Origin of the sequence: Marinomonas ushuaiensis DSM 15871 (assembly GCF_000521805.1) — a bacterium.
GTDB classification, from domain to species: domain Bacteria; phylum Pseudomonadota; class Gammaproteobacteria; order Pseudomonadales; family Marinomonadaceae; genus Marinomonas; species Marinomonas ushuaiensis.
In genome coordinates, this window is record NZ_JAMB01000003.1 from 115,344 (window position 1) to 173,014 (window position 57,671).

The 57,671-nt window shown below is 41.1% G+C and carries 51 protein-coding genes and 1 pseudogene (1 of these 52 only partly in view); 15 read left to right on the plus strand and 37 right to left on the minus strand.

Going from position 1 to position 57,671, the window contains the following annotated elements:
* Positions 1-171: 171 nt before the first annotated feature.
* A complete protein-coding gene (locus MUS1_RS05240; protein WP_051436123.1) occupies positions 172-615 on the plus strand; it encodes a MarR family winged helix-turn-helix transcriptional regulator in 444 nt (147 codons plus the stop codon).
* Position 616: 1 nt separating this feature from the next.
* Positions 617-1,360, plus strand: a complete 744-nt coding sequence (locus MUS1_RS05245) for a siderophore-interacting protein (protein WP_036159883.1) — start codon at positions 617-619, stop codon at positions 1,358-1,360.
* A gap of 87 nt (positions 1,361-1,447) precedes the next feature.
* Here MUS1_RS05245 and queF read toward each other — a convergent pair whose 3' ends face one another.
* From queF to MUS1_RS05260, 3 genes are read right to left on the minus strand one after another with little or no spacing between them, the layout of a single operon-like run.
* Positions 1,448-2,263, minus strand: a complete 816-nt coding sequence (queF, locus tag MUS1_RS05250; RefSeq protein WP_036159884.1) for an NADPH-dependent 7-cyano-7-deazaguanine reductase QueF — start codon at positions 2,261-2,263, stop codon at positions 1,448-1,450.
* A 10-nt stretch (positions 2,264-2,273) separates the two neighbouring features.
* Entirely contained in the window at positions 2,274-3,047 is a 774-nt protein-coding gene (locus MUS1_RS05255) for an ABC transporter permease (RefSeq protein WP_036159886.1), read from the minus strand.
* Between the two features lie 4 nt (positions 3,048-3,051).
* The gene (locus MUS1_RS05260) at positions 3,052-3,966 is read right to left on the minus strand and encodes an ABC transporter ATP-binding protein (RefSeq protein WP_036159887.1); all 915 of its coding nucleotides are present in this window, start codon (positions 3,964-3,966) and stop codon (positions 3,052-3,054) included.
* Positions 3,967-4,031: 65 nt separating this feature from the next.
* Here MUS1_RS05260 and MUS1_RS05265 point away from each other — a divergent pair, with 65 nt between their 5' ends.
* Positions 4,032-4,439, plus strand: coding sequence for a PA2817 family protein (locus tag MUS1_RS05265; protein ID WP_036159889.1), 408 nt, complete (start codon positions 4,032-4,034; stop codon positions 4,437-4,439).
* A 39-nt stretch (positions 4,440-4,478) separates the two neighbouring features.
* On the opposite strand, the gene fabF is transcribed toward MUS1_RS05265, so the two are convergent.
* The 7 genes from fabF to MUS1_RS05300 form a co-directional block, all read right to left on the minus strand.
* Positions 4,479-5,720 (minus strand): beta-ketoacyl-ACP synthase II, encoded by a 1,242-nt coding sequence (gene fabF / locus MUS1_RS05270; RefSeq protein ID WP_036159890.1) that lies wholly within the window; start codon positions 5,718-5,720, stop codon positions 4,479-4,481.
* A 104-nt stretch (positions 5,721-5,824) separates the two neighbouring features.
* Positions 5,825-6,058 carry an acyl carrier protein gene (gene acpP / locus MUS1_RS05275; protein WP_012069834.1) on the minus strand — a complete coding sequence of 78 codons (234 nt, stop codon included), beginning with the start codon at positions 6,056-6,058 and terminating at the stop codon, positions 5,825-5,827.
* 133 nt (positions 6,059-6,191) lie between these two features.
* Positions 6,192-6,926, minus strand: coding sequence for a 3-oxoacyl-ACP reductase FabG (fabG, locus tag MUS1_RS05280; protein WP_036159892.1), 735 nt, complete (start codon positions 6,924-6,926; stop codon positions 6,192-6,194).
* A gap of 43 nt (positions 6,927-6,969) precedes the next feature.
* Positions 6,970-7,893 carry an ACP S-malonyltransferase gene (gene fabD, locus MUS1_RS05285; protein ID WP_036159894.1) on the minus strand — a complete coding sequence of 308 codons (924 nt, stop codon included), beginning with the start codon at positions 7,891-7,893 and terminating at the stop codon, positions 6,970-6,972.
* A gap of 25 nt (positions 7,894-7,918) precedes the next feature.
* Positions 7,919-8,863, minus strand: coding sequence for a fatty acid synthesis protein (locus MUS1_RS05290; RefSeq protein WP_036159895.1), 945 nt, complete (start codon positions 8,861-8,863; stop codon positions 7,919-7,921).
* A gap of 11 nt (positions 8,864-8,874) precedes the next feature.
* The gene (gene rpmF, locus MUS1_RS05295; RefSeq protein WP_024025546.1) at positions 8,875-9,054 is read right to left on the minus strand and encodes a 50S ribosomal protein L32; all 180 of its coding nucleotides are present in this window, start codon (positions 9,052-9,054) and stop codon (positions 8,875-8,877) included.
* Between the two features lie 17 nt (positions 9,055-9,071).
* The gene (locus MUS1_RS05300; RefSeq protein WP_245595752.1) at positions 9,072-9,614 is read right to left on the minus strand and encodes a YceD family protein; all 543 of its coding nucleotides are present in this window, start codon (positions 9,612-9,614) and stop codon (positions 9,072-9,074) included.
* A 115-nt stretch (positions 9,615-9,729) separates the two neighbouring features.
* Between MUS1_RS05300 and MUS1_RS05305 the strand changes: the two genes are divergently transcribed.
* Complete coding sequence (locus MUS1_RS05305; protein ID WP_036160133.1) at positions 9,730-10,332, plus strand: Maf family protein; 603 nt, start codon at positions 9,730-9,732, stop codon at positions 10,330-10,332.
* Positions 10,333-10,339: 7 nt separating this feature from the next.
* On the opposite strand, the gene MUS1_RS05310 is transcribed toward MUS1_RS05305, so the two are convergent.
* The 9 genes and pseudogenes from MUS1_RS05310 to dinG all read right to left on the minus strand — a co-directional run bounded on the left by MUS1_RS05310 (position 10,340) and on the right by dinG (position 19,898).
* Positions 10,340-11,269, minus strand: coding sequence for a patatin-like phospholipase family protein (locus tag MUS1_RS05310; RefSeq protein ID WP_051436124.1), 930 nt, complete (start codon positions 11,267-11,269; stop codon positions 10,340-10,342).
* Positions 11,270-11,278: 9 nt separating this feature from the next.
* Positions 11,279-12,073, minus strand: coding sequence for a DUF4892 domain-containing protein (locus tag MUS1_RS05315; RefSeq protein ID WP_036159901.1), 795 nt, complete (start codon positions 12,071-12,073; stop codon positions 11,279-11,281).
* 39 nt (positions 12,074-12,112) lie between these two features.
* Complete coding sequence (locus MUS1_RS05320) at positions 12,113-12,976, minus strand: alpha/beta fold hydrolase (RefSeq protein WP_036159903.1); 864 nt, start codon at positions 12,974-12,976, stop codon at positions 12,113-12,115.
* A gap of 46 nt (positions 12,977-13,022) precedes the next feature.
* Positions 13,023-13,502 carry a SixA phosphatase family protein gene (locus MUS1_RS05325; protein ID WP_036159904.1) on the minus strand — a complete coding sequence of 160 codons (480 nt, stop codon included), beginning with the start codon at positions 13,500-13,502 and terminating at the stop codon, positions 13,023-13,025.
* The gene (locus MUS1_RS05330) at positions 13,489-13,773 is read right to left on the minus strand and encodes a DUF4389 domain-containing protein (protein WP_036159906.1); all 285 of its coding nucleotides are present in this window, start codon (positions 13,771-13,773) and stop codon (positions 13,489-13,491) included. Before MUS1_RS05330 ends, MUS1_RS05325 begins: the two co-directional genes overlap by 14 nt.
* Positions 13,766-14,794 carry an NAD(P)H-dependent glycerol-3-phosphate dehydrogenase gene (locus MUS1_RS05335; protein ID WP_036159908.1) on the minus strand — a complete coding sequence of 343 codons (1,029 nt, stop codon included), beginning with the start codon at positions 14,792-14,794 and terminating at the stop codon, positions 13,766-13,768. The genes MUS1_RS05330 and MUS1_RS05335 overlap by 8 nt, the downstream gene beginning before the upstream one ends.
* A 43-nt stretch (positions 14,795-14,837) precedes the next feature.
* Positions 14,838-16,258, minus strand: a pseudogene (locus MUS1_RS16370) (protein adenylyltransferase SelO).
* 28 nt (positions 16,259-16,286) lie between these two features.
* Positions 16,287-17,651, minus strand: coding sequence for a DEAD/DEAH box helicase (locus MUS1_RS05345; protein ID WP_036159909.1), 1,365 nt, complete (start codon positions 17,649-17,651; stop codon positions 16,287-16,289).
* A 123-nt stretch (positions 17,652-17,774) separates the two neighbouring features.
* Positions 17,775-19,898: an ATP-dependent DNA helicase DinG gene (dinG, locus tag MUS1_RS05350; protein WP_036159911.1), complete on the minus strand. Its 2,124-nt coding sequence runs from the start codon at positions 19,896-19,898 to the stop codon at positions 17,775-17,777.
* 69 nt (positions 19,899-19,967) lie between these two features.
* Here dinG and lexA point away from each other — a divergent pair, with 69 nt between their 5' ends.
* Positions 19,968-20,591: a transcriptional repressor LexA gene (gene lexA / locus MUS1_RS05355; RefSeq protein WP_036159912.1), complete on the plus strand. Its 624-nt coding sequence runs from the start codon at positions 19,968-19,970 to the stop codon at positions 20,589-20,591.
* Between the two features lie 111 nt (positions 20,592-20,702).
* Here the strand turns inward: lexA and MUS1_RS05360 are convergent, their stop codons facing one another.
* Genes MUS1_RS05360 through topA form a run of 3 tightly spaced genes read right to left on the minus strand, consistent with a single transcriptional unit; the run spans position 20,703 to position 24,066 of the window.
* Positions 20,703-20,972, minus strand: coding sequence for a hypothetical protein (locus tag MUS1_RS05360; protein ID WP_036159913.1), 270 nt, complete (start codon positions 20,970-20,972; stop codon positions 20,703-20,705).
* Positions 20,973-20,974: 2 nt separating this feature from the next.
* Entirely contained in the window at positions 20,975-21,442 is a 468-nt protein-coding gene (locus tag MUS1_RS05365) for a DUF6586 family protein (protein ID WP_036159915.1), read from the minus strand.
* Positions 21,439-24,066 carry a type I DNA topoisomerase gene (topA, locus tag MUS1_RS05370; RefSeq protein WP_036159917.1) on the minus strand — a complete coding sequence of 876 codons (2,628 nt, stop codon included), beginning with the start codon at positions 24,064-24,066 and terminating at the stop codon, positions 21,439-21,441. Before topA ends, MUS1_RS05365 begins: the two co-directional genes overlap by 4 nt.
* A gap of 191 nt (positions 24,067-24,257) precedes the next feature.
* Between topA and MUS1_RS05375 the strand changes: the two genes are divergently transcribed.
* Positions 24,258-25,016, plus strand: coding sequence for a hypothetical protein (locus MUS1_RS05375; RefSeq protein ID WP_036159919.1), 759 nt, complete (start codon positions 24,258-24,260; stop codon positions 25,014-25,016).
* A gap of 28 nt (positions 25,017-25,044) precedes the next feature.
* On the opposite strand, the gene MUS1_RS05380 is transcribed toward MUS1_RS05375, so the two are convergent.
* Complete coding sequence (locus tag MUS1_RS05380; protein ID WP_036159921.1) at positions 25,045-25,533, minus strand: hypothetical protein; 489 nt, start codon at positions 25,531-25,533, stop codon at positions 25,045-25,047.
* A 75-nt stretch (positions 25,534-25,608) separates the two neighbouring features.
* Here MUS1_RS05380 and MUS1_RS05385 point away from each other — a divergent pair, with 75 nt between their 5' ends.
* Positions 25,609-26,040, plus strand: a complete 432-nt coding sequence (locus MUS1_RS05385; protein WP_036159923.1) for a universal stress protein — start codon at positions 25,609-25,611, stop codon at positions 26,038-26,040.
* A gap of 91 nt (positions 26,041-26,131) precedes the next feature.
* Here the strand turns inward: MUS1_RS05385 and nfuA are convergent, their stop codons facing one another.
* Positions 26,132-26,713 (minus strand): Fe-S biogenesis protein NfuA, encoded by a 582-nt coding sequence (gene nfuA, locus MUS1_RS05390; RefSeq protein ID WP_036159925.1) that lies wholly within the window; start codon positions 26,711-26,713, stop codon positions 26,132-26,134.
* Between the two features lie 247 nt (positions 26,714-26,960).
* Here nfuA and MUS1_RS05395 point away from each other — a divergent pair, with 247 nt between their 5' ends.
* From MUS1_RS05395 to fusA, 4 genes are all read left to right on the plus strand, one after another.
* Positions 26,961-28,622 (plus strand): nitrite/sulfite reductase, encoded by a 1,662-nt coding sequence (locus tag MUS1_RS05395; RefSeq protein ID WP_036159927.1) that lies wholly within the window; start codon positions 26,961-26,963, stop codon positions 28,620-28,622.
* Positions 28,606-29,082: a DUF934 domain-containing protein gene (locus tag MUS1_RS05400; RefSeq protein WP_036159929.1), complete on the plus strand. Its 477-nt coding sequence runs from the start codon at positions 28,606-28,608 to the stop codon at positions 29,080-29,082. Before MUS1_RS05395 ends, MUS1_RS05400 begins: the two co-directional genes overlap by 17 nt.
* Positions 29,083-29,207: 125 nt before the next feature.
* Positions 29,208-29,876 carry a TIGR04211 family SH3 domain-containing protein gene (locus MUS1_RS05405; RefSeq protein WP_036159931.1) on the plus strand — a complete coding sequence of 223 codons (669 nt, stop codon included), beginning with the start codon at positions 29,208-29,210 and terminating at the stop codon, positions 29,874-29,876.
* Positions 29,877-30,204: 328 nt separating this feature from the next.
* The gene (gene fusA, locus MUS1_RS05410; RefSeq protein WP_036159933.1) at positions 30,205-32,301 is read left to right on the plus strand and encodes an elongation factor G; all 2,097 of its coding nucleotides are present in this window, start codon (positions 30,205-30,207) and stop codon (positions 32,299-32,301) included.
* 115 nt (positions 32,302-32,416) lie between these two features.
* Here fusA and MUS1_RS05415 read toward each other — a convergent pair whose 3' ends face one another.
* From MUS1_RS05415 to MUS1_RS05450, 8 genes are all read right to left on the minus strand, one after another.
* A complete protein-coding gene (locus tag MUS1_RS05415; RefSeq protein WP_342665489.1) occupies positions 32,417-33,472 on the minus strand; it encodes an aldo/keto reductase in 1,056 nt (351 codons plus the stop codon).
* Positions 33,473-33,600: 128 nt separating this feature from the next.
* Positions 33,601-34,785 (minus strand): cytochrome-c peroxidase, encoded by a 1,185-nt coding sequence (locus MUS1_RS05420; RefSeq protein ID WP_036159937.1) that lies wholly within the window; start codon positions 34,783-34,785, stop codon positions 33,601-33,603.
* Positions 34,786-34,983: 198 nt separating this feature from the next.
* Positions 34,984-35,241 (minus strand): cell division topological specificity factor MinE, encoded by a 258-nt coding sequence (gene minE, locus MUS1_RS05425; protein ID WP_036159939.1) that lies wholly within the window; start codon positions 35,239-35,241, stop codon positions 34,984-34,986.
* 1 nt (position 35,242) lies between these two features.
* Positions 35,243-36,052, minus strand: a complete 810-nt coding sequence (minD, locus tag MUS1_RS05430) for a septum site-determining protein MinD (protein WP_036159941.1) — start codon at positions 36,050-36,052, stop codon at positions 35,243-35,245.
* 61 nt (positions 36,053-36,113) lie between these two features.
* Complete coding sequence (gene minC, locus MUS1_RS05435) at positions 36,114-36,839, minus strand: septum site-determining protein MinC (RefSeq protein WP_036159943.1); 726 nt, start codon at positions 36,837-36,839, stop codon at positions 36,114-36,116.
* 308 nt (positions 36,840-37,147) lie between these two features.
* Entirely contained in the window at positions 37,148-40,843 is a 3,696-nt protein-coding gene (locus MUS1_RS15650) for an SbcC/MukB-like Walker B domain-containing protein (RefSeq protein ID WP_051436125.1), read from the minus strand.
* Positions 40,840-42,240 (minus strand): exonuclease SbcCD subunit D C-terminal domain-containing protein, encoded by a 1,401-nt coding sequence (locus tag MUS1_RS05445; RefSeq protein ID WP_036159945.1) that lies wholly within the window; start codon positions 42,238-42,240, stop codon positions 40,840-40,842. Before MUS1_RS05445 ends, MUS1_RS15650 begins: the two co-directional genes overlap by 4 nt.
* Before the next feature lie 40 nt (positions 42,241-42,280).
* Complete coding sequence (locus MUS1_RS05450; RefSeq protein WP_036159947.1) at positions 42,281-43,144, minus strand: 2Fe-2S iron-sulfur cluster-binding protein; 864 nt, start codon at positions 43,142-43,144, stop codon at positions 42,281-42,283.
* A gap of 179 nt (positions 43,145-43,323) precedes the next feature.
* Between MUS1_RS05450 and gloA the strand changes: the two genes are divergently transcribed.
* The gene (gloA, locus tag MUS1_RS05455; protein WP_036159948.1) at positions 43,324-43,851 is read left to right on the plus strand and encodes a lactoylglutathione lyase; all 528 of its coding nucleotides are present in this window, start codon (positions 43,324-43,326) and stop codon (positions 43,849-43,851) included.
* Between the two features lie 100 nt (positions 43,852-43,951).
* Here gloA and MUS1_RS05460 read toward each other — a convergent pair whose 3' ends face one another.
* Positions 43,952-45,427 (minus strand): aminoacyl-histidine dipeptidase, encoded by a 1,476-nt coding sequence (locus MUS1_RS05460; RefSeq protein ID WP_036159950.1) that lies wholly within the window; start codon positions 45,425-45,427, stop codon positions 43,952-43,954.
* 227 nt (positions 45,428-45,654) lie between these two features.
* Between MUS1_RS05460 and MUS1_RS15655 the strand changes: the two genes are divergently transcribed.
* Positions 45,655-46,584 carry a lipase family protein gene (locus tag MUS1_RS15655; protein ID WP_051436126.1) on the plus strand — a complete coding sequence of 310 codons (930 nt, stop codon included), beginning with the start codon at positions 45,655-45,657 and terminating at the stop codon, positions 46,582-46,584.
* Between the two features lie 25 nt (positions 46,585-46,609).
* Here MUS1_RS15655 and MUS1_RS05470 read toward each other — a convergent pair whose 3' ends face one another.
* The 4 genes from MUS1_RS05470 to MUS1_RS05485 are packed head-to-tail and all read right to left on the minus strand — an operon-like array spanning position 46,610 to position 53,664.
* Positions 46,610-49,327 (minus strand): hsp70 family protein, encoded by a 2,718-nt coding sequence (locus MUS1_RS05470; protein WP_036159953.1) that lies wholly within the window; start codon positions 49,325-49,327, stop codon positions 46,610-46,612.
* 3 nt (positions 49,328-49,330) lie between these two features.
* Positions 49,331-51,094, minus strand: coding sequence for an Hsp70 family protein (locus tag MUS1_RS05475; protein WP_036159956.1), 1,764 nt, complete (start codon positions 51,092-51,094; stop codon positions 49,331-49,333).
* A gap of 3 nt (positions 51,095-51,097) precedes the next feature.
* Positions 51,098-51,721, minus strand: coding sequence for a DUF2760 domain-containing protein (locus MUS1_RS05480; RefSeq protein ID WP_051436127.1), 624 nt, complete (start codon positions 51,719-51,721; stop codon positions 51,098-51,100).
* Positions 51,722-51,753: 32 nt separating this feature from the next.
* Complete coding sequence (locus tag MUS1_RS05485; protein WP_036159958.1) at positions 51,754-53,664, minus strand: ATP-binding cassette domain-containing protein; 1,911 nt, start codon at positions 53,662-53,664, stop codon at positions 51,754-51,756.
* Positions 53,665-53,927: 263 nt separating this feature from the next.
* Between MUS1_RS05485 and MUS1_RS05490 the strand changes: the two genes are divergently transcribed.
* Entirely contained in the window at positions 53,928-55,022 is a 1,095-nt protein-coding gene (locus MUS1_RS05490; protein WP_036159960.1) for an efflux RND transporter periplasmic adaptor subunit, read from the plus strand.
* An 11-nt stretch (positions 55,023-55,033) separates the two neighbouring features.
* Positions 55,034-57,671: the 5' portion of an efflux RND transporter permease subunit gene (locus MUS1_RS05495; RefSeq protein ID WP_036159961.1), read on the plus strand. 551 nt of this gene lie beyond the right edge of the window; only the first 2,638 of its 3,189 coding nucleotides appear in the window; its start codon is at positions 55,034-55,036; its stop codon lies off the right edge, out of view.

The window sequence follows — 57,671 nt, forward strand, 5'->3', positions numbered from 1 at the left end:
ATTTTATATTTAGACATTGTAGAGGTTCAGTTTGATAAAGGAAGCGTCTGGAATAGGCATAGCCCGAATAAGGATAAAATGCGTCTTTTCTAACACCAACAAAACCTTAGTTGACTAAATCAACTGAGAATACTATATTGATAATCACTCTCAAATAGAAGAGAATTAAAAGTGGAAAACTTAATAGCAGATTCATTGCACAAACTAATGCATCTTCATCGTAGCCAAATGAAAGCAACCATCGAGACATCTGGAGTCACGCTTTCAGTAAGTCACATCCGAGCACTTAAATGCATAAAGTATATCAATGACTGCAACGCTAGTGATATTGCACATCGACTCTCTCTTGATAAATCACAAATCGCTAGAGTGTTAAAAGAACTGGTAAACGAAAAATACGTAGAAAAAATTCGAGACCCAAGAAATCACCGCTGTCAATTGCTTAACTTAACGAATACAGGTAACGAATTACTAATAGAGATCACTAAACTAAACACAGAAATTATTGAAAACATGACTATTGGATTAACAGATAAACAAATCAAAGACTTTATTCATACTACACAAATAATGACAACCAACCTTCAACGAGCATCAACAAAATCTGGAGCTTAAAATGAGCAGACCTCAACCTAGAGAATTAATTGTCATCCGAAAAGAACAAATATCTCCAAATATGCTGCGAATTACGTTTGGCGGTGAAAACATAACGACTATTCCTGACAATCAAGAGAGCGGTTATGTAAAGTTAATTTTCCCCAATGAAGACGCTAAGCCATTATTGAGAACCTATACAATTCGTCATCAAAGGTCAGATGAAATTGATATTGATTTCATGCTACACGAAGACAGTGGCATTGCTTGTACATGGGCAAAACAAGCACAACCAAATGACTTTCTTCTTGTCGGTGGGCCTGGACCTAAGAAGATGATCGAAACATCATCTGACTGGAAGTTACTAGTAGGTGATATGACAGCCTTACCAGCAATCAGTGTTAATCTCGCTGAGTTACCAAATGACACCCAAGGCTATGCGGTCATAGAGGTTATCAGCAAAGCGGATATCCAAGACCTAAAATATCCACGTGGTATGACATTAAAATGGGTTATTAACCCTCACCCGGGGCAAAACTCAAAGGCATTACTCGATCAGATGAAATCTTTAGATTGGCTAGATGGACAAGCTTCAATTTGGGCCGCTTGTGAATTTAGTAGCATGAAAGCTTTACGTGATTTTTTCAAAAAAGAAAAAAATATCTCAAAAGAGCATTTATACATTTCAAGCTATTGGAAATTAGGCAGCAATGAAGACCAGCATAAAGTTGAAAAACGCAACGATGCAGAGCTGGACGTTATTTAAAGTCATCGTAACAAATAACAAAAAAGCACCAAGATAGTCACTTCATAAGTAATCTTCTTAGTGCTTTTTTAAGCATACAGTTTTGTTTTATTGGCGGGCTAAACGATCATTCCCTAAGACTAAAGGAGCCGAAGAACGATAAGGATTAATATCTAAGCCTCCTCGCCTAACATAACGAGCATAGACAGTTAAACTTTCGGGCTGGCACTGGCGCATAATATCAATAAAAATTCGCTCAACACATTGCTCATGGAAGTCTGTATGCTCTCTAAAAGAAACAATATATTTAAGTAAATCTTCATGGTTTATTTTCGGCCCTTTATAATCGATAAAAACTGAGCCCCAGTCAGGCTGATTGGTTACGGGGCAATTCGATTTAAGAAGATGACTAACTAAACGCTCTTCAGCCATATCTGATGGATCACCCGCTTTTAAAAGCTCAGCATTTGGATGGTATTCAATAATTTCAACATCCAATTCATCAATGCAATAATCAGGTGTCAAAACAACTAACGAAGACATAGATTCAACATCACGAATAACAACTGTAACACGCGCTTCAGCAGCATTAGACAAGTCTCTCTCTAAAAGCGCCTGCACCTCTTCCGTAGAGTCATAACGCATTTGATTCAAAGAGTTCAAGTACAATTTAAAAGACTTAGACTCAATAATATTTGGAGAATCACAAGGCAAACGAAACTCAGCCAAAGCAACAACTGGCTTCCCTTTTAAATTTAACCACGACAACTCATAAGCATTCCAAACATCTTCCCCATAAAAAGGAAGTCGCTCAGACTCTATATTCATTTCAATCCATTTATCAACTCTTGCGATTGGGTAAAGCAACCCTGAGTCGTATTCAGAAACATACTCTGTTTGCTGACCTAAAGGTAAAAAGCCCATATACACAACCTCAACTTCTAATGCCTCTGCCCTGATTTAGCAAACGTAGGCCGAATGAAAATAACACCGCAATAAATACACAGATAATCACCAACGCCCAATAAATATTAATATCAGACACGCCTAAAATACCATAACGAAAGGCATTAACCATATAAAGAACAGGGTTTAACAAAGAAACGGATTGCCATAAATCAGGCAATAAATCGATGGAGTAAAAAACACCACCTAAATAAGTGAGTGGCGTTAAGATAAACGTAGGTACAATGGATACATCATCAAAACTTCTTGCATAAATCGCATTAACAAAACCGCCTAATGAAAACATCACAGCCGTTAGAAATACAACCAACACAGTTAAAAGTAAGCTAGTTAATGCTAGGTGAGTAAAGAATAGCGATAAAACAGTTACAATAAGGCCAACTAATAATCCTCGCACAACACCACCAAGAACATACCCAATTAAAATAATCCAATTAGGCGTTGGTGATACCAACAACTCCTGAACACTATGCTGAAACTTCGCAGAAAAGAATGATGAAGCCACATTGGAATATGAATTGGTAATTACCGACATCATAATCAGTCCTGGTACGATGTATTGCATATAACTAAAACCACCCATTTCTCCAATTCGTTCACCTATTAGGTTACCAAATATAGCAAAATACAATGTCATCATGATAGCTGGCGGCAATAACGTTTGTGGCCATATACGAGTAAAGCGGCGAATTTCTTTAGTTAAAATGGTATAGAATGCGATCCAAATTTCTGAATTTTTCATCAATTTAACCTTTAATTAATTTAACGAAGAGCTCTTCGAGTCGGTTGGATTTATTACGCATACTGACAACATTGATGGATATTGTGTCTAACGCACGAAAAATAGCATTAACAGACTGCCCCTTGATAACGTCCACTTCAATAGAGCTGCCATCATTAATTTTCATCACCTTATAGCCAGGTAAAGACCAATCATCAGGAAGATTTGAGTCTAAATCTAAAATAAAGGTTTCTTGATTTAGTGTTTTCAACAAAGCTTTCACGCTAGTATTTTCGACAATTTCACCCGCATTTATGATGGCTATATTTCGACACAATTGTTCCGCCTCTTCTAAATAATGGGTTGTGAGTATAATTGTTGTGCCCTGTTCATTTAATGTTTTAATGAACCCCCACATTGAACGACGTAACTCAATGTCTACTCCTGCTGTTGGCTCATCTAATATAAGTACTTCAGGCTCATGAATAAGAGCCCTAGCAATCATAAGGCGACGCTTCATTCCTCCAGAAAGCATTCTAGATTGAACATCTCTCTTATCCCAGAGATCTAACTGCTTTAGATATTTTTCTGCGCGCTCCATCGCAACAGTTTTACTAATACCGTAAAATCCAGCCTGCGTAACAACCACATTAAAAACAGTTTCGAATACATTAAAATTAAATTCTTGCGGAACAACACCTAAGTATTTTTTAGCTTTAGCAAAATCTTTATCAATATCCGTACCAAAGATAGAAACAGTCCCTGATGTTTTGTTTACTAAAGAACACAAAATACCAATAGTTGTAGACTTACCAGCCCCATTTGGCCCAAGCAATGCAAAGAAATCGCCTTTTTTAACTTTTAAGTCGATTCCTTTTAACGCTTCGAAGCCACCTTCATAACGCTTTTTAAGGTCACTAATTTCGATTGCATATGTCATAATTGAAGTTCTCGTACGGCAGCAGCCGACTTATATTAGTTACTTTTTTTCAAATAGGTTTTTTTGTGGAATCACGCACACAGTACATACTTGACGCCTTTGCAGATCTACGCCAACGCATCAAAGAGCATGCCCCTTTTAATGAGCCAGATTTGGCTGAAGAAGAACTAGACTTCTTGGAAAAATGGGATGACCTGATAACACGTATACAAAACAATACGCACGATTATTCGTTTGAAGCTCAAGAAATATTGTCACGCTTCATTCGCTGTTATGCCAATTTAGTTCCGCTCATCAAACGTGAATTGTTATGGTTTATCGGTGGAGAATGTTTACATTTTCTGGGTGATGAAGAAATCACTCTCTACCAACAACTTGAAGATCATTTATATGAACTAGACAGCAAAAATAAAAGCTACGATATATCTAAAGAAATTAATATATTACGTGGACTACCGGCTCAAGTACATTAATGGAACAAAAGCGGGTGATACTTCACCCGCTTTTCGCATTTAAGACATTTTCTTAAATACTAGAGTGCCATTAGTTCCACCAAAGCCAAATGAGTTGTTTAGAACAACTTCTATTTTGCGCTTTTGAGGAGTTCCAGGAACATAATTCAAGTCACAACCTTCACTAGGCTCTTCTAAATTGATCGTTGGAGGAGCGACTTGATCTCGAATAGCCAAAATAGAAAAAATAGATTCTACTGCACCAGAAGCCCCCAACAAATGCCCTATCATTGATTTTGTTGAGCTCATCGCCACATCAGAGGCATCGTCAGCCATTAAATATTTTACGGCTTGTGTTTCTGCTAAATCACCAGCTGGCGTCGATGTTCCATGGGCATTGATATAATCAATGTCTCTAGGTTCAAGCTTGGCATCTTTCAAAGCCGCACTCATAGCTGAAGCGGCACCTTCACCAGTTTCTGGTGGCGCAGTCATATGATAGGCATCATCGCTCATACCAAAACCTGCAAGTTCAGCGTATATCTTTGCCCCACGAGCAATGGCATGCTCATATTCTTCCAATACAAGAATCCCCGCACCTTCTCCCATAACAAAGCCATCACGGTCTTTATCCCATGGACGGCTAGCAGTTTTCGGGTCATCGTTACGTGTAGACAGAGCCCTTGCTGCCCCAAACCCACCGATACCTAAAGGAGTGACTGCCATTTCAGCACCACCGGCAATCATAACATCCGCATCACCATAAGAAATCATACGGCCAGCCATACCTATATTATGAGTACCTGTAGTGCAGGCAGTAACAATAGAAATATTGGGGCCTTTGAAGCCAAAACGTATCGCAACATGACCAGAAATCATATTAATAATCGCGCCCGGAACAAAAAATGGAGAAATACGTTTCGGACCTGATTCCTTCAATAGCTCTAGATTCTTCTCTATCATTGGCAATCCGCCAATACCAGAACCTATAGCACAGCCAACACGCTTTAAATCAGCGGTATCAGCGTTTAAATTGGCGTCTTCGAGAGCTTGAACTGCTGCACCAATACCATATTGAATAAAGAGATCCATTTTGCGAGCTTCTTTTACACTCATATACTGAGTTGCATCAAAACCATTCACTTGAGCCGCAAAACGAGTGGAAAACTGGCTAGCATCAAAGTAAGTGATATCAGACACACCACTTTTACCTTCCAATATATTATCCCACGTATCTTTCACATTATTGCCAAGGGGTGTCACCATTCCCATCCCTGTGACCACAACCCGACGACGAGACATAAGACTCCTCCAACAATTCGCCCAAAACTATCAAGGCCTATTAATAAGAAAAGCCGCTGTAAAAAATACAAGCGGCTTTTCGGGAAACTCAGTAAACCAATATCTTACAAGTTAGCGTTGATATAGTCGTTCGCTGCTTGTACGGTAGTGATTTTTTCAGCTTCTTCATCAGGAATTTCAGTATCAAATTCCTCTTCAAGAGCCATTACTAGCTCTACTGTATCTAGGGAATCTGCACCTAGGTCATCAACGAAAGATGCTGAAGCAACAACATCTTCTTCTTTAACACCTAGTTGTTCACAAACGATTTTTTTAACGCGTTCTTCAATGCTACTCATTAGAAGTTCCTACTCTACTCATTAACAGCTCAGTGTGAGCATATTATAATATTCGGTCACCTATAAAAGGCGTGATTCTTAACTTAAACCAGAGACGTATTTTCGTCGAATTAAATATAAAATTCAACTCAAATTACGACATATACATGCCACCATTGACATGTAATGTTTCACCAGTGATGTAAGCTGCGCCTTGCGACGCCAAAAATGCGACAGCTGCCGCAATTTCTTCTGGTTGACCAAGACGTGAAGAAGGCACTTTTTCGACTAATTTAGCCTTGTGCTCTTCAGGGAGTACTTTAGTCATATCCGTTTCAATGAATCCCGGAGCAACACAATTTACAGTGATACCACGAGATGCAATTTCTGCGGCTAAAGAGCGGCTAAAACCTTCTAGCCCCGCTTTTGCTGCAGAGTAATTCGTTTGCCCACCATTGCCCATAGAGCCAACAACAGAGCTAATACTAATCACACGACCGAATTTTGCTTTAGTCATGCCGCGTAAGCAAGCTTTTGTCACACGAAAAACAGACGTTAAGTTAGTGTTGATAACTTGATCCCATTCATCTTCTTTCATGCGCATCATAAGATTATCACGTGTGATACCGGCATTGTTAACCAAAACCGTTGGTGCACCACATTCAGTCGTAATTTCTTTAATAACAGCATTCACTGATTCGCTAGATGATACATCTAAGACCCAGCCCTTACCATTTGAGCCTAGGTATTCACTAATGCTTTGTGCACCTGACTCACTCGTAGCTGTACCAATAACTGTCGCGCCCTGCTCAACCAAAGCAAGCGCAATCGCTTTACCGATACCACGGGTAGCTCCAGTTACTAGAGCAATTTTTCCTTCAAGACTCATGCTTGTCTCCAACGATCTATTCGAACAATTGTATAAATACTATTTACGCAGATAAAGCAGCTTCAAAACCAGACAAATCACCTAGAGACGATGCCACTAATCCTTTAACGATTCGTTTATTCAAACCACTCAATACTTTGCCAGGGCCACACTCTAACGCTGTCGTCACACCAAGGTCTGCTAACAACATAACAGATTGAGTCCACAATACTGGCTCGCTCAACTGAGACACCAAATTTGCCTTTATTACAGAAGGATCAGAAACCGCTTCGCCTGTAACATTCTGAACCAGAGTACAAGTTGGCACATTAAATACAATGGACTCAAGCTTTTCTGCTAATTTCTGGCCCGCTGGAATCATTAATTCACAATGAGATGGTACGCTAACAGGTAACGGTAATACACGCTTAGCTCCTGCTTCTTTTGCATTTGCCATTGCCATTTCTACCGCAGCAACATGACCAGCAATAACCACCTGACCTGGAGAGTTAAAATTAACAGCACTAACAATTCCAGGCGCAGCGTCACAGGCAGCAACGACTTTATCGTCCTCCAAGCCTATAACTGCAGCCATTGCGCCTTCACCAGCAGGAACAGCTTGTTGCATATACTCACCACGCAACTTAACCAAGGCAACAGCATCAGTAAATTTAATTACATCAGAACAAACCAAAGCAGAATACTCACCAAGACTATGCCCAGCAACACAAGCCGGCTTTTCACCGCCTTGCTGTTCCCAAAGGCGCCATAATGCGACACTAGCTGTTAACAATGCAGGCTGTGTTTTATCTGTCTGGCTCAGTTTTTCTGCATCATTCTGAACAAGATCCCATAAATCGTAACCTAGAACGTCGGATGCTTCTGCAAAAGTTTGCCCGATTATATCGTGCTTCTCTGCTAAATCAGCCAACATACCTAACTGTTGAGAACCTTGACCTGGAAAAACAAAAGCTAATTCAGTGCTCATTTTATCTCCTAACTGTAAGGCTTAACTACGAAGCCTCATTACAAAGTCGTGCTTCAACTGCAGCACATAAATCTGCTCGCGCAATATCAATTCCATATTCAATCGCACCAATCATGGCCGATAAATCAGAACAACCATGACCTTTTACCAAATTGCCACGCACACCGACTAAACAAGCCCCATGTCTACGCTCAGTTTGGTAAAAAGTCTCAAATAAAGACGACACATCATTCACGCCTTTAAATTTATTCATCAAGAAAGACAGCAATCCCTCTGATGCTTTTAAAACTGCATTCCCGACCATGCCATCACATACTATGACATTTTTTTCACCGCTAAATAATTCCGTTCCTTCAGCGTAACCAAGGTATTCTGGCCAATCTCTATTCGATAGAAGGCGATCTGTCTCCTTGATAACCATACTACCTTTTGAACTTTCCACACCAACATTCAACAAGCCAACTTTTGGCGTTTCCTTACTTAATGCTTCCACATAAGCCGCACCCAATTCAGCAAAGCCAACCAACATAGAAGGTGGACAATGTACATTCGCACCCAAATCAACCAAACAGCGCAGAGGGTTTGAATATAACTCTCGAATTAATGCAGGGTATAACTTAGGTTTTATTACTCCCAATAGATGACGAGCAAGTGCCACCATAGCCCCAGTATTACCTAAAGTAACAACTACATCCGACGTTTTTGTTGCTAATGAATTCAAAGACTCATAGAGCGTACTGTTACGACGGCGAAATAAAGACAACACTATTTCTTCATCTCCATCAATGACATCAGAGCAAGAAACCAGAGATAAACGTTCGTGAGGTGCCGGAAGATCAAGACCAGAACTTGGGGAATAATAAATAGTGATGGCGACATCTGGTTGCAGAGAGAGAACATCGAGTGCGCCCTCAAATGCAATGCGGGGACCTAAGTCCCCGCCCATAGCGTCTAAAGCTACCCTGATCATGGGTACCTTAGTTACTCACCTTTAGGGGTGATAACTTGACGACCACGATAAAAGCCATCAGCAGAAATGTGGTGACGACGGTGAAGTTCACCAGTAGTCTTTTCTACAGATAGAGTTGCGCTAGTCAAAGCATCGTGTGAACGACGCTGGCCGCGACGTGAACGAGTAACTTTACTTTTTTGTACTGCCATTTTTGGAGCTCCTAACTTTACTTGGCCTTTAATTGGGCCAATATACTAAATGGATTCGGTTTTTCGTCATCCGGTGCGTCATCGGTAGACGATGCATACTTTACAGCTGTTGGGTTGCAACCACTTTCTTCGTGATAGGCAACAATAGGTAAGGCAAGTATAATTTCTTGCTCAACCATATTTGCCAGAATTACTTCACCATCGGTCATGACAACAGGATCGTAACTCGCTGGTAGATTTTTCGCATGGTCTTCGTCATAAACAAACCCCAATGATAAATCTAACGCCAAATCATACGGCACAGGCCCAAGACAGCGTTGACAAACAACCTGTACTTGAGCTGTTAATGATCCAGTAGCAATATATCGCCTATCCTCATCAACTCTAAAGTCTAGATGAATAAAAGCATTACCCTCATCAGAGGCTAATATAGCACTAAGCTCCTCAAATCGATTAAGGGGCACGTACCCTTCAAAAGATTGCTCATTAAAAGCAAATTTTCGAGGGTCAAAATATTTAGGTAATGTGTCATTCAACATGGCGGCAAATAATATTGCCAAGGGCACTGATTGTCAAAGTCTAAGTGCTGTTAAAGCGTTTTTTTTCACTCTTTTAAGGCATTCGAAGCAAAAAAAAGTAAAATCTTCACTTATTCTCATAAATCGGCTTAAAAAAATGCAAAAAAAACTCATTCTAGGATCTTCATCACCATACCGAAAAGACTTACTAAACCGCCTAAATCTAACCTTCGAATGTCACTCACCTAATATCGATGAGAGCCCTTTAGAACAAGAAACAGCAGAAGGTCTAGTAAAACGCCTAACCATCGAAAAAGCCTTTGCTGTTCATAATAAGCAACTACAAAACAACAAAACAACAAATGCCATTATAATTACGTCGGATCAAGTCGCCGTACTCGACAATCAAATTTTAGGGAAACCTATAACAGAAGAAAACGCCATTTTACAATTAGTCAGCTTTAGTGGCAGAAAAGTTTCATTTCTAACCGGACTTTGCGTATTAAACCAACAAGACGAAACCTACAAATACACACTAAATATATACAATGTATATTTTCGAGAGCTAAAACGGAATGAAATTAAACGCTACGTTACGATCGAACAACCTTTAGATTGCGCAGGAAGCTTTAAATGTGAAGGCTTAGGTGTCTGTCTTTTTGACAAAATGGAAGGAGATGACCCTAATAGCCTAGTAGGCCTACCCTTGATTTCTCTTTGCCAACTATTGAAAGAACAAGGAATAAACCCAATAGGCTGAGTCTCTCCTAATAACCTTTAGGGAAAGAGTGATAACTCTTAGAAGGCGATTCCAAATCATCAATTGCCTTCTGAGTAACATCATAACCGAAGTCAATTAATTCCTTCGAACGCCAAAATTCATAAAAGCCAGTAATGTCTTTTGGGATTGAAATCAATAAGTCTGGCGGGTAACCTGCAACCTTATATTGAGTAAGAGATTCTTGCATCGTCTCAAACATCATATTAATTGTTTGCAACCGCCCCCAGCTCTCTGCAGAGTACTTAGGTTTAGTATCTTCCCCGTCTCTACTAAAGAGCTCTTTGGCTGTCTGCCACCAAGCAGGCCCTTCTTCAGATTCTTTTGCCTTTAGCTCTTCGGCTTTCTCCTTCAATACACCGTCCGCAGGACCATTAAGATCAACGGCAATAATATAATCCGCACCAGCCGATACCGAAGGAATGATAGGTAAAGGATTTAAAATACCACCATCAACATACAGCTGTCCGTTCAAGTTTACAGGATAAATAATAGAAGGTATGGCAGATGAGGCACGCATAGAGTCTATCAAGCTACCACGCTGAAACCAAAACTCCTTTTGATTCAACAAATCCACAGCAACAGAAGTATAATCGATTGGTAAGGACTCAATATCAGGCGTGCCAACAAGACTTTGAATTTTTTCAAAGAAACGATCACCCTTAATATACCCACCGTTAAAGAAAGACATGTCTAACAAACGAATTACAGCAACTTTGTCTAAGGATAAAGCCCATTCTCGATATTCTGAAAGCTTACCAGCTGCGTATACACCACCAATTATGGCACCAATAGAACATCCTGAAATACTGATTATTTCATAACCACGGTCTTCAATTGCCTGAATCACACCAATATGTGAATGACCACGTGCAGCCCCACTACCCAGTACAAGGGCAACTGTTTTTTTCGTATTCACCAACACCACCTAAGGACGGATATAAACAAAAGAGATTCGATTCACACCTAAAGATTCACGACCTAGATCTGCCAAATTAATAAAACGAACTTTTTCATTAAGCTGGTTCCCCAATCCAGCAGACAGACTGGAAATCAATTGATCCCCGGACTCAATAGCACCTAATGGCCCGGACCTTTGACTGGTAACAAAACCCACAACATGCTGACCTGATGGTAAGTCACTTAAAAAACGTCGAATCCTTGGAGTATCTTGAGCATCCATTTGAGCAACAATTTCAAACTCAGTATCTCTTCCTTCAACAGACTTTACTTCATCCAAGCGAACAATAACGTCACCCGCTCCGCGACGATTAAGATAAAGTGTTTGATAGATATCTTGTGCGTTTTTTACAACAAACAAATATTGATTTTGATCCGCCCCATATAACAGGTAATCACTAAAAAAATCATTAGCCCAAGCATTACTACTACCACAACTACGGCTTTCACATTCAAATAAAACCGTTTGCCCCTGTTTGAGCATTTGTGCACGATAATGCGCATACACATCTGACAACACCGCGTTTCGATCGATTTTATAAAGTGATGTAAAATAATCGCCTTTCAATCGAACCACAGATTCAGGCTCCCAGCCGCTTCCTGCTTTGCGTATTTTACTTAGCGGAATTTCAATCAACTGCTCCGCTTGCGCATTACTTTTTATTAATTGTGCATCTCGATAAGGAGTAATTTCCAAAACCCCAGCAAACGAAACACCACTAAAAAATGCAAATAAACATAATACTTTACGAAACCGAACCATAAACCCTCTCAACCATTCCCTTAAGAATGAATTAACGTATTAGTTTTGATCAATAAACTTCTGAATCTCAGTAGCGACTGAGAAGCAAGTACTTGGCTCGAGATGAAAATGATGATTTCCTTCCAGCCATTTTAGTTTGATCCAAGGAAATTCAGCAGCACGTTTTTCAACAAGTAAAGTGTCGCCCTTATAAATACCATCTTTTGCCATCAACGCCAGAGTTGGGCATTTAATATCTTTAATGAAAGCTTCAATGCTCTCTTCATCCATTCGAAATGGTGATGGAAAAGTAAGCTTACCATCATGATTCCAACGCCAAACACCATCCACTCCTTCCTTCGCGCCGCGCTCCACAAGAGGCCCTGAGGCAAGCTTTGACAACCTAGTAAAACCATTCATCCTCGCAAGCACCATGGCTTCTTTTGTAGGGTAAAGGGTTGCTCGATCTAAACGATGCTTAGTCATTTTATTAACGGCTCGCTGCAAGGTGGCCACCCTGTCTTTTGGCGAACCACTTAGCGGCCCCATATTGTCTAAAATGATTAACCCTCTCACTTTATCAGGCGCAATTGCTGCCACTAACATAGCAACAGCGCCACCCATACTATGACCAATCAACCAAACGCTTTGTTTTGATTGATTTAAAATAGACACTACATCCAAAACATAGTCCCACAAATGATAAAAACTGCCTGCTGGGCGATGCTGAGAACGACCATGACCAGCTAAATCTAAAGCAACGTGAGAAAAGTCAAAAAGATGTGAAGATAAATTAGAAAAGCTAGCGGCATTATCAAGCCAACCATGCAAAGACACTACCTTTAACGCAGATGAATCTATTGATAACCACTGTAAAGCGGCAACTTCCGTATGAGGAAGCTGATAAACAATTTCATTTCCCATATTCGTTCTTTCTTAACTCTTTGTTATTTGTACTTAATAACATCCATTAAGATGGAGACATGTGCCAACGATATTGACAACAAGCCCCAGCAAACACTTCACCTTCAATCGAAGCGAGTGTTGCCGTTGTCATTGCAAAATTGATTGGTAAAGGTTCATCAATCATATAATCAATAAATTGATGCGCAAAAGGTTGATGTGTTACCAATAGAATAGAATCGTAAGGCTGCTCACTCAACCATAGCGCTACATCAGAATTACACCCATCAGGCGTAATCAAAGGACAATCCTTCACCTCAACAGAAGCGTTAAGATTCGTTAAAAATGTGTTAACTGTTTGTTGAGCTCGGACATAAGGACTTACAAAAACCACATCAAAAGTTTCATTCTTTAAGAGAAAACTTTCAGCTGTAGAAATAACTTCCTTTTCACCAAGTTTTGTTAACTCACGCAATTCATCTTGACCAGAACGATAAGGCTCAGCATTTCCATGACGCAAGACATAAAGTCGTTTAAGCTTCTTCATCCGACTTTACCTGAGGCCATGATTGAAATGGAAATGGCTTTTCCTCTTCCGCAAAAGACAGAAACGAAAAAATCTGTTTAATAAAAGCAGTAACACTTTTAAGCCAAACTATTAAGGTCATCGGCTCATGCCTTGAACCTAGTTTCATCAAACTAACCAAGATAACGAGAATTCCAAATACAGTGATGGCAACGTTTAACACCAGCCAATACAACACCATAAAAATCAAACGAAACCAAAAGCCTTGATCTGAATAACCTGGTTTAGACATTATTATTCTCCTCATTTGTCGCGAATTCGACATCCCATTTTTGCTCGCCCGTCATCATCGAACCAATTAACGACTCGAGCTTTGCACCATCAAATAATAGCTTAGAAAGGCCTTCAGCAAGCGGCATATACAAACCGTGTTTATAAGCCTCATCCACTACCATTTTTAACGTATTCACACCTTCAGCAACCTCTCCAATAGAGACAATTGCTTCTTCTAAATCTTGGCCTGAGCCAATAGCAAAACCCACTCGATAATTACGACTCAATGGTGAAGTACACGTTGCGATCAAATCCCCCATTCCAGCCAAACCCAAGAATGTCATTGGATTGGCACCAAAGTGCACAGCAAAACGGCTCATTTCAGCCAAACTACGTGTCATAATCATCGACATCGTGTTTTCACCAACATTCAGCGCTTTGGCAAGGCCACAAACAATCGCATAGATATTCTTTAGCGCTCCAGCGAGCTCTACGCCAGTGCTGTCTTTATTTTCATATACTCGAAATGTCGGTGACTTTAATAACTCAATCACCCGCTGCCTAACCAGGTCATCTGAACTGGCAATAACCGACCCAGTCATTTGACCCGCTGCAATTTCTTTTGCCAAATTTGGCCCGCTCAGCACACCAATTTTTTGCGTTATAGGGTTTCGACGCAAAATATCACTCATAAGTTCAAAACGATTTGGATTAAATCCCTTTGTCGTACTGATTAATATTTTTTCTGCCGTTAATAAAGGCTCTATACGCTGAACCACTTGCTCAAAAGACTTCGAAGGAATCGAAACAAAAACCGTATCACTTTCTCGGATCGCTTGCTCCAAATTCGAAGTTGCTAACAGCTCACAATGCAATGGCGCATTAGGTAGATACCGACTATTTAACCCAGTTAAATTAATTTCTTCAACTTGCTCTTCGTTGCGCATCCATTGGCTTACTTGATGACCATTATTAGCCATAATATTTGCCAAGGCTGTACCAAAACTACCGCCACCTAATACACATACCGAATGCTTCATAACAATAAGCTCTCTTTTCTTATCAACATCATCTTAAATTCAATCAAGACGAACAACTAACTTCTAATGACTTACCCCACTCTGGCGCACGCTGTGCAAGCAAACTGGATTCTGGATGTTCATCAAACGGGTGACAAAGAACATTTAATAAACGCCTAAATGGTAAATAATCTCCTTGCTCTGCCGAAAGTATTGCATCATGAGCCAAATAATTCCTCAGTATAAATTTCGGATTAATCTGAAGCATAGATTCACTTATTTCTTGCCAATCGGAAGGATCGGCAATACGCGCCGTTTGATATTTTTCCAACCAACTCAAAAGCTGATCACGATCTACCATTTCATCAAGCAAAAGAGCAAAACTGTCTTTTTCAAAATAACTCAGTAGACGAAAGAATACAGAATAATCCATTTTTTCACTGGTCAAAATATTGAGAAACTGGGGCAGTAACGCACGTACATCTTGAGATGAACTTAAACCTAATTTCTTCATCATCAATGCATCGTAATGAGCCTGCAATTCAGCTTCATAGCATTGTAAAATGGCAATTAGCTGATCCCTTTCCAAATGTTTTGAAAAGCAACGCATCAAACAATTTAAATTCCATAAACCAACACCTGGCTGACGAGAAAAAGCATAACGCCCTTCGTGATCTGAGTGATTACACACCCAATCTGGCTCATAATCTTCCATAAAGCCATAGGGACCATAATCAATAGTTTCGCCGGTAAATGAAAAATTATCAGTATTCATAACCCCATGCTGAAAACCAACCGATTGCCATTTTGCAATCATACGAGCCGTTCGCTTCACTACTTCTTTAAGCATGTTTTCTAATGGCGAGTCTGTCATTAAACAGTCGGGTAATAATGCTCAAGACAATAATCGATTAACTCATTAAGCTGCTCTTGTTTACCTTGATAAAAAAAGTACTCGAAATGACCAAAGCGAATATGCCCTTGAGCAACTCTCAGCAACATAGCACCAGCTTCTGGTTGTTCACGATAAACCGCTTCACGACTGTCGTAAAGCCCCAACGCACGAGACGTTGGAATCGACAATGCCGCCATCGCTTCGCTTGCTAAATACTCACGAATACAAGATCGCAACACAGCACGACCATCTCCACGACGAGAATAAGGCGTAGGCCCAGCTCCTTTCATATGCAAATCATACAAAAGATTGTCTTGACCTCGAACTTCGCCTAATAATACTCCTCGCCCATCCCCAAGCTGAGGTGAAAAACCGCCAAACTGGTGACCTGCGTAAACCATACTCAAACTATTGGGAGATACGTCTTCGCCACTCAGTAAGCGTTTGGTTTGAGCGGATTTAATATCGATAGATAAAAAAGTAGCTAGCGAATGATTAAACTCAACCAATCGCTGCTCGGAAAGTGGCTGGACAACTGTTTTTGAAGAAAACATATCGCCCAGATTTGAAAAGTGGTGCTCTAAATTCATCTTATCTCACTTAAAAAGTAAGCGATGTTTATTGAGACATATCAACCATGTACTCACAGCGAATACTCTCACCGACGACACGCTCGATTTCTGGAATCATGAAAGCATCATCTTCACTTGCAAAACTCACGGATTTACCCATTTCACCACCTCGACCAGTACGACCGATACGGTGTACATAATCTTCAGGGTCTTCAGGCAAAGCGTAATTCACCACCAACGCAACATTGTCTACGTGAATACCTCGTCCAGCAACATCCGTCGCAACAAGCACTTGAATGATACCATCTTTAAAGCTTTTCAGCGTTTTAACGCGCTTGTCCTGAGCAACTTCGCCTGACAAAATAGCACAGTTGATATTGGCCTTACGCAAACGCTCATACAGGTCACGAGTTTCATCACGTCGATTAGCAAATATAATCGTACGTTGACCGCCATTCTCTTCAATTAGCTGTTTCAACACTGGCCATTTTTGATCTGCTTCTACGGTATAAATCACTTGGTCTATATTTTGGTTTGTTGCTTCTTTCGGAACAACTGACACTTCTTTCGGGAAATAAGTCCACTGCTGAGCAAGCGCCTGTACGTCTTTAGGGAAAGTCGCACTAAACAACATAGTTTGTCTAACTTCTTTCTGTGGAGTCATGCGGATAATGCTTTTCACATCAGGAATAAAGCCCATCGACAACATACGATCCGCCTCATCTAGGACAAGGCACTCAACCTTACCTAACTGAACTTTACGGCTCCGCGCAAAATCCAACAAACGTCCCGGCGTCGCAACAACAATATCAACCGTTTCATGAGCTAAAGACATTTTTTGTTTTTCGTAGTTCATTCCACCAACCAGTGAAACAACGTTCAAATAACAATTTGATGTTAGCTTTTCAGCTTCGTCAGCAATTTGTAAGGCAAGCTCACGCGTTGGAGCAATAATTAGGCCACGCGCAAAATTATTACCTTCTCTTTTTTCCAGAGGGTAATCAAGAAAGTCACTGATCATAGCGATCAAAAAAGCAGCCGTTTTCCCAGTACCTGTTTGAGCCTGACCAATAATGTCATAACCCTGCAAAGTCATCGGCAGAGTTTCTGCTTGAATTTCACTGCAGTATTCAAAACCCATTTCGGCAATGGACTTGATAACTCGATCTGGAATATTTAAATCGTGAAAACGCACTTTCCCTTCAACTTCTTCAACTGGAAAATCTTCTATAGACCATGCGTCAGCTTTCGCGTCACTTTTTACATTAGCGACTTCAACAGCCGTAGACTCTTTATCAGTTTTTGCACTAACTGATTTTTCTTCATTTTCTTGAGGGCGCTTACTTGGGCGACGGGCACGTTTTGGTTTTGTCGTTTTTTCTGATGGCACTTCTTGAATTTGGTTTTCCATATTGGAATCTATACGCTTCTATAATGTTTTTGAGGTTATATGCTTGAAGTTAATCAACTGTGCAAAGAGTGTACCTAATTGGTTAGTCTTTATCACCCTTTGCTTACGCTTTGTTAAAGCAACTTATTGATATCGATAAGGTGGCAAGCTGTTTATTAATTGAGAGCCATAACGTTTTGTTTTCAAACGCTTGTCTAAAATATGTATTTCACCTGAATCCTTTTCATTTCTCAATAATCGCCCAGTCGCCTGAACCAAACGCAAAGAAGCATCCGGTATGGTAATTTCCATGAAAGGGTTACCGCCACGCTTTTGAATCCATTCCGCCAAGGTTGCTTCAACTGGATCATCAGGAACTGCAAAAGGTATTTTGGCAATATACACACAGGTTAAATAGTCACCGGGTAAATCAACCCCTTCAGCAAAACTTGCCAAACCAAACAGTAAACTTCCCTTACCCTCATCAATTCGTGATTTGTGAGAGTCTAAAATCACACGCTTGGACTGCTCTCCCTGCATAAGTAAAATTTCTTTTAACTTATCTGAAAGTGACAAAGACACCTCCTCCATTTGTCGACGGGAAGAAAATAACACCAAGCTACCTTTTTCAATATTTACCAGTTTGTTTAGATACGCAATAATTTCTGCCGTGTGCTGCTCAACACGATTAGGTTCATGCTCCATATCAGGAACAACCAGCAATCCATTCGTTTGAAAATCAAACGGGCTTAATACTCGTAAATATTCACTTTCACGAGGCACCCCAGAACGCATATTAAAACGATGAAATTGATTCAACGCGGTTAACGTCGCCGATGTCACGACAGCACCAAAGCATTTATCCCACAACTGTTGTCGTAACGTGTTCGCAGCAAGAATGGGCGATCCACCAAGCTCTATATCTTGCTCCATTCCTTGTCCAGACAAAATCAGCCAACGAGCATTTGGGGGGAAGTTCTGATCATCTACAGCGGAATACAAGCGCCACAAGCCGACACATTGCTCCAATCGACCAAGAATTACACCCAAAATAGGCTGCCAAGCTTCCGCCGTTTCTGGCGTCACCCCCATACCTTCATTTTGTTTGGTTTTCTTACATTCATCTTGAATGCTTTCGATGTTATTAAATAGTTTTTGATAAGAAGTTTGTAAACTGTAAGCCAGCTGGCGCAGCTCGTCAGGGATCAAACCAAACTCAAAACGGTGCAGATTGTTTTCCTGGTCTAAACCCAAACCTTGAATATAAGGTGCTAATCCTTGTTGAGCGTATTGAATGAAATTCACAATACTCTGTATTTGCTGAGGAATTTTAAGTAAAAGCTGGCCTGTTAGGCTGACATCATCAGTGAGCTCTTGTTTTAAATTAACTAGATTTTTTTCGAGCTGACGAAGCCAAGCAATACTTTGCTGCAATCGCACTTCATGTCGAAAATGACCAATGGCTTTATCGGGGAGGTGGTGCCCTTCATCAAACACATAAATCGTTTCTTTCGGTGCAGATAAAATTGCACCTCCTCCCAGAGACAAATCCGCCAAAACCAAATCGTGGTTTGCAACAATAACATCGGCAACCTCAATCTCCGCTCTCGCTTTAAAGAAAGGACAAGCTGAATAATTAGCACAATTACGATTCGTGCATTGCTGATGATCTGTCGTTAAACGACGCCAATCTTGATCACGAACAATACCCGCCCAATTATCTTTATCACCATCCCAATCGCCCTTCTCTAATGCCGTATCCATTTCTTGGTATAGGGCCGTGTTAACATCATCTGATTGCAGGTGCTGTTCAAACAGTCCAGCAAACATATCGTCAATCGCTTGCTCTTCGGTCCCTAAAAAACCTTCCAGATTATTCAAACACAAATACCGTCCTCGCCCTTTGGCTAACGTGTATTTGAAATTCAACTCTGTATGCTCAAGTAAATCAGGCAACTCTTTATGAAGGATCTGTTCTTGCAGTGCGACAGTCGCGGTTGAAATAACCAATTTTAGGCCACGAGCCTTAGCAATAGGGATTGTCGCTAGACAGTAAGAGAGCGTTTTACCTGTCCCTGTCCCTGCCTCAATGACAGCAACGTGCTTTTCATCCAGCCTTTCACCTTCAGAGCCTTGTTTAATACTCCCCAATGTACGAGCGATAGCACCTATCATCTGGCGCTGTCCAGCCCTTGGTTTATGGGACTTCGCATCCAAAGAAGCTCGGTATGCAAGTTGAATTTGTTTTTTAAGTTCGTCTGAAAGCATTTATATTATTGAGATTAGTTAAGAAAGCTGTATATAATAACAGTTACTGTATAAACAACCAGACTCCTTATGATTAAATTAACCAAAAGACAATCTGACGTACTAGAAACCATTCGCGAATTTATTAATGAAACGGGGTTTCCACCTACTAGAGCAGAAATAGCACGTCGCCTTGGGTTCAAATCCCCCAATGCTGCCGAGGAACATTTAAAAGCCCTATGTAAAAAAGGCGCTATAGAAATGCTACCTGGCGCCTCACGAGGCATACGCGTAGTCGATCAAGCCTCTAACGATGAGCAAGCAGAAGAGCTAGGCTTGCCTATCATTGGAAAAGTTGCGGCTGGCTTCCCTATTTTGGCTCAGGAAAACATCGACTCTCATGTCAACATACCGCCAAGTATGTTTTCGCCTCAAGCCGATTATTTTCTCTCTGTCTCAGGGACCAGTATGAAAGATATTGGCATTATGGAAGGCGATTTATTAGCCGTCCATAAAACTAGCACTGTTCATAATGGACAAATTGTTGTCGCACGCATTGGCGACGAAGTCACTGTTAAACGCTTTGAGCAAAAAGGTAGCATTGTTCGTCTTATTCCTGAAAACGAAGAATTCAATGACATCATTGTCGACCTTGAAAGCGAAGATTTTGCGATTGAAGGCCTATCTGTTGGCGTCATACGACAAGGCATTTAATTGTTTAAAATAACGACAGAGAGCAATAAAAAGGCGAAGAAAACGCTTCGCCTTTTTATTTCTTTTCTAATGCATTCAACGTTAGCTAATTCAGTAATAAAATACAGATAACTAATGTAAAATTTTAGGCCTAAGCTCTTCCATTTCTTCTGAATGCTCAAAACCTTCATCAAAGAAGGCTTCCTCTGAATAAGCGAAATCAATGCCTGCATGAAACATGCATTTTGCTAACTCAAAATAACTGTCTTTTAGATAAGATTTAGTTTCATCTGAAATATTCAGAGTTGCTAATGGCAACGTCTCCTCACCATCCTCACTGACTGGACGTAAAACAATGTCGCCGTTATCCAGCTCAACAATCTCTAGGTAGGACTCTTTCATACTCAATACTCTGATGACTCTTCTCTAAAACGTAACACCAATTCAACTAACTTGGCCAAATAAAAATTGATTGACGTACCGGCATCGTTACCTCGACCAATCAGATTGTCGCCCTCAATTAAAGCCATAGAGCCACGACACTCTAACTGCACTAAATAAGCTTGGTTTAATTGGTAACACCAAGAATCAGAACGCGATAACAAATCGGACAATTCACTTAATACCGGAACCATCATTTGCTTACTTTCAGATTCAACCAAGAGCTTATTTACATCCAATGACCCGGACAAAGAATAGGAAACAGATACTTCCCTTAACAAACCATTCAACGCACTTTTTAATTGAAAAATGGCCGAGCTCTCTAACCCTACATTCAACCATTTTTCTTCATTCGCCTGACTCAGTAGAATCAAGCGTTTCGCGGTATCTAATTTCTGATTTGTTAGACTCGCTAAATTAGCGACACTCATTTCTTTTTGCCTTCCTCAATTACCCATTTGGTGCCAACATAATAAGCTTTCCAACCAGTTGGCTTACCTTCTTCTTCTGTCATAACATACTGCTCTTTCGTCTTACGACTATAACGAATAACGGCAGGGCGACCTTCAGAATCTTTAACTGGAGCTTTAGAGAAAAAATGATATTTAGGATCAATTTGATCCATATAAGGTAATAATTCTTTTACTAACGGCGCTCGTGTTTCTCGTTTTCTAGGAAATTGACTCGCCGCTAAAAACAGCCCCGTCGCGCCATCACGCAAAACATAATGATCTTCAACTTTTTGACAAGCAAGGTCTGGCATAGGGACAGGGTCCATTTTTGGTGGCGCAGCTTCACCACTCTTCAATAACTTACGAGTATTTTTACATTCCTCGTTAGTACATCCGAAGTATTTACCAAATCGGCCGGTCTTCAACTGCATATCTGACGTGCATTTATCACATTCAATAACAGGACCATCGTAACCTTTGATTTTGAACACACCCTGCTCAACTTCATAGCCAGAACAAGCAGGATTATTACCACAAACATGAAGTTTACGATGCTCATCCATCAAGTAACTGTCCATCGCGGAACCACAAATAGTACAACGATGTTTATTGATAAGTGCCTTAGATTCACCCTCTTCATCATCAACAGCAACCGCTTCATCACCCCGCACTAGATTAATCGTCGCTTTACAACGCTCTTTCGGTGGCAAAGCATAACCAGAACAAGACATAAACACGCCTGTGCTGGCGGTACGAATCTGCATAGGACGAGAACACTTTGGGCATTCGATATCTGTCGGTGTCGGCTCATTCAGCATCATACCACCGTCAGGCGATTCTGCTTTTGCCAACACGCCACTAAAGTCTTTATAAAATGCATTTAGTGTTTTGATCCAATCTTTATGGCCTTCGGCTATATCATCCAGCTGTTCTTCCATTTGCGCGGTAAAACTAAAGTTCATCAAAGAACTAAAACTATCGACCAAACGTTCTGTAACAATATCGCCCATTTTCTCAGCATAAAAACGACGATTTTCAACGCGAACATAACCACGATCTTGAATCGTTGAAATAATTGAAGCATAAGTAGAAGGTCGACCAATGCCTCTTTTTTCTAACTCTTTAACCAAACTAGCTTCACTAAAACGAGCAATCGGTTTAGTGAAGTGCTGCTCAGGCAATAGCTCTTTCAGGTCGAGGTATTCACCCTTACCTACATCCGGCAAAATATTATCTTCGCCTTTTTTAACAACTGTTTGCATGGCACGAGTGTAACCATCGAAACGTAAAATACGCCCTTTAGCCTTAAACTCATATTCACCACTGGTAACGGTAATTGTTGTTGAGGTGTATTCTGCTGGCGTCATTTGACAAGCCATAAACTGGCTGCGAATCAAATCGTATAAGCGATGCGCATCTTTTTCCATGTTAAGTAAATCATCAACACGAACAGTGACATCAGATGGACGAATTGCCTCATGGGCCTCTTGAGCGCCTTCTTTACTGCTATATCGAATAGGTTCTTCTGGTAAATAAGCATCACCATACATCGAAGAAATATAACCTCTTAACGCCTCTACCGCATCCACACTCAAATTTGTAGAGTCTGTACGCATGTAGGTAATATAACCACCTTCATACAAACGCTGTGCAAGCATCATGGTTTTCTTAACGCCATAACCTAAACGAGTACTTGCTGCCTGTTGAAGTGTAGATGTAATAAACGGTGCAGAGGGTTTACTGCTTGTTGGTTTATCTTCTCGACTACTAACTAAGTATTTAGCGCCGTCAAGACGGCTAAGATGCTCATCAGATTGAACCTGATTAACTGGACGGTATTCTTTATTCTGGTATTTGGCTGCTTCAAATTTGATAATTTCTTTAGAAGGCGTTGCCAACATCGCGTCCAACTCCCAAAATTCATCAGGAATAAATGCACGAATTTCTTTTTCACGCTCAACAATCAAACGAACCGCGACAGATTGAACTCGACCTGCAGACAAGCCACGCGCCACCTTAGCCCAAAGCAAAGGAGACACCATAAAACCAACAACACGATCTAAAAAGCGACGCGCTTGCTGCGCATTAACACGATTCAAATCCAATTCAGACGGTGTTTCAAATGCCGCTGTAATGGCTTTTTTCGTTATTTCGTTAAAAACCACACGTTTATAACGACTATCATCGCCACCAATCGCTTCACGAAGATGCCATGCAATTGCTTCTCCCTCTCTATCCAAATCGGTTGCGAGATAGATGGTGTCAGCATTTTTTGCCAATCGCTTCAGCTCATCGACGACTTTTTCTTTGCCAGGTAGAATTTCGTAATGAGCTTTCCAATTACTTTCTGGATCCACTCCCATTCTAGAAATTAGCTGTTTACGGGACTTTGTACTTTTGTATTCAGCTTTTTCTTCTGGACTCATTTTACGCGTCAAAGCAGCTTGTTTAGCGCGCTCTTGAGGCGTTGAGGTGGAAGTTGCACCTGTTGGCAAGTCTCGAATGTGTCCCACACTCGATTTAACAATGAAGTCATTGCCCAGATATTTATTGATGGTTTTCGCCTTAGCTGGCGATTCCACGATAACCAGTGATTTTCCCATTGAACTGTGTAAGCCTTTTATAAAGTAAGTCTGCAAAAATCGACATTGCACGAAGTTTAATCTGTATGGGCGCTGATATTAAGCAAACACCTTTTATATGACAAGCGATCCCTGTATTGTTTCACATATTAAATCTTGCTGAACTTAGTATTTCTTATTTAACATACTGAATTCATTGTTGAAGGACAACCATGGCTACGCTTCAAATATTAACAATTGCATTTCTAATCATCATAGTGCTTTTGTCTGTTGTTATTGGATCACGCGCACACCAAAAAGAAAAAGAAATAACAGCACGCCGTATAAAACAGCTACAACTATCAAATAGAGCTGATCGTGTAGAACAACATATACGAGGCTTAAAAGATATAAATACAGACACAATTGCCACTGACGTCCTGTACGATTTCTATCTAGACACACTTCGAGAGCTTCTGCAATATTCAGATGACCCAGAGAAAGTTGAAATTCGAATAGCAAAGGCTGAAGAAGGAAGAAATAACGATCCAATAACATTTAGCCCAGAACCAGCTATTTTTAGCTTCCAAGAGAAAACAAACTATAAAGAACGCTTAACAAAACTTGCAAAGATGCTTCTGTACCTGCGCAGGAAAGGTCGAATCAGCAGCACCCATTACAAAGAATGTTACGACTATTTGCGCTGGTTAAATTTATGGATTCAACTAAACCGGCAAATGGTTCAGGCAAATAGCAACTTTGACAATGGTGATTCTCGCGTCGCAAGAACTCTTTACAGCGTCGTGTTATCGCACCTTAAATCGGATGGCATAGAGCGCCCAGAAAAGAACATTTTAAGCACCTTTGTTACTGAACGAATGAAAGAAATACTGTCGCCAACTATTGAAGCCATACAAAACAGCGACGACCCAGAAAAAGCATTGAGTGATTTAATAAGAAACATCGAATTGCCTGAAGAACCAAAAACATAAGCCCTTACCGAAATCGATAGTAATCAACTTACGATACTAGACTATCGATTTCTACCAAGCTGAAAACAAGTTTGCTAAGCTCTTCCAATACAGTTACATCACCCCTCTCATCCCAATAAAACGACACACTATCTTTTGTGATTTGCACACCTAACAACAATCCGCCTTGTTTTCTAAGAATTATTTTAGACTCTTCTGTGAGATTGAGAGACCCATTCGACCACCACCCATCCACCACACTATCGTATTTCCATACTTCATAAGGCAACAGCAGTACTCTGTTAGACAATGAAGTAAGAGGTTTTAAGCGATAATATGAATATGCCGCGACTTTATGACTATTCGTTGTCTTATCCCACTTGTCAGGAAGGTTAATTGATGTAAGCTGAACAGTAAGGCCAAGTTTACGAGCATGCATACGCAAAGCCATACGTTGGCGCTCTTTCACTGGAGGCAAAACCCACAATGCCGACCCCATTAAAGATAGCGTAATAAAAATAACGATTAGAGCAGTCATAACTAATGTTTCTCTCTGGCATTCTAATTTTGAGCTAAAATAAACAAATCAAGTTAAATTTGGAGGAGTTTCACCATGTATAACAGAGTCTTACTTGCCGTTGATCTGACCGATGAAAGCATAAAGGTAGCCAACAAGGCTGCAACATTATGCAAATCAACGGGCGCAGAACTTACCATAGTTCATGTTATCGAATCACTTAATTACGCCTACGGTGGTGATGTTCCGATAGATATCACAGATATCCAAACCCAATTACAAGAAACCGCAAAAGAACGCATTGCAATTCTAGAAGCTCAACTTAATATTCCACTTCAAGAAAGCTGCATTACCCAAGGCGGTATAGAAAGTGAAATCCACCGAATCGCAGAAGAAAAGAAAGTCGATCTAATCATTGTCGGAAGTCATTGCCGCCATGGATTAGCTTTATTACTTGGCTCGACTGCTAACGGCGTACTTCATGGCGCCCCCTGTGATGTCCTTGCTGTAAAAGTAACAAAAGACTAACTGCCAAAAAACACACGCATTTAGATAGAAAAACGCCAATGTAAATCATCACATTGGCGTTTTTATTGGTCTACATTCTATTAAGCATTTACTACATGAAAGCATTATCAGTAACCGTATGGTCTGTTGAATCCTTAACTCCTGTTAAACCAGGCACTTTCTCTATAAGTGTTTTCTCAACACCTTCTTTTAATGTCAAATCTACAGCACTACAACCTTGACAACCACCACCAAACTTCAACACTGCAATCTGACCATCGACCACCTCCAACAAACTAACCTCACCACCATGAGACGCTAAGCCTGGGTTAATGTCAGAATACAAAACATAGTTGATTTGATCTTCAATTGGGCTGTCAGCAGTCACCTTCGGCATCTTAGCGTTAGGGGCTTTAATCGTTAATTGGCCACCCATTTTCTCGGTTGCATAATCTACAAACGCCTCATCTAAAAAATTAACCGACATTTTTTCGATGAACACTTTAAGCTTTGGTAAATTTAAAATTTCATCCGTCTCATTTACTTCATCTGGCCTGCAATAGGCGAGACAAGTCTCAGCATAAGGTGTACCTGGCTGCTGAATAAAGATCCGCACAGCAATCCCCTCCACGCCTTGTTTCTCTAGTAATGAAGACAAATACTCTTGGGCACCATCCGTAATTGTAATATTCATAATAACCCTTTCTAAATCTATATAACGATTGATGGCTACATATTACCGCAGATACCTAATAATTCCAAAGACCAAGTAAAGAAGTAAGGTATTTTTTTTCCTTCATTTAAAAAACCAATTGATAACTCTTCACCTCAATAAGCCTTATTGAAAAAACCGCTAAAGATATAAGTAAATATTCGTTTTTAGTATAAAGGATGTTTGTTAATATAGATTTATCAAATTTTATTAATCACGGTTCCTAACTATGTATCAATATGACGCCATAGACCAACAGCTTGTTGAAGAACGTGTCGCTCAATTTCGCGACCAAACACGCCGTTACCTAGAAAAAGAATTAAGCGAAGAAGCATTTCTACCTCTACGCCTTCAAAATGGGCTATATGTCCAACGCTACGCTCCAATGTTGCGAATTGCGATTCCATATGGAATGCTTTCTAGCACTCAACTACGAAAACTAGCAGATATTAGCTGTCGTTATGACCGCTCTTATGGTCACTTTAGTACCCGTCAAAACCTACAATTAAACTGGCCAAAACTCGAAGACGTTCCTGACATTCTTGCCGAACTTGCTGAAGTGCAAATGCACGCAGTACAAACAAGTGGCAACTGCATCCGAAACACAACAACAGATCAGTATGCTGGCGTTATTGCAGATGAAGTCGTTGACCCTCGCCCTTATTGTGAATTAATTCGTCAGTGGTCCACTTTTCACCCTGAATTTGCCTTTCTACCACGAAAATTCAAAATTGCGGTCAATGCAACAGAATCTGCAGACAGAGCGGCAACACAGGTACATGATATAGGCTTACACATTAAGAAGAACGATGTCGGCGAAATTGGTTTTAAAGTCATTGTTGGTGGTGGCCTTGGTCGCACACCTATGGTTGGAGTCACGATAAGTGAATTTATTCATCGCGCAGATCTATTAACCTATTTAGATGCCATTATTCGCGTTTATAACCAACACGGTCGTCGTGACAATAAATACAAAGCTCGTATCAAAATATTGGTTAAAGCGCTAGGTATAGAAGAGTTTCGTAGCCGTGTTGATGCAGAATGGGCTCACCTTAAAGGTAAAGAAAGCACTGTTCCAATGACTGAATTTGATCGTCTTGCAGGTTTCTTTTCCGAGCCAGCTTACGAAGAACTAGTAAATCAGCCAGAAAGCTTAACAACAAAATTGGCTAACAGTGCAGGGTTTGCACGATGGTTCGAGCGTAATACGTTTGAGCACAAAAAAGCCGGCTACCGTATAGTCACTTTGACTCTGAAAAAAGCAGGTCAAGCACCGGGCGACGCAACAACAGAACAAATGCAAAAAGCTGCCGATTTGGCGGATAAATTCAGTTTTGGCGAGCTTCGTGTAAGCCATGAGCAAAATCTTGTGCTTTCAGACGTGCGCCAAGAAAAGCTTGAAGCATTATGGGAAGCGGCAAAAGAAGCAGGGTTCGCAACCCCTACCCTAGGTTTATTAACAGATATGATTTGCTGCCCTGGTGGTGACTTTTGCGCTCTTGCAAACGCAAAATCGATTCCTATTGCAGCACAGATACAAGATACTTTTAGTGATCTAGATTACCTCTTCGATCTTGGCAATATTGACCTAAATATTTCCGGTTGCATGAACGCTTGTGGCCACCATCATGTCGGCAACATCGGCATCCTAGGTGTAGATAAAAAAGGTGAAGAGTTTTACCAGATATCTATTGGTGGCGCATCAGGTCATGATGCCAGCATAGGTAAAATTCTTGGCCCTTCTTTTGCTCAAGAAGAAATCAGTAATGTGATTCAAAAATTGATGAATGTATACGTTGAAAATCGCTCTGAAGAAGAACGATTCATTGACACTTATCGCCGCGTTGGTATCACACCATTTAAGGAGGCTGCTTATGCCAAAGCTAATTAAGAACGGCGAAATAATTGAAAACCAATATGTGTGGCGACAAGATGCCGACCAAGAAATCACAGCAAACAGTATTGTGTCTGCTCAAAAATGGCTATCAGAAAAAAATACAATCGGCAAAGTTGCTGGTATCTGGCTAGACGCTGGTGATGGCACAGAGTGCCTACAAGAAGTCGACCTCACACAATTTAATGTTATTGGCATACACTTCCCTGCGTTCGCTGATGGGCGAGGCTTTAGTTATGCCCGCTTACTAAAAGAAAGATTAAATTACCAAGGTGAAATAAGAGCGCTTGGTAATTTTATCCCAGACCAATTGGGCTATCTATTGCGTGTTGGCTTTAACAGCTTTCAATTTAATGACGACGTAGATTTAGATAAGGCATTGTCTCTGCACAGCCCTTTTTCTGTTGCTTATCAAGGCGACGCCTCAGATCCTAGACCTCTTTTCCTTCGCCGCTAGACGTAACATTTACAATAAAATATCTATAAAAGGCCATTTCGATGGCCTTTTTCTATTGCGTATTCGCTTCCTCATGACTATCGTAATGAACAGACTAAAGTGATTGATTGTTAAAGGAACTTAACGTGCCCAAAAAACGTATTATAGGCCTAATTGCAGGCACACTACTCTCTGCTACTGCGCACTCTGCGACAGTTTATGTCTCTGATATACAGTTTGTTGCTATCCGAGAAGGTTTAGATAACAGCACAAGAGCAGTAGAAAGAGGTATCAAAAGCGGTACCCCGCTAGAAATCCTTGAACAGGGGGACGGCTACACAAAGGTTCGCACCCCAAGTGGAAATCAAGGCTGGGTTGCTGATTATTTTCTAAGTGACGATGCAGTAACAAGAGATCAACTCGACACACTACAAGCAAGCATAAATAGACTTACCAAAAGTCGATCAGAAATATCCAACTCATTAACAATTAGCCAACAAGAAATCAAAGAGTTAAATGCGCTAAATTCATCGCTTAAAAATGAAAACCGCACATTAAAACAGCAAATTGAAAACAACACCGAGCTTTCAAAAAGAGCGCAAGACATTGTCACACAAAATGAAGATGTAAGTTATCAAATTGAAAGCCTGAAACAACAAGCGAATACCGCCATAGCACAATCAAAAAGACTACATGACTCAACTGAGCAAAAATGGTTCATGATTGGTGCAGCCACCTTACTTGGCGGCCTACTACTAGGCATATTAATACCAATGATGCGTCGTAAGAAAAACGGCTCAGGATCTTGGTCTTAAATAAAGTAGATAACAAATTGATAGCTTACCTTTGCCCCTCAAAGAGTAAGCTATCACTTTTTAAAAATAGCTTTGCATACTTCCAAACACAATCGAATACGCATTTCCACCCCATCCCCTCTAGCAACTACAGTACTGCAACCAACCAATCGCATACCTTTCTAACCTATTAAAAAGAACTTATTGAGTATTTATAAAATGCTTTTCGTTACCCTCTTCCTTTAAACACATAAAATATAATAGAATAGCGCGAAATACTTGACCACAAACGAACAAAGTCTTGTATACTAACGCGCAAATTTCGTCCTCACTTATTTAGAGTAATGTAATGGCTGACTTATCAAAATACAGAAACATCGGTATTTTTGCTCACGTTGACGCGGGCAAAACGACTACTACAGAACGTATCCTTAAACTTACCGGTATGATCCATAAAATCGGTGAAGTTCATGAAGGTGAATCTACAACTGACTTCATGGAACAGGAAGCTGAGCGCGGTATTACCATCCAGTCTGCGGCTGTAAGTTGTTTCTGGAAAGATCACCGTTTTAACGTAATCGACACACCTGGACACGTTGACTTCACTGTAGAAGTTTATCGTTCTCTTAAAGTTCTTGATGGTGGTGTTGGTGTATTCTGTGGTTCTGGTGGTGTTGAACCACAATCAGAAACAAACTGGCGCTATGCCAATGAATCAGAAGTTGCACGTTTAATATTCGTAAACAAACTAGATCGTCTAGGCGCTAGTTTTTACCGTGTCACTGAACAAGTAAAAAAAGTACTGGGTGCGACGCCATTAATCATGGTTCTTCCAATCGGTACTGAAGATGAGTTTTGTGGTGTCGTTGACCTTCTGAGCCGTAAAGCTTATGTATGGGATGATTCTGGCCAACCAGAAAACTACAGCATTGAAGACGTTCCTGCTGATATGGTTGATCAGGTAGAAGAATACCGTGAAAAACTAATCGAAACCGCAGTTGAACAAGACGATGATGTAATGATGGCGTACATGGATGGTGAAGAACCAGCTATGGAAGACATAAAACGCTGTATTCGTAACGGTACTCGTGATCTTGCATTCTTCCCGACTTACTGTGGTTCTGCTTTCAAAAACAAAGGCATGCAACTTCTTCTTGATGCTGTTATCGATTACCTACCAAGCCCAACAGATGTTATTCCACAAGATCTTACGGACGAAGAAGGTAATCCAAATGGCGAGAAAGCAATCGTTGATGCTAGCGAACCATTCAAAGCACTTGCATTTAAAATCATGGATGACCGTTTCGGCGCCTTGACTTTCGTACGTGTTTACTCTGGCGTTCTTAATAAAGGCGACACAATTCTAAACAGCTTCACAGGCAAAACAGAACGTGTAGGCCGTATGGTTGAAATGCATGCAGATGACCGTAAAGAAATCAGTACAGCGCAAGCTGGTGATATCATTGCAATTGTTGGCATGAAAAACGTACAAACTGGTCACACTCTTTGTGATCCTAAACACCCTTGTACACTTGAAGCAATGGTTTTCCCTGAGCCTGTAATCTCCATCTCTGTTACTCCGAAAGATAAAGGTGGCAACGAGAAAATGGGTATTGCGATTGGTAAAATGGTTGCAGAAGATCCAACATTCCGTGTTGAAACTGACATCGACTCAGGTGAAACAATTCTTCGTGGTATGGGTGAGCTTCATCTAGACATCAAAGTAGATATCTTAAGACGTACATACGGTGTAGATCTTATTGTTGGTCAGCCGCAGGTTGCTTACCGTGAGACAATCACAAAAGAAATCGAAGATACTTACACGCATAAGAAACAGTCTGGTGGTTCTGGTCAATTCGGTAAGATCGATTACCGCATCAAACCAGGTGAGCCAGGTTCTGGCTTCGTATTCTCTTCTACAGTTGTTGGTGGTAACGTACCGAAAGAGTTCTTCCCTGCTGTAGAGAAAGGCTTTAAATCGATGATGAATGAAGGTGTTCTAGCTGGCTTCCCAGTACTAGACGTTGAAGTTCAGTTGTTCGACGGTGGTTTCCACGCAGTTGACTCCTCTGCTATTGCCTTCGAAATCGCTGCAAAAGGCGCTTTCCGTCAGTCAATTCCAAAAGCTGGTGCTCAGTTGATCGAACCTATCATGAACGTTGATGTGTTCACTCCTGATGATCATGTTGGTGATGTAATTGGTGACCTTAACCGACGTCGCGGCATGATCAAAGACCAAGAGAAAGGTGTAACTGGCGTTCGCATTAAAGCCGATGTACCTCTTTCTGAAATGTTTGGTTACATCAGCACACTACGTACAATGACTTCTGGTCGTGGTCAGTTCTCTATGGAGTTCTCTCACTACCTACCATGTCCTTCTAACGTAGCTGAAACAGTCATCGCTGCTGTTAAAGAGAAGAAAGAACAAGAGAAAAAAGATAAGTAATATCTAATTTCTTTTAAAAAGCCCGATACATTCGTATGTATCGGGCTTTTTTATAACTTCGAATAAAAGCAAAAAAAAGAGCACTAAAAGCGCCCTTTTCATCAATACAATCCCACTAGAATGGTGCCGGATACTCTCTAAAGACAGACATCACATCCGCTAACACGTCATCTGATAAAGCCAAGTCAAAAGCACTCACATCTTCTTTGAGCTGATCTAAAGACGTCGCTCCGATAATAGTCGAACTGACACCATCAACCTGATCGCACCAAGCTAAAGCCAACTGAGCCGCACTCAAGCCATGTTTCTTTGCCACATCAACATAACCTGAAACTGCTTTCTCAACCAAATCTGTATCACGAAAAAGCCCATTACGCTGGGCAAAGCTCCAACGACTACCTTCAGGACGAGCACCACCAAGATACTTGCCTGTTAATGCACCAGCAGCCAAAGGCGACCAAGGTAAATAAGCGACATCTTCATGGACACAGTTTTCAATTAAATACGGCCAATCTTTTGCGTGTAACAAACTGAATTCGTTTTGGATCGAAGCCACTCTTGGCAAATCGTATTTATCACTTAGGCGAATATATTCGTTAATCCCCCAAGTAGTATCATCAGATAAACCGAAATGACGGATTTTTCCTGCTTTTATACATTTCGCAATACCCTGCAGAATATCAAGCATTTGAGCAGAGTGAGCTTCACGATCGACATCTGAAAAAGAAATATGCCCTGGAAAATGCTTCGCAAAATGAGGAGAAGTTCGATTAGGCCAATGTAGCTGGTATAAATCAATATAATCCGTCTGCAAACGCTTCAATGAAGCATCAACAGCAACAACAACAGCATCCCCCGTAATTGGGCCGCCATCACGAATATAATGTAAGCCTGGACCTGCTATTTTGGTTGCTAAGATAATTTCTCCACGACGAGATGGATTACGAGACAACCAGTCACCAATAATAGTTTCTGTTTTACCATAAGATTCAGCCGTTGGTGGAACAGAATACATTTCAGCAGTATCAAAGAAATTAATACCGTTTGCTAAGGCATATTCAATTTGAATATCAGCATCAGCTTGATTGTTTTGAGTACCCCAAGTCATGGTACCCAAACAGACTCGAGAGACTTCCAAACCTGTTCGGCCAAGTGGCGCATATTTCATCATTCATATCCTTTATATCCGAGCAGCACAGAAAAATGCGCCACAAAATAAACTAAAGGGTCAATGTAATAAAATTTTCGCCATCAAGCCAGTTTTATCAATGAAAACAATAAGGAGCTTATTGTTTTCATCTACTTTCCTTCCAATAAAGGCTCATAACGTTTGTCAGTTAATGTCTTAAGAAATGCAACGATCGCGTCCACCCGTTGATCCGGCAAAGCTGGACCAATTTCTAAATTTTCAAAATCAATATTTTCTGCGACTTCAGGTGCAGCCCAAGGCTCTCCAGTTTCAGGGTTGATAGTACGAGTTGGGTTATTGTATTTATCATAAAACAAAACAGTAGTACGCAAATCTTGAAACACACCGTTATGCATATAAGGACCTGTTACGGCGACATTCCTCAAAGATGGCACTTTAAATTTCCCAGCCTGTAACGGGTCTGTTACCTCTGGGTTATCTAGTAAACCTTTATCTATAAAACCACCATTATGAGCCGTTAAAGCTGCATTAGCAGGTACACCAATATTACGATACTCATAATTTGTGAAGGTTTCTTGTTCATAAAATGGTGAAGTATTTAACTGATGACAGGCATTACAATTCGTAAACTGCTGGGAAAAGAACAAAGTCTTACCTAACTCTTCTTCCATCGTAAATTTGTCTTCGCCTCTTAAAACGCGATCATATTTTGAGTCGAAAGGCATAAATAAAGTCGTTTTTTCAAAGGTTGCAATGGCATCAGTAATCGCGGCATACCCTTTCTCGTGATCATCCAACACTCCAGGTTCATATAAAGAGTTAAACATATCCTCATAACGTGGATTTTCCTTCACACGAGCAACAACACTAGCATTGTCAGGCATTGCCATTTCTACGGAATTCAAAGGCGGCCCTGCAGCCTGATCAGCCAACCCTGACTCTCGTCCATCCAAAAACTGTCCTCCTTTATATTCACCGTTAGACATTTGATGAAAAGGCGGCGAGAAGGCCGCATAGGCTGCCGTTGGTGTATTACGCGTACCAACAGAATGACCATCGCTGCCTAATGATACTGCTCCAGAGAAGACATCATTTCTTTTATCAACGAATGCGTTCGCAATATCATGACAAGTTGCGCAAGATTGATTTCGCTCTTTTGATAAGTTTGTATCGAAGAATAACTGAGAGCCCAATAACGCCTTAGGATCAGCAAGTGGAATAGGAAGCTCTTGAGCAACCTTAGTGATTTTAGGTTGATCTAGAGCTTGTTTGGATTCACTGCATGCAGAAACAAGCAAGGAAACAGCAATCACACCAAGAGAAAAGCGTAGCATTGTATTTTAGCCATCAAATAATAAGTCAGCGAATAATACACTTATGCAGAATTTGAGTACAACATTGACAATGATTCTCACTTATTTAATACACAAAAAAAACGCTAAACAAGATCCATATCAAAAATCTCGTTTAGCGCTTTGATGTTTACTAAATACACAGCGCCGAAAACTCACTTAGCTCTTTAATTCCATTCATTAGCTTTGCTCTGGTAACGTCACATTTAGCTCTAGCACGGAACAGTCATCCGTATTATCAAGCTGAATCTGCACATCCTCACTACCAATTTGCACATACTTTCGAATAACATCAATAATTTCTTGCTGCATTTGAGGCAAGTAGTCTGGCTGATGTCGCTTACTGCGCTCATGAGCAACAATAATCTGTAAACGATCTTTTGCAACAGAAGCAGAACTTGGTGCATTCTTGCTTTTAAAATAATCAAAAATTCCCACTCTAACCTCCTAACAACCGTTTCATAAAGCTTTTTTTCCGAACTTCCAGGAAGCGCAAAGGACACTCTTCACCAAGTAGTCGATTAACAGCATCGGTATAAGCTAAGCCTGCCTCCGATTCTGTATCAAGGATAACGGGCGCCCCTTGATTCGATGCCTTAAGTACTGCTTCCGACTCTGGAATAACACCAATTAATGGAATCGCCAAAATATCTTCAACATCGGAAACACTCAGCATTTCTCCCAAAGCAACACGCTCTGGATGATAACGAGTTAAAAGCAAATATTCTTCAATCGGCTCTTTACCATCTTCGGCACGTTTAGACTTGCTCTGCAAAATACCAAGAATACGATCTGAGTCACGAACAGAAGACACTTCAGGATTTGTGACAACAATCGCCGCATCAGCAAAGTACAAAGCCATTTGAGCGCCCTTTTCAATTCCAGCTGGCGAATCACAAATAATATAATCAAACTCTTTAGCAAGCTCCTCTAAGACTTCTTGAACGCCTTCGGTCGTCAATGCATCTTTATCACGCGTCTGAGAAGCAGGAAGAATAAACAGGTTCTTAGTACGCTTATCTTTAATAAGAGCCTGAGACAAAGTCGCTTCTTTATTAATGACATTAACAAAGTCATAAACCACACGACGCTCACAACCCATAATAAGGTCTAGATTTCGTAAACCCACATCAAAATCGATAATAACGGTTTTATGACCTTTTAATGCAATACCAGTCCCAATAGCAGCACTGGACGTTGTCTTACCGACACCGCCCTTGCCTGAGGTGACCACTATAATTTTTGCCAATGTTATATCCTCCGATAAACTCATATAGAGCACATCTAAATAATCAAATGAATAATAAATTTTAAAGCGGTACGATTTCTAAACTATCGTCAACTAATAGCACTTGCGCGCTGTCTTTCCAAACAATATCTTGAAGTGCGTCGCTCAACATGAAGTTGCCTGCAATGGAAACCAATTCCGCTTCCATGCTTTTACAAAAAATTCGTGCTTCCACATCCCCTTTGACACCGGCCAAAGCTCTGCCTCTCAATGTGCCATAAACATGGATATTTCCATCAGCTAATACTTCAGCGCCAGCACTAACCTGAGCCAAGATGATCAAATCACCTTCAGCATAAACTTGTTGCCCAGAACGAATCGGCTTGGTTATGACTTTCGTTGCTTGGGGAACCAAACGCTCCTCCACCACAGTTTTCACCACAACATCTGGACTTATGTCTTCTTTTGTTTCTGGTGCCATTTGAATTGCTCTTGCCTTACTCGCAGGCAAAAGAGGAATCGTCACAGACGCTTTCCATACTGGCAAATTTTCCGGATCACAACGCCAGCCAATAACACCAAGACCGAGTGATCCGACCGCCTGAATAAGCGCTTCAAATTCATCTATTGTGATACCTCGTTTCATTTTCGAAATATCAATAATAATAGGCGCCTGATTAAAAAAGTGCGGCACTTGGTCAATCTTTTTCTTTAAATGAAAAATAATGTTATCTAACGAAAAAGTCTGAATTTCCAATAAAATCGTCGTAACAACACTTCCTTTTAGTCGGAAGCCTGAGTCTGTCATGTAAACAGTCCTTTTTTAAAAACTTTAGTAGTGCTAGTTATATAAAAGACGCTAAACGCCTCAAATAGCATACAGAAATCTATTCTATCAAGCTGAATGATTAAAGGAAGACGTCAGAACACAGCCTTTACACTCCATCAGATACTTATTCTGCTCTTTTATAGTGCTAAGAATAACGTAAAATGCTCAATAATAAACGAAAGATTAACCTTTTGATTTAATTAATATTTTACAACTTACTTACATACTTGTTCCCACTTTTCTGGGGAAAACTTTCGCACCATAAAAATCCGCTTCATACATCAAATTTAATTAGATGTATGAACAGCAAATTCAGGCGCTAAACGACTCACACCTAAACCACTTTGCTTTGTCAGCTTGATTTGAACAGGAATACGCTCTTTTAATGCACTTATATGACTGATAATCCCAATGGTTTTCCCAGATGAATGCAAGTTATCCAAAGCATCAAGAGCAGACTCTAATGTTTCGCTATCCAAAGTGCCAAAACCTTCATCCAAAAACAAAGAATCAATGCTGGTTTTATGGGACACCAAATCAGAAAGCGCCAACGCCAACGCCAAGCTCACCAAGAAAGATTCTCCGCCAGACAAAGTTTTCGTGTCACGAGACGCATTTGCTTGCCAAGTATCCACCACAGCTAATGACAAAGCCTCTTCCTGTCTTTTTAACTGATAACGACGATGTAACACGTTCAGATGCTGATTTGCCAAATACACCAAATGGTCCAAAGTCAGGCTTTGTGCAAACCGGCGGAATTTCGCACCATCTGCAGAGCCTATCAAATGATTCAATCGTTCAAGATGAACTACGTCTTCTCGCAAAATTTGCAACTCTTCTACTGAAGCTTTTGCCTGTTCTCGACGTTGCTTTTCTTCTTCGATCTTATTCGCGACTTCTCCCCAGTTACGATTGAGCAATTGTCGTTGATTTTCAAATTGCACAACCAACTCAGATAACTCTTCAGGGGAAGTCGTATCCATTACGTCACTTATGGGTTTGTTATCCATGTGTGATGCTAGGGACATTTCCGCTTGTATCAACAATGCAGCTTGTCGCGTGTTTACATCTTTTAGCTCACTATAAGTCTGCTGTAAAGTATTCAGATCGTCATGAGATAAACACGCCATTTTCCAGGATAAAACATCCTCAAAACCTTTCTCTTTAAGCACACCTTGCCAAGCAGATTTCGCAACGTCCAATTCAGCTTTAAGAGCTTGCAACGATTTATCAAGCGCCTTCAAAGTCGCCTCTGATGCCGCCAATGTTTTCTGTTTCTGCTCGTGTTCTTTTGAAATAGAATCTAATGCTGATCGGCTGGATTCTAAAGACGCTTGAGCATCAGAACGATATTGAGCAAGTGTTTTCTCGCCTAACTTTTCAAAAAGACTCTTATCAATCCTTGCCAGTTCATTTTTCAAATCCGTTAATTGAACTTGTATTTTCTCTAGCTCTACAGCATTGTCACTCACACGTGATTCTAACGACGTAATTTCATAACCTAACTGGTCAACTTGTTGACGCTGCACATCAAGATTGTTCTTGGCTGCTCTCCATGACCGCAAAGAAGTCTGTAATGCCAACAAAGAATCACTCAAAGGCGATACGAGATACTTTTCTGGAACACCAGCAGATTGAATGGAAGCCATTAAGGACTGAGCAACCCTACTTTTTTCTTGAGTGATTTTCTGCTGCTCATCGAGCTTGCTATCAAAAGCCTGACGAAGCAATCGACCTTGAGATTCTTGCTGCTGAAGTTGCAATTCTATCTTCGGCAGATCAGCCGTCGCGTTATTAAACTCTTCTTCTAAAACCAAACGCTGCTGATGCTTTTCCAAAACAACTTTGTTGGTTTCAGTCACTTGAATCCAATCTTTTTGCACGGCTTCCACTGTTTCTTTGACGGTCGTTTCTTCAAGCACTTCGACCGAATCAATTGCCAAACGATTTAATAGCACAAACAATGACACCTCTAAATCCGCCAAGGCTGCCATTGAGGATTGCCTCTGCTCAAGACGCAGCTCTTTCTCGCTGGCAGATACCTTTTGATCAGACTTTAACGCCAAACCGGATTGCTTAAGCACTTCCAATTCAGCTTGCAAAGCGTCTAATCTTTGCTGATTTTCAACATTGGTTGCTTGATGCAAGGCATGGCCTAAATCGTGCTCGATAGAACCACACAAAGGGCAGTGATCATGCTCAGTTAAATTTTCCCTTAGTGTATTAAGAGCAATAATATGGCGCTCTGCGTCCACCAGCTTAGCAAGATCTGAACAATGATGACTTTTCTCTTTATAAGCTTTTCGCTGCTGTGCAAGCTGCTCTTCTTGTTGAATGACTTTATTTCCCAACGCTTGAATTGTGTCATTTACATTGCCAAGTTCGATTTTCTTCGATTGATACAGCTTGTAATTATGAGCAAGCTCATTAGATTTTTGCTGTTGCAAATCCAGCTCACGAACATACTCTTGCCATTCATTCAGCTCACGGCCGGAGGAAAGGCGAAAATAGTCTTCAAGGGTATTTTTTAGCTGTTGTTCCAAATTAGCGACAAGGCGACGTTGCAGCTCTTTTTGATCTTTACTGGCGGCAAAAGTTTTAAGCGCTGCGTCTAGCGCATTTTTCGATGTAGCAATATCAGCCGCCAAATTCATTAGAGCTTGATCTTGCGTCTGAATAGAGTCTTGTTGGTATTGCCAGTTCGATAACTGTGCTTCAATTTGCTCAGGTGCTTGCCATTCTGACAAGCTGGTTTCGCTTTGCTGACAGAGTAACTGCCCCTGATTAAGCTTTTCTTTTAAAGCCTCTAACTCTTTTGAACTAGATTGATGCTTTTGATTAAGCTCCTCGTGGCGCTTGCTAACGCCAATTAACTGCTCGTTAATATTTTCACGGCGAGAAACCAAAGGCTGAATAACATTGGTTACTTCGTCATTCAGCTCCCCCCATTGTTGAGCTTGCTCATCATACGCCAACTTAGAAGCTTTCACCTGCTCTTCGAGTGCTTTAGAAGTAGCGGATTGCTTAGTTTGTTGTTGAAGTGCTGCTGCTTTTTCTTGTTCAAGCTCAGTTGTTCGCTTGACCATTTTCGTCAGCACGTCATATTGAGACTGCAAACTATTGGCCGTTTCCGCCTTATTCAATAAGACTAAATTAGGCTGAAAGTTTTCTAATGCTGTAATAGCGTCGGCACTTTGCTGTTTAGTTTGTGCCAATTGTTGCGTTAGATGAGATTCTGTTTGACACCACTCTAAACTTTGCTGATGTTGTTTTAAGCGCTGAGCAAGCGTTTTATCCTGCCCGTCATATTCTTTTTCTTGCTGAACCAAAGCATCAAGTTCATCATTGCTTAACAATTTTCGCTGAACATTAATAACTTCTAGCTGGGTGATTTTTACCTTTTCAGCTTTGTGCTTCTCAAAAATCCATTTAGAAACCTGACCGTAAACTTCCGTACCTGTGAGCTCTTCCAATAGTTCTGCACGATCATTAGCCGTAGCATTAAGAAACGCCGAAAAACCACCTTGCGCCAGCAGCATGGATTTAGTGAAACGAGAAAAGTCTAAACCGGTAATTTCTGCAATTTTATCTATTTTTTCATTGATTTTACTTGTAATGATGGTGCCGTCGATTTCACACAACTCACAGGTCATTGGTTGCAATTTACCATCGCTGCTCCCTCGAGCACGACGCTGCCCCCAAAAAGCTCGATAGCCTTTGCCTTTTATTTCAAATTCCACTTCCGCAAGGCATTCTGCCGTATGGCGCGTCATCAACTCATTTTGACTAGGCGAGACTTTCAAGCGTGGCGTTTCATGGTACAAAGCCAAACAAATGGCATCGAGCAAGGTAGACTTACCCGCGCCTGTTGGCCCCACAATGGCAAACACCCCAGCGTCATCAAAAGGCGCTTTGGTAAAATCGATTTCCCACTCACCTTTTAATGAATTTAGGTTTTTCAGTCGAAGCTTACAAATTTTCATGCTTGCTCCTCTTCATGACTTTCACTGTCTTCTTCACTGTTCTTTTTGGCATTTTCTGAATAAGTTTTTTCACTCACTTTGATATCGTCAGATAACTCATTTTGAGATTCTTCCATTTCAGTAAGACAAACATTAAATAGTTTTGTTAGAGTCTTCGCTTCTTCCTCTTCAATGTCCAAATTAGCTTGCAGGCTTTTCTCAAAAACATCGCTAACCGTTAACTCAGACAACGTTTGGCGAGATTCAAAAGCATCCGTCTTTTTTTCCAAAGCGCTTTTTCGCATCACTCGCAGCAATTCAATCGGCTTATCATCAATCACTTCCATTATGCGTTTCTGTACATCGCTCAAATAGTCATCGGCCACAATAGTGACTTCCAACCAAAGCGTTTGACCTGGCTCGAAGCTTTTTACAAAACCTTGTTCGTTAAGCTGCTTTGTCACTTCTTTTAAGCTTCCTTTAAGACTCGCCATTGGCTGAAACATAGGAATACTCACTAATCGAATCGGCTCTATTTTGTCTTCTGCAGACTCCCTAGCGAAAAGGTCTCCCATTACAGGAAGCTCTTTCTCCTCAAGCTGCTCTGAAAATAAATCCGTGTCGACAATAACTAAGGTTTTCTCTCGCCCTAATTCATCAAAGCTCAATGGAATTGGCGAGCCGCTGTAACGAAATCGACCGTTTTTGGTAATCGCCTGCGCTCGGTGTATATGACCAAGCGCGAGATAATCAAAGGCTGGAAATACAGACGTTGGCAAGGCTTCTAACGTTCCCACATAAAGATCACGAACCGATTCACTGACTTGCCCACCCATCGCAGTAAGATGACCCGTTCCTATAATCGGCACAGGCGTTTTCAAGGTTTTATTCTTCTCAGTAGCAAGAAGGTAAACTTGCTGATAAAAATCACTTATGTGTTGCAGTAACCCCATTTTCTTATCTTGCTCTGATTGACCAGACAGGCTCTTCATCACATCTTTAGGGCGAAGATAAGGCACAGCACAAACCCAAGCAGAGATTTCGCCTTGCTTGTTCATCAATGGAATAACATGGGATTCAATATCATCAAGGTTAGCTTGGCTGGAAACCTGTGTGTCTAGATAAGAAAGGAGGCTTTTGGATTCATTGAGCATACTCACAGAATCATGATTTCCTGCCACAATGACTAGCTGACACGCTCGTGCTTTCATATCCAACACAAGCTGATGATACATTTCACGGGCATAACTTGGTGGCGAACCCGTATCAAAAATATCACCCGCGATAATAACAGCATCAATATGGTCACTGTCCACCAGCGCCAACAACCAATCAATAAACGCCTTATGTTCATCTCGACGAGACTTTCCCATAAAGTGTTGTCCAAGATGCCAATCAGACGTGTGTAGAATTTTCATGTGTGGCCTTTTAGATTAAATCGATGAAGCTAAATGTTTCTTAACGTACAAAATGCAATTGGTTAGTTCGGATTCTATAAGGACGAAGCGCTTGCTCCCAGCCTTTTTCTGACAGGTTTTGACCGTGATAAATAATATGTAATGCCGTTCCAGATTCAGCAACGGCATCTTTTAGAAAAACAGTAAAGGTATCGTCTTGTAATGGACTAATAATGCTATTTATGGAAGAAAAACTAAAACATTCAATTTTGTGATTAGAGAAGTCTTGTAACGCATCACGCCAATAAGGTTCAAACACACCATTATCAGCAGAAGACACAACCAAAACAGGAAGATCACTCAAATCCATTTCATAGAGTAAACGCCCTTTTCTTACGCCAGATAAAGTCTGAACACGCAATGAGTCGTTAATGGCAAGCGCTGTTACTTTTTGCCACTCCGCCTTAGAAAACGCACTTTGCTGTAAAATAACTTTAAGCGGTGCGCCCGCCTGATTTAAAGCCATACACTCAACAAAGTGGCTCTTCGGCTCTAATAGATCATCAGCAACATCCTCTACGAGCACAGACAGAGAAATTCGATCACCAAAGGAATCATCACTTGGACCTAACAGGGTTATTTCAACATTAGAGTCATCGAGCGAATTCAAAGCCAAGACAGAAAACACAGCAGAAGCGACAGGCGTTTGTGTACTTAACGCCATATCAGAAGATATCGATGTTTGGCAGGACAAAAGGGACTCACAGTTATTCAGATCATAAAGACGACACGCACCACACGCGCCAGCACGGCAACCGTAACGAACATCTGCACCTTGTGACAACAAAGACGACAGCAAATTGTCTCCGCCATCTACATCGAAGACATTGTCATCCAATCTTACCGTCATTCCTTGAGAACTCATCACCCAAACCTAACCAAATTATGATCTTGCTATTATGCCATACTCTACTCGCCTCACCTTCTCTCTCTTTCTAAAAACAAAAAAGAGAGTTCAAATTTACGCTTTAGATGATTACCATAGTGGCAAATAATTAGAATTTCATATATTACGCTTACCTCTTTTTCATCAAGGATTGTACGATGTCTAGCTATAACGAATCCCCAGAAGAAATATCCCAAGCCACGCAAGGTTATGTGATGCAGCAGACCATGTTGCGTATTAAAGACCCTGCGGCGTCATTACCTTTTTATCAGGATGTATTGGGTATGAAACTGTTGGGAAAATACGATTTCCCCGCGATGCAGTTTACTCTGTACTTTTTAGGTTACGAGCAAGCACTACCTGAAGGCGATGATAAAGCCAAAAACGATTGGGTATTCCGTCGCCCTGCTTTGATTGAATTAACACATAACTGGGGTAGCGAGAAAGACGTCAATTTCGCTGGTTACCACAATGGCAATGAAGATCCACGCGGATTTGGTCACATAGGCATCAGCGTACCAGACGTGTATGCGGCCAGTGAACGTTTTGCCAAATACGATGTGGAATTTGTGAAAAAACCAGACGATGGTTCCATGAAAGGGTTGGCTTTCATTAAAGACCCAGATGGTTATTGGATTGAGATCTTATCAGCAGAAGGCATTACTGAGATTATTCTCTCTCAATAGCAGATACATAGGTAACAATAGAAAATATGAAAAAAAGGGAGCCGCATTATTAGCTCCCTTTTTTCTTGGTTGTCACGGGCAAATTTACGATCAATAAACTCTAAGCCGCCTTTGTTGTTGACGCTAATAAAGCCTCTAGCAATCGCCAGAAGTCCCCTACTGAATCAATCTCCATACGTTCCGTCGGTGAATGGGCACCACGAATGTTCGGGCCAAAAGACACCATTTCCATCCCAGCGTATTTCGCGCCGATAATGCCGCATTCTAAACCCGCGTGAATCACTTTCACATTGGCCTCTTGCCCCATTACTTCTTTATGAACCTCAAGGAAGTGTTTGAGTAAACCCGCCTTTGGGTCTGGTCGCCAACCCGGATAACCGTTTTCTAAATTCACGTCAGCTTGTATCAATGAGAATGCCGCTTTGGCTTTATACGCCAAATGCTCAACCGCAGAATCCACCAAGGAACGTACCAGCAAACAAGCATCAAATACCTTCTCACCTTCTTTAGAACTCTTAAGATTAATCACACCAAGGTTACAAGATGTTTCTGTCACACCTTCCAAATCCGCACTCATTCTATGTACACCATGAGGCGCGCAGTAAATTGCGTTCAATAAAGCATCCTTGTCATCGGCTTCCAATTCAGTATCAACTTCTGAGGGAACAAGAGAAACCAGCAACTTAGGTTCAGTACTAACAAATTCAGCCTGAGTGCGTCTTTCATATTCAGTAACAAAGGCAAATAGCTTAGCTTCGTCAATGGAACTTACATTAATAGTTGCGCAGGCATCACGAGAAATAGCATTACGCAAAGTGCCGCCAGTAAAACCACTCAGTCCAAAATCACACTCTTCTTTAAGCAGATTCAACAAACGAATCAACAAGACATTCGCGCTCGCACGGCCTTTGTGAATGTCTAAACCAGAATGGCCACCACGCAAACCTGAAACAACAATCTCGAAGGCTTTTTTATCACCAGTAACAGGCAAGGCTTTGTAGTGTTTTTCTATGTTGATATCAACACCACCAGCACAACCTATATACACATCACCACGATCTTCGGAGTCTAAATTCAGTAAGATTTTACCTTTTAAAATGCCTTCTTCTAATTGCAAAGCACCACGTAAACTGGTTTCTTCTTCTATGGTAAAAAGCGCTTCAATTGGCCCATGAGCCAAGTCGGTTGATTCCAATACCGCCATCGCTGCCGCGACACCAATGCCATTGTCTGCGCCCAGCGTTGTGCCTGTCGCATGAACCCAACCATCGATAACCTGAGTCACGATTGGGTCTTTGGTAAAGTCATGAATAACATCGGCGTCTTTCTGCGCCACCATATCCAAATGGCCTTGTAGGACAACGGTTTCCCTGTCTTCCATGCCTTTCGATGCGGCTTTACGAATCAAAAGGTTTCCAGCAGGGTCAACATAGGTTTCTAATCCTAATGACGTCGCCCATTGAATAAGGTGATCTCTCAACTGTGCTTCGTAAAACGACGGTCTTGGTGTATTACATAAAGTACGGAAATGTCGCCAAATCGCACTGGGTTGTAAGGTATTCAATACTTGGTTCATGGAACTCCCTTCAGATCGTTAAAACAATATGAAAACAACAGTAAAGAAGAGCAAGTATTGAGGCAATCGAAATAAAGACAAGGCTGATAGAGAAAACGTATGTGAGCACTCGATTGGAAATATTCTTTCAATATTAAATTTTCTTTTTTATGCAGCAAACTCTATTCGAAAAAGTGGTTTTTTAGTACTCTCATCGCTCTGTCATCATTGAGTCATCCACTTTGAACATGTTTAAAAAAGTTATTTTTTTCGTCACTCTAACAATATTCAATCCGATTCAATTCACGTTTGCGGCACAAGACTTCGCTCATATACAGTCTATGGCCATATTGGCTGATGCCGCTTATTTAGAAAGAGGCGCATTGGAGGCAGAAACATCTGATAGTCAAACTTCAAGCTCTCAAATTGTTAATGAACTGTCTCTTGAAAATGCATTACAAGAAGCTGGACAAAAACTTATCCATCACACAACCATTCCTGAATCACAAGTCAGTTATTTTATTAGTCAAAGCAATGGAGTACAGACAATTTCGATACGAGGAACCGCAAACTTAGAAAACGCCCTATTAGATTTGAATGTGTCATTACAAAACGATGATGTTCTGAACATTATGCTGCACCAAGGCTTCGCTTCTGCCGCAAAAGCCGTTTATAACGACGTAAAACCTTATCTTGATAAAAACCAGCCTATTCAAACAACAGGGCACAGTTTAGGCGGTGCCATTGCCGTGATATTGGCCATGTATTTAGAGCAAGACAACTACCCATTGTCTCAAGTCATTACTTTTGGTCAGCCCAAAGTCACCAATGTCACCGGGGCAAATCAATTTTCTAATCTGTCATTAGTCCGCGTCGTGACACTAAATGACATTGTGCCATTAGTACCACCGATCAGCCCTTTGCAAATTAAAAACTTGGACATTTATTGGCATATGGGTGAGGAAGTCATTTTGATGAAAAACAATGAATACGCCCAAACAAACGGGGTGAAAAGCATGCTAAGAGCGACTAAATTTGTCTCTGCTATTCCAAGCGAGAAAAACCTAATCGCCCATAAAATGATCACTTACCTCGCTTTGATTAAAGAACAGGTCAAATCGCCAAATGAAGTTCCCTACAAAACAAACATCAGTTTATTCGGGATATCTTTTGATTAAAGAAAAGCTCTTTGTTCAATAAAGATTATAAACGCAAACCTATCGGTAAACTTTCACCAAGTAAGGCGTTCAATTCATCACTATTGATTTCAATCTGGCTTTCTAAACGTTCTAACCATTGAACAGGACATTTGTCTTTTTTGAGTTTATTCGCTACTTTTTTTCGATAGCCTTTTAGTTCATTTGATTCATCCAAACTGACTTGGCTCATCAAAACAGCAGCAAGACCGGCTTGCTTACGTTTTTTCCAATCTTCTTTTAAAGCAAAATCTAACGCAGAAAAAAGAACTTTTTCTTCTATGCGGTTTTCTTGGTGCCCTGATAAAAGGTGACGAGAAGCCATCCTACCAATGGTCCACCAAGCCGTATCTGGCTCGGAGCTTTTCGACAACCGCTTCATAAGCCAGTCCATCGCTGTCACTTTATCGTCGCTTGGCAAGCTCTCTAACGCACCAACAAGACGAATCAGGTCATCACTCGACTTAGTCACGAGCGCTTTCACTTTCTCTCGAGAACGCTGTCCTGTTGGTGAATAATATTGGCTGAACTGTTTAAACAAATCTTGTTGTTGCTCAACAGTCAAACCGCCAGCAATGCGACGATACAAAGTCCAGTATTGCCCCCATACAGGCGCAGTATCGAACTGTGTTCCCGCTTTGGTGACATTAATAACCTGCTGAACTCTAGCCAAATCATCTGCGGCACCAAAGCCAGGACGCAAGCAATATCCAATCAACTGCAACCATTGGCGTTCATGCTGAGCACTTTTCATTCGGCCTGATTTCAAGCTCAATAACTTATCAACCAAACGACGAGAAGTCGCAAGATTCCAATATTCTCGCCCTCCCAACCATTGATCTAGGTCTTGTTTAAGCGATTTCACTAAGTCTGGTTTTTGCTTTTGTCCTACAGCAGAAAAACATTGCGTAAGGTGTTCTTCCGCTTGGCCCATATTGCTATGTAATGTACCTGCTGACGTGTCTGATTCTTTGGTTTCATTTGATTCAGTGGAGAAGTCGAGCTGCCATTTGTCTAGGCCATTTTTTCCATTTAATAATACTTGTAACACTCCCACTTCTGTCATTTGCACAGACAAGGTAACTGGTAATTCTTCACTGTCTTGCGAGCTATCTAGCTCAGTGGCTAGATTAGAAATGTAATGCAAACCATTTGAATCTCGAACGTCACCGACAACACACTCGATATGGTCATCAGAGCGATACAAGGGAAATTGAACTTGCTGGCCTAACATAACAAAGAAGTCCTGCTCTAACGTGATATGTTCACCTTTTAAAGTGCCTTTTGGAAGAATGCCAACAAATTGATCGTCACCAACCTTCAAATACAAACTGTGCGCCACACCACTTTCAATACGTGTGCTTTCGCCAGCCAAAGCACTCAAATACATGACAGCGCCTTTCGCGACAGCATCATTTGGCTCATCAGCAGTACAAACAAGAATGGAGTCTTTTGACCAAGCATTTAATTGTTCTAATAACCGTGCCTTTAAAATTGAGCTGTTAAATAACCCACCATTAAATAAAACCGCATCAGGCATCTTAGAACCTGTGGTAGCCATAATGTCAGATGTATTTTGATGCAAAAATGCAGCTAAATGACGAGTAAACGCAGGGTCGGACTCATAAGGTAATCCCAATGTGTGCATGGCGTAATCGTTCTTTTGGACTGGGCAGTCCGCCTCAACCAAAGGGAAAAAGCCTGTTTGAATCTGTTCTAATAAAGTATCTCGTGACACATTAAACTTCTGTGAGCCACCAATTAAACGACTTCCGCCACCTAGTACTGTGATACTTAACGATTCCGGTGCATCTTCACTTAACAAGCTCTCTTTTGCCAAGCGGGTTTGTTGCACCAAAGCCGCTAATCGAGATGCGGATAAGGCAGATATTTTTTTAGGATCAAGTTGAAAAGCCAAGGCCTGGTCTAAATTGTCACCGCCAAGTAAGAGGTGCTCACCCACAGCAACACGTTTTAACGAAATCGCGGCGCCTTTCATGCTATTTTTAGAAGCCTTGATAGCAACCAAACTAAAGTCACTGGTTCCACCGCCAATATCAACAACAAGCAGCATTTTCTTATCAGTTAAAGCGGCAAGCCTTTCATTGTTATTGATGTAGTGATAACAAGCCGCTTGTGGTTCTTCCAATAGATACAAATCGTTTAGGCCAGCTAACCTAGCGGCTTCAAGTGTCAATGAGCGTGCTTCCTCATCAAATGAAGCGGGTAAGGTGAGCGCGATAGATTGATTTTCTAAAGGCGAATCAGGAAAGTGGTGATTCCAGCTTTGCTTAATATGTGAAAGTAATATTTGGCTTGATTCCAGTGGGCTTAGTTTTTTTGCAACGTCACTTCCCCACGGCAAAATTGCTGAACGACGATCTACTTGTCTATGACTCAACCAGCTTTTTGCACTCTGCACTAATTGCCCTGCACGGCGTTGACCTAATGCTAAAGCTCCTACGCCTACAATGCGTTCTTTATCCTGATGCCGCCAAGGTAATACAGGCTCAAATTTACCCATTTCATCATTCGCTAATAGATAAATTGCACTGGGTAAATGCGTAAAGTCTTGTACAGAGCCATCTGCCATCACTTGAGGAATAGACAATAACACTGGAGTTGATAAGGTTTGTTGATCTACTGGAAGGTAAGAGACAACACAATTGGTTGTCCCTAAATCAATTCCTACTCGATAAGACGGACGAAAAGCAGATTGCGCCATGGATTAAGCCTCTCTTACTTGAAACTCGATGGTCCAACTTAAATCCGAATTGGTATCGTGGGCTTGTAATAATAACAAGCCTAATTCCGTGACTTGAGCCGTTAAATAAACTCGCACCATATCACCAGCTTGATAATGACCTGCATCTAAACGAATAGACAAAGGATTCAATTCATTCAACAAACCCAATGAAAACGAAGAAATCACCTTACCAACGGTTTCAACGTCATTATGTTTGGATTGGAAAAAGCGAAAATTAACGCTTTCCCCAACGATTAGAGAAAATTCATTCGGCAGCATTTGCTCATCAGAACCTTCTTCTAAACCAAAAGGCGCAACACAAATTGCATCAACGGGTGGTACCATACCTGGAATGGCAGGCATTGGGCTCGCTACACCTATGTAGTAATTAGCGGATAAACCACTTTTTACTTTCACGCCGCCCTGAGCTTGGACTTGTGCATAATAGGTCGCACCTTTCGCAACGGCATAATCCAAATGGGATGGCGTTAGCATGGTGAGGTTAACATCACCTAATAAATTTTCAAGACGAGTTTCCAATGTTGTGCGAATTAATTCCGCGTTAAAAACACCACCATTCAATAGCACTTTCGTTGGCTTAACATCTTGTTGAGCAAGAAACCCGCTAATATGGCGAGTAATCGCTGGGTCGCTTTCGTAGTTCAAATTGATAGCACTAAAACCACTGCGAGTGACTTTTTGAGCTTGCTCACCAAACGTAGATTCGGGGAAAAAACCATCAATCAGCAATTGCTGAACATCTGTTTGAGTTAATGTGGCTTTGATACTGTTATTAAACAAACTACGTCCGCGACTAGGAACGACGACACTGACATCAGAAAGTTCTGAATTAGACAGTAGACGCTCTTTGGCTTCACGACAAGCTTGTGTCAAACCTGTAATTTGCCACGGCTCAAGATTTGTTCCGTTCTGAGCAAGTTGCCCTGCAAGATGGTAAGTCAGCGTCATATCCATGTTGTCGCCGCCTAATAGTATGTGTCGACCAACCGCAATTCGCTCCAATCCAAGCTCGCCATCTTTTTCAACAGTTTGAATCAAGGATAAATCTGTTGTACCACCACCCACATCAACAACCAGAATGTGCTCATTAACATCTAAATTATCTGCCCAAGATGATTGATCAGACAACCATGCATAAAAAGCGGCTAATGGTTCTTCAATTAGACGAGCACGTAGACCTACCTTTTTTGCTGCCTGTTCTGTAATTACTCGCGCCGCAGGATCAAATGATGCGGGGACTGTAATAACGACTTCTTGATCAGCAATTAGGGCATGTGGAAACGAAGTATTCCAAGCATTTACGAGGTGAGTCAATAAAGCCTGAGTAACCTCTGCTGGGGAGACTTTTTCAACTTCTTCTAGCGCATCAATAGGCAATATCGCTTCTTCAGCACCCACTTGTGAATGACATAACCAGCTTTTTGCACTTTGTACTAATCGCCCTGAAGATTTAGAACCTAACTCACGAGCCAATTGCCCAACAATAGAGGTCGCTTTCCCCCAAGGGAGCTGGAAATCACTGTCTAAGAATTCCGTTTGATGTGGGAAATAAACAAAAGAAGGCAACAAAGGCAATTCATCGATCTGCCCTGCTGCTGTAAATTGTGGAATATTAAGCTGTTGAATCTTGCTGGTGGCTTGCTCATTTGAAACCAATGAAGCGTTAGAGTAATAGACAGCCGAATGGGTGGTACCTAAATCGATACCGATAAAATAATGTCCCATTGGTTATACCTCGACTTCAGCTGGCGCCAAAATGGTCAAATTTTCCGTATTGGTCACTTTAGGCAAACGCGTATCCGTCACTTTCCAGCCAGGATGAATTAAAGTTCCGGCATAAGGACCAGAGCCTTCGACTCGACCTTCTAGCTTGATTTGTTTAGCGTCGTAACCTGCAGGAATTTCAACTCGACTATTTTCAGAGGCAGAGTTCACCACATCAATAGTAAAGTGCTGATTCAATACTTTTGCACAACCAGAGTGAATCTGACGTGCTGCGGCACCAACATCTGCATCGGCATAGTCGTCAATACTTTCTTGGAGGAAATCAATAAAGCGGGCTTCTTGCTGCAATAGTTGTAGTAGTTGATGTGCGCCATCTTCATTGACGGTATCCAAAATTGGCGCGGCCACTTCGATTTCGCGAATGGTTTCTATTGTTTCTGTAATTACGGTCGGTTCTGCTTCAAAAGCAAATACATCGCCTTTTCCAGCATGTTGACAGCGAGCGGCATAATCGCCGCTCCCCATGTATTTAAAAAACTGACCAAAAGCGCCAATAAAACGCGGCACAAAAGAAAGTGGCTTTACTTCTTGGGACGTTATTTTCTGAGTTTTCGTATTTTGAGTCATAGTTATTGAACCATAGTCTTTCGGGTAATTGCTTACCCGTTTTGCATTTCTTCAAGCTCAAGCCAGCGTTCCATTGTTGCTTCAAGTGCTTGTTCTTTTTCAGTGACCTTTGCCAAAGTACTTTGTACTTTTTCTGCATCGCCAGCATAAAAATCCGCAGCAGCTGTTGTTGCATGTAAAGAGGCTATTTCAGCTTCTAATTTGGCGATGGTTTCTGGCATCGAATCAAATTCACGCTGCATTTTGTAACTTAGCTTCGATTTCGGCTTGCTTACCTTTACTTCAGCAACAGATGTATCAGTTTTGACTTTTGCTTTGGTTTTTGGCTCGTCTGTTTGTGATGTGGATTCTGTTGGGAATTTACCACCTTGACGAATCCAATCCTGATAGCCACCTACGTATTCTTTGACATGCCCTTCGCCTTCAAAGGCAATCACACTGGTAACAACGTTATCTAGGAAGGAACGGTCATGGCTCACCAATAATAAAGTGCCGTCGTAGTTCATTAGAAGCTCTTCTAATAGCTCTAATGTTTCAACATCCAAATCGTTTGTTGGCTCATCCATTATTAATAGATTGGCAGGACGAGTGAAGAGTTTCGCTAATAACACGCGATTACGTTCACCACCGGATAAAGCTTTGATTGGCGTACGAGCGCGTTCCGGTGGGAATAGGAAATCACCAAGATAGCCAATAACGTGCTTGTTTTGACCATTGATTTCGATAACGTCTTTACCTTCGCCTACGTTCTCTGCAACCGTTTGCTCTGGATCAAGCTGTTCACGTAATTGGTCAAAATACGCAACGTTCAACTTGGTTCCTTGACGAACCTCACCTGTTGTCGGCTCAAGATCTCCTAATAGAATTTTAAGGAAAGTACTTTTACCACAACCATTCGGACCAATCAGACCAATACGATCACCGCGATTAACCACGAAGTCCATTGGACGCAAAATAACTTTGTCTTCAAAAGAGTGACCAACTTGGTTAAATTCTGCCACCAATTTGCCAGACTTCTCTTTCGTTTCAATGGCCATTTTTGCATTGCCTTGACGACCAATACGTTCAGAGCGTTCGACTCGCAATGCTTCCAAAGCGCGAACTCGGCCTTCGTTACGGGTACGTCGTGCTTTGATACCTTGACGAATCCACACCTCTTCTTCTGCAAGGCGTTTATCGAACAATGCATTCGCACGACTTTCTTCTTCTAATAATTTTTCTTTAAAAACAAGAAATTCGTGAATAGTGCCATTGAAAGAAATCAGGTTGCCACGATCCACTTCAATAATACGATTGGCCAGTTTTTCTAGGAAGCGACGGTCATGGGTAATAAAGAGGATCAAACCGCGGAACTGTTGAAGCTGCTGCTCCATCCATTCTATCGTTGGGACATCCAAATGGTTAGTCGGCTCATCAAGTAGTAAAACGTCTGGGTTTGAAATCAGCGCTTGTGCCAAAATAACACGACGACGCCAACCACCAGAAAGCTCTGACATTAATTTGTCCGCAGGCAAGGCCAAACGCTGAATCATGTGATTCACTCGTTGCTCTAAATCCCAGCCTTGGATTTTATCCAGTTCGGTTTGAATATCACCCAATTCATCTGAATGATCGTTTTCAAAGTCCTCTAATAGTTTGAAGTAACGTGTCATTAAAGAATGCGCCGGTCCAGCACCTTCACTTACAACTTCACGAACTGTTTTACCATTCGCTTCAGGTAATTCCTGTGGCAACTGAGCGATCGTCATTCCGCCTTCAAGTCGCACCATACCTTCGTCTGGAACTTGTTCACCAGAAATAATTTTTAATAAGGTAGATTTACCCGCGCCATTACGACCGATAATAGCAACACGTTCGCCAGCTTCAGCCGCAAAACTAATTTTTGATAGCAGCGGATTATGACCAAAAGCAACGCTGATTTGTTCTAACGATAATAGACTCATATCTACCCATATAAATGAAAGAATTTTGTGGCGGTATAGTATCACTCTTCCCGTAAAAGAATCAGTAAATACCCATACTTGCCAGTTCAAAAATAGAAAATTTTAGAGCGAATAAAATGAAAATCAAAAAATTCCATCATAAATTCAGATAATAATCTTGTTATTCTATTTACAATTCTTGAATAAAAAGAACGCTATTGATCATTATTTAATAATATACTCAACTCAATATAGATATTAATTTTTCAAGTTTGGAGTGTTAAATGGAGCTTAAAAATAAAGTGGGGCCAATTACAGCTGTTGTCGTTACAGCAATCGCGGTAACTTGGATGATAGTTGGAGGAAATGGCGTCACTGTCAGCCCTACAGAATCAAGCTCAAAAGAAAATGCTGTTTCACCCCAAACATCAGAATCCAAACTAATTTACTCCGTTCAAGCCAAAACGCTCACGGCCAAAACCATTGAAATGCATTTACCATTAAGTGGGACAACGAAAGCAGACGATACTCTTTCCTTAATTAATACCTACCCAGGGCGAATTACAAAGCTCCCGATAGAAAAAGGTTCCTTTATAAAAAAAGGGACGCCAATCTTAGAAATTGATACTCGCACCCTTAAAACAGAAATTGAACAAGCTCGTCTCTTGGTTAAACAAAAAGCATTAGAGTTAGATGGTATTAAGCAGTTAGCCGCCAACAATTTTTCGTCAAAAGTAAACCTCGCTCAGGCGGAAACGGAACTTGCTGCAGCAAAATCAGCAGAACTTCGATTATTAGTGGACTTAGAAAACGCGATTATTGCTGCGCCCTTCTCTGGCATATTAAATACGCTTGATGTTCAAGAAGGCCAAGTTATTTCTGCTGGTGATCCTATCGGTACATTGGTTTCTTTGAACCCAATAAAAGTAAGTGTCAATATTCCTCAAAATAAAGTCCAACAAATAAAACTAGGAACACCAGGTGAGATTCGCCTTGAATCCGGTTATGAAGCAGAAGGTTTTATTTCTTATATTAATACAACCGCTAATGAAGCCAGCCGAACCATCACTGTAGAAATGCAGGTAGAAAACCCTGACAACATTATTCCAGCTGGCTTAACAGCTGCGGTAGATTTCACTATTGACGAACAAAAAGCGCATGCCTTTTCGCCTGCACTGCTTACGTTAGATGATTCAGGAAAAACAGCCATTAAAACCATCGATCTTGATAATCGTGTGGTTATTTCTCCTGTCAGCATTGTCAAATCCGAGCGAGATCAAGTGTGGGCCAGTGGCTTACCTGATAATGTGAATATTATTACTGTCGGACAAGGTTTTGTGTCTGCTGGCGATAAAATTGATGCGCATTATCAAAACTAAGGAGGCTCAGTATGCAAACATTGATTGAGGCGGCCTTAGCTCGCTCCAGAACAGTTATGATGTTTTTCGTCCTAATACTTGTTATGGGCGTAGTGTCTTACATTGAAATAGCCAAAGAAAGTGATCCAGATATCACTATCCCAATGGCATATGTTTCGGTCTCATTAGAGGGTATTTCACCAGAAGATGCTGACAGTTTATTGGTCCACCCTTTAGAAAAAGAACTCAAAGGATTGGAAGGATTAAAAGAACTCAAATCAACAGCCTCTGAAGGTCACGCCTCCATCATGCTCGAATTCGAGTCCGGTGTAGACATCGACCAAGCTATCAGTGACGCAAAAGATAAAGTGGATCGTGCCAAAAGTGAACTCCCTGATGACGCGGATGAGCCAACGGTTACAGAAATAAACTTATCTACCTTTCCTGTACTTCGTGTCAATTTATCGGGTAATGTGGATTTTGCTACACTAAGCCGCACAGCAAAAAACTTACAAGATTCCATTGAAGCGATTGATGGCGTATTAGAAGCGCAAATCAGTGGCGATCGTGACCAACAAGCTCAGGTCATCATTCGACCAGAACAACTTGAATCTTATAACCTATCTCTTAGCGACGTAGCCAATTTTGTATCAGGCAACAACCGATTAGTCGCTGCTGGCAATCTAGACACTGGCGCAGGTCGTTTCTCATTAAAAGTACCGGGATTACTGAAAACTAAAGAAGACATTCTTAATTTACCCATCAAAGCAGAAGGCGACCAAGTTGTTCTTTTAGGTGATATTGCAACAGGCGAGCTTACCTTTGAAGACCCAAGCAGTTATGCCCGCGTTGAAGGTAAACGCAGTATCACCTTGGCAGTTTCCAAACGTGTTGGTGTAAACATAATTGAAACCATTGAAGCGGTAAAAGCGGTCGTTGAAGCTGAAAGCCAACAATGGCCAGAGAATGTTGAATACAATCTAACTGGGGATAAATCTACCGACATAGAAACCTCACTAAACGATCTATTTAATAACGTATTAGCCGCTACATTATTAGTGATGATTGTCATTGTTTGGGCCCTTGGTATTCGTAGCGCCTTATTGGTTGGTTTGGCTATTCCCGGCGCGTTTTTATCAGGCATTTTGATTTTAGACTTACAAGGTTACACTATTAATATGGTGGTACTTTTTGCCTTGATTCTAAGTGTCGGCATGTTGGTTGATGGTGCCATTGTTGTTACTGAATATGCAGATAGAAAACTGGCAGAGGGAGCCTCTAAACGCCAAGCATACAGTGAAGCTGCAAAACGTATGGCATGGCCCATTACCGCATCCACGGCGACGACACTTGCTGTGTTTATGCCATTGCTGTTTTGGCCAGATATCGTTGGTGAATTCATGAAATTCATGCCTATCACCATTATTGCGACCTTATCATCTTCTTTAGTGATGGCATTGATTGTGTTGCCTACCATTGGGTCTATGATAGGTAAAAAAGGCGCTTACAATGAAAAAACCTTACACGCCTTACGTATTACCGAAAGTGGCGATTTAACGGAGCTAACAGGACCAACAGGCTTTTATGGAAGAATGTTAACGCGTTTAGTAGAGCGTCCAATCTGGGTATTAATGTTTACCATCACCCTACTCATCAGTGTTTTCATGATTTACGGTCAGTTTGGTAAAGGGGTTGAGTTCTTCCCTAATATTGAGCCTGAGTCTGCTAACTTGGAGATTCGTGCCCGTGGTGATTTATCTCTTGATGAAAAAGATACCTTGGTCAAACAAGTTGAATTACAGCTTATCGGTACACCTGAGCTAAAAAGCATCGTAACCACCACCTATGCGACACCAGGAAATAATGCTTCACCAGATAGTATTGGCTCTATCAGCATGGAGTTTATTGATTGGTATAAACGAGAACCTGCAAGTATCATCTTGGAGCGTATCCGTGATAAAACCAAACAAATTCCTGGCATTGAAGTCAGCGCAGAAAAAGAACAAGGCGGCCCGCAATCTGGTGCTGACATTCAATTGCAGCTTACTTCCAATTATTCTGAAGCTCTGTATTTAGCAGCCGATGAGATCAGTAAGCAGCTCCTTGAAAGAGATGAAATCATTACAGTAAACGATGATAGATCTTTATCTGGTATAGAGTGGCGTATTGATATTAATCGCGCCGAAGCAAGCCGTTATGGTGTGGATGTAAACAGTCTTGGCAACGTCATTAAACTGGTCACAACAGGTATCACACTGAGTGATTTCTTACCAGAAGGCGCTGATGACAAAATAGATATAGTATTACGCTACCCTGTTAACCAACGCAGTTTAGACCAACTTGATCACCTACAGATCCCAACGAACCAAGGGAGCATTCCTGCCAGTAACTTTATCACTCGTTATGCAGCACCTAAACAAGGTGTTATTAATCGAACGGATGGTAAAAAAGCGGTTCAAATTGATGCTGACGTTAAAGATGGCTTAGTGGTTGATGAAGTTATCAAGGCAATTAAAATCAAATTAGACAATGCAAATATTGATAAAACAGTAAGCTATGAGTTCCGTGGAAACACGGAAGAGCAGCAAAAATCGATGATTTTTTTGATGAAAGCCTTTGGTGTCGCCTTCTTTATTATGGCGATTATTCTCGTTACTCAGTTTAATAATT

Bases quoted from the DNA above. Each gene is read 5' to 3' on its own strand.
- MUS1_RS05245 (WP_036159883.1), top strand. From the start codon at position 617: ATGAGCAGACCTCAACCTAGAGAATTAATTGTCATCCGAAAAGAACAA.
- queF (WP_036159884.1), bottom strand. From the start codon at position 2,263: ATGGGCTTTTTACCTTTAGGTCAGCAAACAGAGTATGTTTCTGAATAC.
- MUS1_RS05255 (WP_036159886.1), bottom strand. From the start codon at position 3,047: ATGAAAAATTCAGAAATTTGGATCGCATTCTATACCATTTTAACTAAA.
- MUS1_RS05260 (WP_036159887.1), bottom strand. From the start codon at position 3,966: ATGACATATGCAATCGAAATTAGTGACCTTAAAAAGCGTTATGAAGGT.
- fabF (WP_036159890.1), bottom strand. From the start codon at position 5,720: ATGTCTCGTCGTCGGGTTGTGGTCACAGGGATGGGAATGGTGACACCC.
- acpP (WP_012069834.1), bottom strand. From the start codon at position 6,058: ATGAGTAGCATTGAAGAACGCGTTAAAAAAATCGTTTGTGAACAACTA.
- fabG (WP_036159892.1), bottom strand. From the start codon at position 6,926: ATGAGTCTTGAAGGAAAAATTGCTCTAGTAACTGGAGCTACCCGTGGT.
- fabD (WP_036159894.1), bottom strand. From the start codon at position 7,893: ATGAGCACTGAATTAGCTTTTGTTTTTCCAGGTCAAGGTTCTCAACAG.
- MUS1_RS05290 (WP_036159895.1), bottom strand. From the start codon at position 8,863: ATGATCAGGGTAGCTTTAGACGCTATGGGCGGGGACTTAGGTCCCCGC.
- rpmF (WP_024025546.1), bottom strand. From the start codon at position 9,054: ATGGCAGTACAAAAAAGTAAAGTTACTCGTTCACGTCGCGGCCAGCGT.
- MUS1_RS05305 (WP_036160133.1), top strand. From the start codon at position 9,730: ATGCAAAAAAAACTCATTCTAGGATCTTCATCACCATACCGAAAAGAC.
- MUS1_RS05315 (WP_036159901.1), bottom strand. From the start codon at position 12,073: ATGGTTCGGTTTCGTAAAGTATTATGTTTATTTGCATTTTTTAGTGGT.
- MUS1_RS05320 (WP_036159903.1), bottom strand. From the start codon at position 12,976: ATGGGAAATGAAATTGTTTATCAGCTTCCTCATACGGAAGTTGCCGCT.
- MUS1_RS05325 (WP_036159904.1), bottom strand. From the start codon at position 13,502: ATGAAGAAGCTTAAACGACTTTATGTCTTGCGTCATGGAAATGCTGAG.
- MUS1_RS05330 (WP_036159906.1), bottom strand. From the start codon at position 13,773: ATGTCTAAACCAGGTTATTCAGATCAAGGCTTTTGGTTTCGTTTGATT.
- MUS1_RS05335 (WP_036159908.1), bottom strand. From the start codon at position 14,794: ATGAAGCATTCGGTATGTGTATTAGGTGGCGGTAGTTTTGGTACAGCC.
- MUS1_RS05345 (WP_036159909.1), bottom strand. From the start codon at position 17,651: ATGGAAAACCAAATTCAAGAAGTGCCATCAGAAAAAACGACAAAACCA.
- dinG (WP_036159911.1), bottom strand. From the start codon at position 19,898: ATGCTTTCAGACGAACTTAAAAAACAAATTCAACTTGCATACCGAGCT.
- lexA (WP_036159912.1), top strand. From the start codon at position 19,968: ATGATTAAATTAACCAAAAGACAATCTGACGTACTAGAAACCATTCGC.
- MUS1_RS05360 (WP_036159913.1), bottom strand. From the start codon at position 20,972: ATGAAAGAGTCCTACCTAGAGATTGTTGAGCTGGATAACGGCGACATT.
- MUS1_RS05365 (WP_036159915.1), bottom strand. From the start codon at position 21,442: ATGAGTGTCGCTAATTTAGCGAGTCTAACAAATCAGAAATTAGATACC.
- topA (WP_036159917.1), bottom strand. From the start codon at position 24,066: ATGGGAAAATCACTGGTTATCGTGGAATCGCCAGCTAAGGCGAAAACC.
- MUS1_RS05375 (WP_036159919.1), top strand. From the start codon at position 24,258: ATGGCTACGCTTCAAATATTAACAATTGCATTTCTAATCATCATAGTG.
- MUS1_RS05380 (WP_036159921.1), bottom strand. From the start codon at position 25,533: ATGACTGCTCTAATCGTTATTTTTATTACGCTATCTTTAATGGGGTCG.
- MUS1_RS05385 (WP_036159923.1), top strand. From the start codon at position 25,609: ATGTATAACAGAGTCTTACTTGCCGTTGATCTGACCGATGAAAGCATA.
- nfuA (WP_036159925.1), bottom strand. From the start codon at position 26,713: ATGAATATTACAATTACGGATGGTGCCCAAGAGTATTTGTCTTCATTA.
- MUS1_RS05395 (WP_036159927.1), top strand. From the start codon at position 26,961: ATGTATCAATATGACGCCATAGACCAACAGCTTGTTGAAGAACGTGTC.
- MUS1_RS05400 (WP_036159929.1), top strand. From the start codon at position 28,606: ATGCCAAAGCTAATTAAGAACGGCGAAATAATTGAAAACCAATATGTG.
- fusA (WP_036159933.1), top strand. From the start codon at position 30,205: ATGGCTGACTTATCAAAATACAGAAACATCGGTATTTTTGCTCACGTT.
- MUS1_RS05415 (WP_342665489.1), bottom strand. From the start codon at position 33,472: ATGATGAAATATGCGCCACTTGGCCGAACAGGTTTGGAAGTCTCTCGA.
- MUS1_RS05420 (WP_036159937.1), bottom strand. From the start codon at position 34,785: ATGCTACGCTTTTCTCTTGGTGTGATTGCTGTTTCCTTGCTTGTTTCT.
- minC (WP_036159943.1), bottom strand. From the start codon at position 36,839: ATGACAGACTCAGGCTTCCGACTAAAAGGAAGTGTTGTTACGACGATT.
- MUS1_RS15650 (WP_051436125.1), bottom strand. From the start codon at position 40,843: ATGAAAATTTGTAAGCTTCGACTGAAAAACCTAAATTCATTAAAAGGT.
- MUS1_RS05445 (WP_036159945.1), bottom strand. From the start codon at position 42,240: ATGAAAATTCTACACACGTCTGATTGGCATCTTGGACAACACTTTATG.
- MUS1_RS05450 (WP_036159947.1), bottom strand. From the start codon at position 43,144: ATGAGTTCTCAAGGAATGACGGTAAGATTGGATGACAATGTCTTCGAT.
- gloA (WP_036159948.1), top strand. From the start codon at position 43,324: ATGTCTAGCTATAACGAATCCCCAGAAGAAATATCCCAAGCCACGCAA.
- MUS1_RS05460 (WP_036159950.1), bottom strand. From the start codon at position 45,427: ATGAACCAAGTATTGAATACCTTACAACCCAGTGCGATTTGGCGACAT.
- MUS1_RS15655 (WP_051436126.1), top strand. From the start codon at position 45,655: ATGTTTAAAAAAGTTATTTTTTTCGTCACTCTAACAATATTCAATCCG.
- MUS1_RS05470 (WP_036159953.1), bottom strand. From the start codon at position 49,327: ATGGCGCAATCTGCTTTTCGTCCGTCTTATCGAGTAGGAATTGATTTA.
- MUS1_RS05475 (WP_036159956.1), bottom strand. From the start codon at position 51,094: ATGGGACATTATTTTATCGGTATCGATTTAGGTACCACCCATTCGGCT.
- MUS1_RS05480 (WP_051436127.1), bottom strand. From the start codon at position 51,721: ATGACTCAAAATACGAAAACTCAGAAAATAACGTCCCAAGAAGTAAAG.
- MUS1_RS05485 (WP_036159958.1), bottom strand. From the start codon at position 53,664: ATGAGTCTATTATCGTTAGAACAAATCAGCGTTGCTTTTGGTCATAAT.
- MUS1_RS05490 (WP_036159960.1), top strand. From the start codon at position 53,928: ATGGAGCTTAAAAATAAAGTGGGGCCAATTACAGCTGTTGTCGTTACA.